Source organism: Kitasatospora sp. NPDC059795 (genome assembly GCF_042732175.1).
Taxonomy (GTDB): domain Bacteria; phylum Actinomycetota; class Actinomycetes; order Streptomycetales; family Streptomycetaceae; genus Kitasatospora.
On sequence record NZ_JBHWID010000010.1, the window covers coordinates 56,030 to 111,425 of the forward strand.

Annotated in this window: 60 protein-coding genes (2 of these 60 cut by a window edge); 52 read left to right on the plus strand and 8 right to left on the minus strand. The window is 71.1% G+C overall.

Annotated features, from left to right (window positions below):
- From rplN to ACFV4P_RS21310, 28 genes are all read left to right on the plus strand, one after another.
- A protein-coding gene (rplN, locus tag ACFV4P_RS21175; RefSeq protein WP_030300391.1) for a 50S ribosomal protein L14 crosses the window boundary here: on the plus strand, nt 1-260 show its 3' portion. The gene continues 112 nt to the left of window position 1, outside the view; 260 of the gene's 372 nt are visible here — the last part of the coding sequence; the start codon falls outside the window, past its left edge; its stop codon occupies nt 258-260.
- Between the two features lie 15 nt (nt 261-275).
- On the plus strand, nt 276-587 hold the full coding sequence (rplX, locus tag ACFV4P_RS21180) for a 50S ribosomal protein L24 (protein ID WP_035872243.1): 312 nt from the start codon (nt 276-278) through the stop codon (nt 585-587).
- Nucleotides 587-1,156 carry a 50S ribosomal protein L5 gene (gene rplE, locus ACFV4P_RS21185; protein ID WP_073807936.1) on the plus strand — a complete coding sequence of 190 codons (570 nt, stop codon included), beginning with the start codon at nt 587-589 and terminating at the stop codon, nt 1,154-1,156. Before rplX ends, rplE begins: the two co-directional genes overlap by 1 nt.
- 3 nt (nt 1,157-1,159) lie before the next feature.
- Nucleotides 1,160-1,345 (plus strand): type Z 30S ribosomal protein S14, encoded by a 186-nt coding sequence (locus ACFV4P_RS21190; protein WP_008747480.1) that lies wholly within the window; start codon nt 1,160-1,162, stop codon nt 1,343-1,345.
- A gap of 267 nt (nt 1,346-1,612) precedes the next feature.
- A complete protein-coding gene (gene rpsH, locus ACFV4P_RS21195; RefSeq protein ID WP_043914570.1) occupies nt 1,613-2,020 on the plus strand; it encodes a 30S ribosomal protein S8 in 408 nt (135 codons plus the stop codon).
- Nucleotides 2,021-2,042: 22 nt separating this feature from the next.
- Nucleotides 2,043-2,582 (plus strand): 50S ribosomal protein L6, encoded by a 540-nt coding sequence (gene rplF / locus ACFV4P_RS21200; RefSeq protein WP_073807937.1) that lies wholly within the window; start codon nt 2,043-2,045, stop codon nt 2,580-2,582.
- A gap of 3 nt (nt 2,583-2,585) precedes the next feature.
- Nucleotides 2,586-2,969 (plus strand): 50S ribosomal protein L18, encoded by a 384-nt coding sequence (rplR, locus tag ACFV4P_RS21205; protein ID WP_073807939.1) that lies wholly within the window; start codon nt 2,586-2,588, stop codon nt 2,967-2,969.
- A gap of 48 nt (nt 2,970-3,017) precedes the next feature.
- Nucleotides 3,018-3,638 carry a 30S ribosomal protein S5 gene (rpsE, locus tag ACFV4P_RS21210; protein WP_043914567.1) on the plus strand — a complete coding sequence of 207 codons (621 nt, stop codon included), beginning with the start codon at nt 3,018-3,020 and terminating at the stop codon, nt 3,636-3,638.
- Entirely contained in the window at nt 3,638-3,820 is a 183-nt protein-coding gene (gene rpmD, locus ACFV4P_RS21215) for a 50S ribosomal protein L30 (protein WP_014136270.1), read from the plus strand. The genes rpsE and rpmD overlap by 1 nt, the downstream gene beginning before the upstream one ends.
- A gap of 1 nt (nt 3,821) precedes the next feature.
- The gene (gene rplO, locus ACFV4P_RS21220) at nt 3,822-4,277 is read left to right on the plus strand and encodes a 50S ribosomal protein L15 (protein ID WP_073807940.1); all 456 of its coding nucleotides are present in this window, start codon (nt 3,822-3,824) and stop codon (nt 4,275-4,277) included.
- A 263-nt stretch (nt 4,278-4,540) separates the two neighbouring features.
- Nucleotides 4,541-5,848 carry a preprotein translocase subunit SecY gene (gene secY, locus ACFV4P_RS21225; RefSeq protein ID WP_380473267.1) on the plus strand — a complete coding sequence of 436 codons (1,308 nt, stop codon included), beginning with the start codon at nt 4,541-4,543 and terminating at the stop codon, nt 5,846-5,848.
- Nucleotides 5,848-6,507: an adenylate kinase gene (locus tag ACFV4P_RS21230; RefSeq protein ID WP_073807943.1), complete on the plus strand. Its 660-nt coding sequence runs from the start codon at nt 5,848-5,850 to the stop codon at nt 6,505-6,507. Before secY ends, ACFV4P_RS21230 begins: the two co-directional genes overlap by 1 nt.
- 109 nt (nt 6,508-6,616) lie before the next feature.
- Nucleotides 6,617-7,450, plus strand: a complete 834-nt coding sequence (gene map, locus ACFV4P_RS21235) for a type I methionyl aminopeptidase (protein ID WP_073808358.1) — start codon at nt 6,617-6,619, stop codon at nt 7,448-7,450.
- 148 nt (nt 7,451-7,598) lie between these two features.
- Nucleotides 7,599-8,033: a large conductance mechanosensitive channel protein MscL gene (gene mscL / locus ACFV4P_RS21240; protein ID WP_380473269.1), complete on the plus strand. Its 435-nt coding sequence runs from the start codon at nt 7,599-7,601 to the stop codon at nt 8,031-8,033.
- Between the two features lie 168 nt (nt 8,034-8,201).
- Entirely contained in the window at nt 8,202-8,423 is a 222-nt protein-coding gene (gene infA, locus ACFV4P_RS21245; RefSeq protein WP_003956442.1) for a translation initiation factor IF-1, read from the plus strand.
- Between the two features lie 35 nt (nt 8,424-8,458).
- Nucleotides 8,459-8,572, plus strand: coding sequence for a 50S ribosomal protein L36 (gene rpmJ, locus ACFV4P_RS21250; protein ID WP_003956441.1), 114 nt, complete (start codon nt 8,459-8,461; stop codon nt 8,570-8,572).
- Nucleotides 8,573-8,748: 176 nt separating this feature from the next.
- Nucleotides 8,749-9,129 (plus strand): 30S ribosomal protein S13, encoded by a 381-nt coding sequence (gene rpsM, locus ACFV4P_RS21255; protein WP_380473271.1) that lies wholly within the window; start codon nt 8,749-8,751, stop codon nt 9,127-9,129.
- Nucleotides 9,130-9,202: 73 nt separating this feature from the next.
- Complete coding sequence (gene rpsK, locus ACFV4P_RS21260; protein WP_030232513.1) at nt 9,203-9,610, plus strand: 30S ribosomal protein S11; 408 nt, start codon at nt 9,203-9,205, stop codon at nt 9,608-9,610.
- A gap of 133 nt (nt 9,611-9,743) precedes the next feature.
- A complete protein-coding gene (locus ACFV4P_RS21265) occupies nt 9,744-10,766 on the plus strand; it encodes a DNA-directed RNA polymerase subunit alpha (RefSeq protein ID WP_030457404.1) in 1,023 nt (340 codons plus the stop codon).
- 124 nt (nt 10,767-10,890) lie between these two features.
- The gene (rplQ, locus tag ACFV4P_RS21270) at nt 10,891-11,361 is read left to right on the plus strand and encodes a 50S ribosomal protein L17 (RefSeq protein ID WP_073807948.1); all 471 of its coding nucleotides are present in this window, start codon (nt 10,891-10,893) and stop codon (nt 11,359-11,361) included.
- Between the two features lie 91 nt (nt 11,362-11,452).
- Nucleotides 11,453-12,388, plus strand: coding sequence for a tRNA pseudouridine(38-40) synthase TruA (truA, locus tag ACFV4P_RS21275; RefSeq protein WP_380473273.1), 936 nt, complete (start codon nt 11,453-11,455; stop codon nt 12,386-12,388).
- A 101-nt stretch (nt 12,389-12,489) separates the two neighbouring features.
- The gene (locus tag ACFV4P_RS21280; protein ID WP_073807950.1) at nt 12,490-14,148 is read left to right on the plus strand and encodes an ABC-F family ATP-binding cassette domain-containing protein; all 1,659 of its coding nucleotides are present in this window, start codon (nt 12,490-12,492) and stop codon (nt 14,146-14,148) included.
- Nucleotides 14,149-14,371: 223 nt separating this feature from the next.
- Nucleotides 14,372-14,815, plus strand: a complete 444-nt coding sequence (gene rplM / locus ACFV4P_RS21285; RefSeq protein ID WP_073807951.1) for a 50S ribosomal protein L13 — start codon at nt 14,372-14,374, stop codon at nt 14,813-14,815.
- A gap of 47 nt (nt 14,816-14,862) precedes the next feature.
- Nucleotides 14,863-15,369 carry a 30S ribosomal protein S9 gene (gene rpsI, locus ACFV4P_RS21290; RefSeq protein WP_073807953.1) on the plus strand — a complete coding sequence of 169 codons (507 nt, stop codon included), beginning with the start codon at nt 14,863-14,865 and terminating at the stop codon, nt 15,367-15,369.
- A 137-nt stretch (nt 15,370-15,506) separates the two neighbouring features.
- Entirely contained in the window at nt 15,507-16,871 is a 1,365-nt protein-coding gene (glmM, locus tag ACFV4P_RS21295; RefSeq protein WP_073807955.1) for a phosphoglucosamine mutase, read from the plus strand.
- A gap of 126 nt (nt 16,872-16,997) precedes the next feature.
- Nucleotides 16,998-18,101, plus strand: a complete 1,104-nt coding sequence (locus tag ACFV4P_RS21300; protein WP_380473276.1) for a hypothetical protein — start codon at nt 16,998-17,000, stop codon at nt 18,099-18,101.
- A gap of 19 nt (nt 18,102-18,120) precedes the next feature.
- Nucleotides 18,121-19,266, plus strand: a complete 1,146-nt coding sequence (locus ACFV4P_RS21305) for a glycoside hydrolase family 26 protein (RefSeq protein ID WP_380473278.1) — start codon at nt 18,121-18,123, stop codon at nt 19,264-19,266.
- 136 nt (nt 19,267-19,402) lie between these two features.
- Nucleotides 19,403-21,538, plus strand: a complete 2,136-nt coding sequence (locus tag ACFV4P_RS21310) for an acyltransferase family protein (RefSeq protein WP_380473280.1) — start codon at nt 19,403-19,405, stop codon at nt 21,536-21,538.
- Nucleotides 21,539-21,601: 63 nt separating this feature from the next.
- Here ACFV4P_RS21310 and ACFV4P_RS21315 read toward each other — a convergent pair whose 3' ends face one another.
- The 3 genes from ACFV4P_RS21315 to coaA all read right to left on the minus strand — a co-directional run bounded on the left by ACFV4P_RS21315 (nt 21,602) and on the right by coaA (nt 25,281).
- Nucleotides 21,602-22,795, minus strand: coding sequence for a glycoside hydrolase family 26 protein (locus tag ACFV4P_RS21315; protein ID WP_380473282.1), 1,194 nt, complete (start codon nt 22,793-22,795; stop codon nt 21,602-21,604).
- Nucleotides 22,788-24,107: a glycosyltransferase family 2 protein gene (locus tag ACFV4P_RS21320; RefSeq protein WP_073807961.1), complete on the minus strand. Its 1,320-nt coding sequence runs from the start codon at nt 24,105-24,107 to the stop codon at nt 22,788-22,790. Before ACFV4P_RS21320 ends, ACFV4P_RS21315 begins: the two co-directional genes overlap by 8 nt.
- A gap of 181 nt (nt 24,108-24,288) precedes the next feature.
- The gene (coaA, locus tag ACFV4P_RS21325; RefSeq protein ID WP_073807962.1) at nt 24,289-25,281 is read right to left on the minus strand and encodes a type I pantothenate kinase; all 993 of its coding nucleotides are present in this window, start codon (nt 25,279-25,281) and stop codon (nt 24,289-24,291) included.
- Between the two features lie 99 nt (nt 25,282-25,380).
- On the opposite strand from coaA, the gene glmS reads away from it, so the two are divergent.
- The 7 genes from glmS (at nt 25,381) to ACFV4P_RS21360 (ending at nt 32,729) form a co-directional block, all read left to right on the plus strand.
- Entirely contained in the window at nt 25,381-27,237 is a 1,857-nt protein-coding gene (glmS, locus tag ACFV4P_RS21330; protein WP_380473284.1) for a glutamine--fructose-6-phosphate transaminase (isomerizing), read from the plus strand.
- Nucleotides 27,238-27,298: 61 nt separating this feature from the next.
- Nucleotides 27,299-27,667 carry a holo-ACP synthase gene (locus ACFV4P_RS21335; RefSeq protein WP_380473286.1) on the plus strand — a complete coding sequence of 123 codons (369 nt, stop codon included), beginning with the start codon at nt 27,299-27,301 and terminating at the stop codon, nt 27,665-27,667.
- Between the two features lie 122 nt (nt 27,668-27,789).
- Nucleotides 27,790-29,229 (plus strand): NAD(P)H-hydrate dehydratase, encoded by a 1,440-nt coding sequence (locus ACFV4P_RS21340; RefSeq protein WP_380473288.1) that lies wholly within the window; start codon nt 27,790-27,792, stop codon nt 29,227-29,229.
- 145 nt (nt 29,230-29,374) lie between these two features.
- Nucleotides 29,375-30,556: an alanine racemase gene (alr, locus tag ACFV4P_RS21345; protein ID WP_380473290.1), complete on the plus strand. Its 1,182-nt coding sequence runs from the start codon at nt 29,375-29,377 to the stop codon at nt 30,554-30,556.
- Nucleotides 30,557-30,709: 153 nt separating this feature from the next.
- Nucleotides 30,710-31,852: an alpha/beta fold hydrolase gene (locus tag ACFV4P_RS21350; protein WP_380473292.1), complete on the plus strand. Its 1,143-nt coding sequence runs from the start codon at nt 30,710-30,712 to the stop codon at nt 31,850-31,852.
- A gap of 61 nt (nt 31,853-31,913) precedes the next feature.
- Entirely contained in the window at nt 31,914-32,423 is a 510-nt protein-coding gene (gene tsaE / locus ACFV4P_RS21355; protein WP_380473294.1) for a tRNA (adenosine(37)-N6)-threonylcarbamoyltransferase complex ATPase subunit type 1 TsaE, read from the plus strand.
- A gap of 102 nt (nt 32,424-32,525) precedes the next feature.
- Nucleotides 32,526-32,729, plus strand: a complete 204-nt coding sequence (locus ACFV4P_RS21360) for a hypothetical protein (RefSeq protein ID WP_380473296.1) — start codon at nt 32,526-32,528, stop codon at nt 32,727-32,729.
- A gap of 15 nt (nt 32,730-32,744) precedes the next feature.
- Here the strand turns inward: ACFV4P_RS21360 and ACFV4P_RS21365 are convergent, their stop codons facing one another.
- Nucleotides 32,745-33,317 (minus strand): L,D-transpeptidase, encoded by a 573-nt coding sequence (locus ACFV4P_RS21365; protein ID WP_143200023.1) that lies wholly within the window; start codon nt 33,315-33,317, stop codon nt 32,745-32,747.
- Nucleotides 33,318-33,450: 133 nt separating this feature from the next.
- On the opposite strand from ACFV4P_RS21365, the gene tsaB reads away from it, so the two are divergent.
- The 5 genes from tsaB (at nt 33,451) to ACFV4P_RS21390 (ending at nt 36,918) form a co-directional block, all read left to right on the plus strand.
- Entirely contained in the window at nt 33,451-34,098 is a 648-nt protein-coding gene (gene tsaB / locus ACFV4P_RS21370; RefSeq protein WP_380473298.1) for a tRNA (adenosine(37)-N6)-threonylcarbamoyltransferase complex dimerization subunit type 1 TsaB, read from the plus strand.
- Nucleotides 34,099-34,143: 45 nt separating this feature from the next.
- Entirely contained in the window at nt 34,144-34,623 is a 480-nt protein-coding gene (gene rimI / locus ACFV4P_RS21375; RefSeq protein ID WP_380473591.1) for a ribosomal protein S18-alanine N-acetyltransferase, read from the plus strand.
- Complete coding sequence (gene tsaD, locus ACFV4P_RS21380) at nt 34,616-35,701, plus strand: tRNA (adenosine(37)-N6)-threonylcarbamoyltransferase complex transferase subunit TsaD (RefSeq protein WP_380473300.1); 1,086 nt, start codon at nt 34,616-34,618, stop codon at nt 35,699-35,701. Before rimI ends, tsaD begins: the two co-directional genes overlap by 8 nt.
- Nucleotides 35,698-35,958, plus strand: coding sequence for a hypothetical protein (locus tag ACFV4P_RS21385; RefSeq protein WP_380473302.1), 261 nt, complete (start codon nt 35,698-35,700; stop codon nt 35,956-35,958). The genes tsaD and ACFV4P_RS21385 overlap by 4 nt, the downstream gene beginning before the upstream one ends.
- A gap of 75 nt (nt 35,959-36,033) precedes the next feature.
- Nucleotides 36,034-36,918, plus strand: a complete 885-nt coding sequence (locus ACFV4P_RS21390) for a polysaccharide deacetylase family protein (protein WP_380473304.1) — start codon at nt 36,034-36,036, stop codon at nt 36,916-36,918.
- Here ACFV4P_RS21390 and ACFV4P_RS21395 read toward each other — a convergent pair.
- A complete protein-coding gene (locus ACFV4P_RS21395; protein ID WP_380473306.1) occupies nt 36,894-38,072 on the minus strand; it encodes a methyltransferase domain-containing protein in 1,179 nt (392 codons plus the stop codon). The genes ACFV4P_RS21390 and ACFV4P_RS21395 overlap by 25 nt on opposite strands.
- A gap of 21 nt (nt 38,073-38,093) precedes the next feature.
- The gene (locus tag ACFV4P_RS21400) at nt 38,094-38,432 is read right to left on the minus strand and encodes a DUF6234 family protein (protein WP_380473308.1); all 339 of its coding nucleotides are present in this window, start codon (nt 38,430-38,432) and stop codon (nt 38,094-38,096) included.
- 414 nt (nt 38,433-38,846) lie between these two features.
- On the opposite strand from ACFV4P_RS21400, the gene groES reads away from it, so the two are divergent.
- From groES to ACFV4P_RS21415, 3 genes are all read left to right on the plus strand, one after another.
- Nucleotides 38,847-39,152: a co-chaperone GroES gene (groES, locus tag ACFV4P_RS21405; RefSeq protein ID WP_014136232.1), complete on the plus strand. Its 306-nt coding sequence runs from the start codon at nt 38,847-38,849 to the stop codon at nt 39,150-39,152.
- Between the two features lie 100 nt (nt 39,153-39,252).
- Nucleotides 39,253-40,887, plus strand: a complete 1,635-nt coding sequence (gene groL, locus ACFV4P_RS21410; protein WP_073807985.1) for a chaperonin GroEL — start codon at nt 39,253-39,255, stop codon at nt 40,885-40,887.
- Nucleotides 40,888-41,031: 144 nt separating this feature from the next.
- Nucleotides 41,032-42,033, plus strand: coding sequence for a LysR family transcriptional regulator (locus tag ACFV4P_RS21415; protein ID WP_380473310.1), 1,002 nt, complete (start codon nt 41,032-41,034; stop codon nt 42,031-42,033).
- Between the two features lie 111 nt (nt 42,034-42,144).
- Here ACFV4P_RS21415 and ACFV4P_RS21420 read toward each other — a convergent pair whose 3' ends face one another.
- Nucleotides 42,145-42,471 (minus strand): WhiB family transcriptional regulator, encoded by a 327-nt coding sequence (locus ACFV4P_RS21420; RefSeq protein ID WP_073807988.1) that lies wholly within the window; start codon nt 42,469-42,471, stop codon nt 42,145-42,147.
- Nucleotides 42,472-43,012: 541 nt separating this feature from the next.
- Here ACFV4P_RS21420 and ACFV4P_RS21425 point away from each other — a divergent pair.
- The 4 genes from ACFV4P_RS21425 to ACFV4P_RS21440 all read left to right on the plus strand — a co-directional run bounded on the left by ACFV4P_RS21425 (nt 43,013) and on the right by ACFV4P_RS21440 (nt 47,560).
- Complete coding sequence (locus tag ACFV4P_RS21425; RefSeq protein ID WP_014136228.1) at nt 43,013-43,624, plus strand: response regulator transcription factor; 612 nt, start codon at nt 43,013-43,015, stop codon at nt 43,622-43,624.
- 198 nt (nt 43,625-43,822) lie between these two features.
- Nucleotides 43,823-44,542, plus strand: coding sequence for an RNA polymerase sigma factor ShbA (gene shbA / locus ACFV4P_RS21430; protein WP_073807989.1), 720 nt, complete (start codon nt 43,823-43,825; stop codon nt 44,540-44,542).
- Between the two features lie 235 nt (nt 44,543-44,777).
- Nucleotides 44,778-46,280 (plus strand): IMP dehydrogenase, encoded by a 1,503-nt coding sequence (guaB, locus tag ACFV4P_RS21435; RefSeq protein WP_073807991.1) that lies wholly within the window; start codon nt 44,778-44,780, stop codon nt 46,278-46,280.
- A 161-nt stretch (nt 46,281-46,441) separates the two neighbouring features.
- Nucleotides 46,442-47,560, plus strand: a complete 1,119-nt coding sequence (locus tag ACFV4P_RS21440) for a GuaB3 family IMP dehydrogenase-related protein (RefSeq protein WP_380473313.1) — start codon at nt 46,442-46,444, stop codon at nt 47,558-47,560.
- A 69-nt stretch (nt 47,561-47,629) separates the two neighbouring features.
- Here the strand turns inward: ACFV4P_RS21440 and ACFV4P_RS21445 are convergent, their stop codons facing one another.
- Nucleotides 47,630-48,142 carry a hypothetical protein gene (locus ACFV4P_RS21445; RefSeq protein WP_380473315.1) on the minus strand — a complete coding sequence of 171 codons (513 nt, stop codon included), beginning with the start codon at nt 48,140-48,142 and terminating at the stop codon, nt 47,630-47,632.
- 306 nt (nt 48,143-48,448) lie between these two features.
- Here ACFV4P_RS21445 and ACFV4P_RS21450 point away from each other — a divergent pair, with 306 nt between their 5' ends.
- From ACFV4P_RS21450 to ACFV4P_RS21470, 5 genes are all read left to right on the plus strand, one after another.
- Complete coding sequence (locus ACFV4P_RS21450) at nt 48,449-50,110, plus strand: serine/threonine-protein kinase (protein WP_380473317.1); 1,662 nt, start codon at nt 48,449-48,451, stop codon at nt 50,108-50,110.
- A 124-nt stretch (nt 50,111-50,234) separates the two neighbouring features.
- Nucleotides 50,235-51,329, plus strand: coding sequence for a protein kinase (locus ACFV4P_RS21455; RefSeq protein WP_380473319.1), 1,095 nt, complete (start codon nt 50,235-50,237; stop codon nt 51,327-51,329).
- Nucleotides 51,330-51,487: 158 nt separating this feature from the next.
- Nucleotides 51,488-53,077, plus strand: a complete 1,590-nt coding sequence (locus ACFV4P_RS21460) for a protein kinase (RefSeq protein WP_380473321.1) — start codon at nt 51,488-51,490, stop codon at nt 53,075-53,077.
- Nucleotides 53,078-53,160: 83 nt separating this feature from the next.
- Nucleotides 53,161-54,768 (plus strand): succinic semialdehyde dehydrogenase, encoded by a 1,608-nt coding sequence (locus ACFV4P_RS21465; protein ID WP_380473323.1) that lies wholly within the window; start codon nt 53,161-53,163, stop codon nt 54,766-54,768.
- Nucleotides 54,769-54,793: 25 nt separating this feature from the next.
- Nucleotides 54,794-55,396, plus strand: partial view of a GMC oxidoreductase gene (locus ACFV4P_RS21470; protein ID WP_380473325.1) — the start only. 1,149 nt of this gene lie beyond the right edge of the window; only the first 603 of its 1,752 coding nucleotides appear in the window; it begins with the start codon at nt 54,794-54,796; its stop codon lies beyond the right edge, outside the window.

Below are 55,396 nucleotides of genomic sequence, written 5' to 3' on the forward strand. Positions count from 1 at the left end.
TCATCGTCGCCACCGTCAAGGACGCGATCCCCGGCGGTTCGGTGAAGAAGGGCGACGTCGTGAAGTGCGTCGTCGTTCGCACCGTCAAGGAGCGCCGCCGTCCGGACGGCTCGTACATCCGTTTCGACGAGAACGCCGCTGTCGTTCTCAAGAACACCGATGGCGACCCCCGCGGTACCCGCATCTTCGGCCCGGTGGGCCGCGAGCTGCGCGACAAGAAGTTCATGAAGATCATCTCGCTGGCGCCGGAGGTGCTCTAACCCATGGCGAACAGCATGAAGATCAAGAAGGGTGACCTGGTCCAGGTCATCACCGGCAAGGACAAGGGCAAGCAGGGCAAGGTCATTCAGGCCATGCCGGCTGACAACAAGGTCCTGGTCGAGGGTGTCAACCGGGTCAAGAAGCACACCAAGCCGGGTCCCGGTACCCAGGGTGGCATCGTGACCGTCGAGGCCCCGGTGCACGTCTCCAACGTCCAGCTGGTCGTGGAGAAGGACGGCAAGAAGGTCGTTACCCGCGTCGGCTACCGCTTCGACGACCAGGGCAACAAGATCCGCGTTGCCAAGCGGACGGGTGAGGACATCTGATGTCTGAGACGACTGTTGAGAAGGTGGCCCCCCGCCTCAAGGAGAAGTACCTCTCCGAGGTCAAGGGCCAGCTGCACGAGGAGTTCTCGTACGAGAACGTCATGCTGATCCCCGGCCTGGTCAAGGTCGTGGTCAACATGGGTGTCGGCGAGGCTGCCCGTGACAGCAAGCTGATCGAGGGTGCCATCAAGGACCTGACCGCGATCACCGGTCAGAAGCCGGCCGTGACCAAGGCCCGCAAGTCCATCGCGCAGTTCAAGCTGCGCGAGGGTCAGCCGATCGGCGCCCACGTCACCCTCCGTGGTGACCGCATGTGGGAGTTCGTGGACCGTCTGGTGTCGCTGGCTCTGCCGCGTATCCGTGACTTCCGCGGCCTCTCTCCGAAGCAGTTCGACGGCCGTGGCAACTACACCTTCGGTCTGACCGAGCAGGTCATGTTCCACGAGATCGACCAGGACAAGGTCGACCGTCAGCGCGGTATGGACATCACCGTCGTGACCACCGCTCAGACCGACGATGAGGGCCGGGCGCTCCTGCGCGCTCTGGGCTTCCCGTTCAAGGAGGCGTGAGCCATGGCGAAGAAGGCCCTGATCGCTAAGTCCGAGCGCAAGCCGAAGTTCGGCGTCCGGGCGTACACCCGGTGCCAGCGCTGCGGCCGTCCGCACTCGGTGTACCGCAAGTTCGGCCTGTGCCGTGTGTGCCTCCGTGAGATGGCCCACCGCGGCGAGCTGCCGGGCGTGACCAAGAGCTCCTGGTAGTCCCTTACCAGCTGCTCTGAACAGCGAAGCAGTGTGCCCGACCCCCGGCTTTTGGAGTCCCGAGAGGGATCCCGTAAGGTAGTGGGGTCGGGCCCCTGCCGCGGCGTCTTTTCCGGACGTTCCGTGGCTCTCTGAATGAGGGCTCGCGCAACCCAGTCTTACTACGACGTAGGTCCCCTGCGCTTGTGCCCCTTTCGCACTCTTTCGCGAGTGCGCGGAGGGGGACCTGGTGCGGAGAAACCACGGCGAGAGAGGCCTGAGGCCACCATGACCATGACCGACCCGATCGCAGACATGCTCACTCGTCTGCGTAACGCCAACTCGGCGTACCACGACTCCGTCGTGATGCCGTCGAGCAAGATCAAGGCGCACGTCGCCGAGATCCTGCAGCAGGAGGGTTACATCTCCTCCTACAAGGTTGAGGACCCCACCGAGAACGAGGTCGGCAAGAAGCTGACCATCGAGCTCAAGTTCGGTCCCAACCGTGAGCGCTCCATCGCCGGCATCAAGCGCATCAGCAAGCCGGGTCTGCGTGTTTACGCAAAGTCCACCAACCTGCCGAAGGTTCTCGGCGGCCTGGGCGTGGCGATCATCTCCACGTCCTCCGGCCTCCTGACCGACAAGCAGGCCGCCAAGAAGGGCGTAGGCGGAGAAGTTCTCGCCTACGTCTGGTAATTCGGGAAACGGAGGTACAGCAATGTCGCGCATTGGACGGCTGCCCATCCAGGTTCCCGCTGGTGTGGACGTCACCATCGACGGCCAGACGGTCTCGGTGAAGGGCCCCAAGGGTTCGCTCACCCACGTCGTCGCCGCGCCGATCGAGATCGGCAAGGGCGAGGACGGCACTCTGGTCGTCTCCCGCCCGAACGACGAGCGTCAGTCGAAGGCCCTGCACGGCCTGTCGCGCACGCTGGTGGCGAACATGATCACCGGCGTGACCGCGGGCTACCGCAAGTCGCTGGAGATCAGCGGTGTCGGTTACCGAGTCACGGCGAAGGGCTCCAACATGGAGTTCGCGCTGGGCTACAGCCACCCGATTCTGGTCGAGGCGCCGGAGGGCATCTCCTTCGTCGTCGAGTCGCCCACCAAGTTCCACGTGGACGGCACCGACAAGCAGAAGGTCGGCGAGGTCGCCGCGAAGATCCGCAAGCTGCGCAAGCCCGACCCGTACAAGGCCAAGGGCGTCAAGTACGCGGGCGAGGTCATCCGCCGCAAGGTCGGAAAGAGTGGTAAGTAAGCGATGAGCGTCTCTGTCAAGATCGGCAAGGGCAACGCCTACAAGAACGCCGCCCGCAAGCGCCGCGCCATTCGCGTTCGTAAGCGCGTCGTCGGCACCGAGGTGCGTCCGCGCCTCGTCGTGACGCGTTCGAACCGCCACATGGTCGCCCAGGTCATCGACGACGCCAAGGGTCACACCCTGGCGTCGGCGTCCACCCTCGACGTGTCCATCAAGGGCGCCGAGGGCGACAAGACCGAGCTGGCCAAGAAGGTCGGAAGCCTGGTCGCCGAGCGCGCCAAGGCTGCCGGCGTCGAGTCGGTCGTCTTCGACCGCGCGGGCAACCGGTACGCCGGCCGCATCGCCGCCCTGGCGGACGCGGCTCGCGAGGCCGGGCTCGACTTCTAAGCCGCTCGTCGACTCTGTCGGCGGACGTAAACGAGAGAGGTAATTCCAATGGCTGGACCCCAGCGCCGCGAAGGCGGCGCCGGTCGCGGCACGGGTGGCGAGCGGCGCGACCGTAAGCGTGACGAGCGGGGCGGCGCCCCGGTCGCCGAGAAGACTGCTTACGTCGAGCGCGTCGTCGCGATCAACCGTGTCGCCAAGGTTGTCAAGGGTGGTCGTCGTTTCAGCTTCACCGCGCTGGTCGTGGTGGGCGACGGTGACGGCACCGTGGGTGTCGGCTACGGCAAGGCGAAGGAGGTTCCGGCCGCCATCGCCAAGGGCGTTGAGGAGGCCAAGAAGAACTTCTTCAAGGTCCCCCGTATCCAGGGCACCATCCCGCACCCCATCCAGGGTGAGAAGGCCGCCGGCGTCGTGCTGCTGAAGCCGGCGTCCCCCGGTACCGGCGTTATCGCCGGTGGCCCGGTGCGTGCCGTCCTGGAGTGCGCCGGCGTTCACGACATCCTGTCGAAGTCGCTCGGCTCGGACAACGCGATCAACATCGTGCACGCCACCGTGGCTGCTCTGAAGGGCCTCGTGCGCCCCGAGGAGATCGCCGCCCGTCGTGGCCTGCCCCTGGAGGACGTGGCCCCGGCCGCGCTGCTCCGGGCCCGTGCGGCTGGGGTGAGCGCCTGATGGCTCGCCTGAAGGTCACCCAGACCAAGTCGTACATCGGTAGCAAGCAGAACCACCGTGACACCCTGCGTTCGCTCGGCCTGAAGCGGCTGAACGACACCGTGGTGAAGGAGGACCGCCCGGAGATCCGCGGCATGGTCCACACCGTTCGCCACCTCGTCACGGTCGAGGAGGTGGACTGAAATGGCGGACAACTCCCCCATCAAGATCCACAACCTGCGTCCGGCGCCCGGCGCCAAGACCGACAAGATCCGCGTCGGTCGTGGTGAGGGCTCCAAGGGTAAGACCGCAGGTCGTGGTACCAAGGGCACCAAGGCCCGCTACCAGGTTCCGCAGCGCTTCGAGGGTGGCCAGATGCCCCTCCACATGCGCCTGCCGAAGCTGAAGGGCTTCAAGAACCCGGCCCACAAGCAGTTCCAGGTCGTGAACCTGGACCGTCTGGCCGAGCTCTACCCGAACGGTGGCGAGGTCACCGTCGCCGACCTGATCGCGAAGGGCGCCGTTCGCAAGAACGAGCTCGTCAAGGTTCTCGGTCAGGGCGACATCGCGGTTGCGCTGCAGGTGACGGTCGACGCCGTCTCCGGCTCCGCCGCCGAGAAGATCACCGCCGCGGGCGGCTCGGTCACCGAGCTGCTGTGACGTCGCTGATCTGACGCACGGACAGAAACCGGGCCCCGCGCCTCTCTTGAGAAAGAGAGGCGCGGGGCCCGGCTGCGTTTCCGACTTGAACAGGCGTGCAGGATTTGTGTGTCAAACCCGGGCAAGCCGTACCCCATGCGTGGGGGAGCGGCTGTGTGCGCTTCTGTCGAGCGCCCGGGCACTGTTAGAGTCCGTGAAGTTCCCTTTCCCCACATCAGGACCGACCCTTCCGCCGACGACGCGCGGGAGGCGCAGGAGGCACCGTGCTCAGTGCGTTCGCGCGGGCGTTCCAGACGCCCGACCTGCGCAAGAAGCTGCTGTTCACGCTGGGCATCATGGTGCTGTTCCGGCTGGGCGCCCACATTCCGATGCCCGGGATCAACTTCGAGGCGGTTCACGCGTGCGTGAGCGGTCAGAAGGAGGGCCTGTTCGGGCTGGTCAACCTGTTCAGCGGCAACGCGCTGCTACAGCTGACCATCTTCGCGCTCGGCATCATGCCGTACATCACGGCCAGCATCATCCTGCAGTTGCTCACCGTGGTCATTCCGCGGCTGGAGGCCCTGAAGAAGGAGGGGCAGTCCGGCCAGGCGAAGATCACCCAGTACACCCGTTACCTGACCATCGCGCTCGCGGTGCTGCAGGGCACCGGCATCCTCGCGACCGCGTCCAGCGGCGCGCTGTTCTCCAGCTGCCCGCAGGGTCAGAACATCGTGCCGGACACGTCGATCTTCCGGATCGCCACCATGGTCATCATCATGACCGCCGGCACCACCGTGATCATGTGGCTGGGTGAGCTGATCACCGACCGCGGCATCGGCAACGGCATGTCGATCCTGATCTTCACCTCCATCGCGGCCGGCTTCCCCGGCTCGATGTGGGCCATCAAGGGCTCCGGCAAGCTGCTGGACGGCTGGGGCGAGTTCTCCGCCGTCATCCTGGTCGGCATCATCGTGGTCTGCCTGGTCATCTTCGTCGAGCAGGCCCAGCGCCGGATCCCGGTGCAGTACGCGAAGCGGATGATCGGCCGCCGCGCGTTCGGCGGCACCTCGACCTACATCCCGCTGAAGGTCAACCAGGCCGGTGTGATCCCGGTCATCTTCGCCTCCTCGCTGCTGTACATCCCGGCGTTGGTGGTGCAGTTGACCAACTCGCAGGCGGGGTGGGCGATTTGGATCAAGAACCACTTCATCAAGGGTGACCACCCGATCTACATGGCCACCTACTTCGTGCTGATCGTGTTCTTCGCGTTCTTCTACGTCGCCATCTCCTTCAACCCCGAAGAAGTTGCCGACAATATGAAGAAGTATGGTGGGTTCATCCCGGGCATCCGGGCCGGCCGACCGACGGCCGAGTACCTGAACTACGTGCTCACCCGCATCACGTGGCCGGGTTCGCTGTACCTGGGCCTGATCGCGTTGATCCCGATGGTCGCCCTCGTCGCATTCGGGCAGCAGACCAACTTCCCGTTCGGCGGCACCTCCGTGCTCATCGTCGTCGGCGTCGGACTCGAAACTGTGAAGCAGATCGAGAGCCAGCTCCAGCAGCGCAATTACGAAGGGTTCCTCCGCTGATGCGTATCGTCCTCGTCGGACCCCCGGGGGCCGGGAAGGGTACTCAGGCGCACGTTCTGGCCAAGACCCTGTCCATTCCCCACATCTCCACCGGCGACCTGTTCCGTGCCAACATCAGCCAGGGCACCCCGCTGGGTGTCGAGGCGAAGGCTTACATGGACGCCGGGCGCCTTGTGCCCGACGAGGTCACCATCGGGATGGCCAAGGACCGCATGCTCCAGGAGGACGCCGCCAACGGCTTCCTGCTGGACGGCTTCCCGCGCAACCTGGGCCAGGCCGAGGCGCTGGACGCCTTCCTGACCGAGCAGGGCATCGCGCTGGACGGCGTGCTGGACCTGGAGGTCTCCGAGGACGAGGTCGTCAAGCGGATCGCCGGTCGCCGGCTGTGCCGCAAGAACGGCGCCCACGTCTTCCACGTGGTGTACAACCGGCCGACCACCGAGGGCGTCTGCGACGAGTGCGGCGGCGAGCTGTACCAGCGCTCGGACGACACCGAGGAAGCCGTCCGGGTCCGGTTGGAGGAGTACCACTCCAAGACCGAGCCGATCATCGGCTACTACCAGGAGCAGGGCCTGCTGGTCACCATCTCCGCCCTCGGCAAGGTGGACGAAGTGACCGAGCGCGCGGTCGCCGCCCTGGAGCAGAACAAGAACGCCTGACCCATGCGGCAGTGAGACGGCCGGGTCGCCCCGAAGCGGGCGGCCCGGCCGTCTCGGCGTCGTACGGTGGAAGGCAGTCCGAGAACAGAACGTGGAAGGCGTGGACCAGATGGAGATCAAGACCCCCGAGCAGATCGCCAAGATGCGGGCGGCCGGGCTGGTCGTCGCCGAGGCCCTGAAGGCGTGCCGCGAGGCGGTCGCCCCGGGGGTGACCACCGGTGAGCTGAACGAGATCGCCGACCAGGTCATCACCAAGCACGGCGCCACGTCCAACTTCCGCGCCGACCACGGCGGCCTCTGGTTCCCGGGCGTGATCTGCGCCTCGGTGAACGAGGAGGTCGTCCACGGCATCCCCGGCGACAAGGTGCTGAAGGCCGGCGACCTGATCTCGATCGACTGCGGCGCGATCCTGGACGGCTGGCACGGCGACGCGGCCATCACCGTCGCGGTCGGCGGGACCGCCGACGAGAACGTGATGCTGTCGAAGGTCACCGAGGGCTCGATGTGGGCCGGCATCGCCCAGATGAAGAAGGGCAACCGCCTGGTCGACGTCTCCCGGGCGATCGAGGGCTTCATCCGCCGCCAGCCGCTGCCCCCGAAGGGCAAGTGGGGCATCACCGAGGGCTACGGCGGCCACGGCATCGGCACCGCCATGCACATGGAGCCGCACGTGCTGAACTACGTGGCCGGCCGCGGCAAGGGCCCGAAGCTGGTGCCCGGCACCGTGCTGGCGATCGAGCCGATGGTCTCGCTCGGCACCCCGCACACCGCGATCCTGGACGACGACTGGACGGTCGTCACCACCGACGGCACCTGGGCCTCGCACTGGGAGCACTCGGTGGCCGTCACCGAGCAGGGCCCGCTGGTGCTGACCGCCTTCGACGGCGGCAAGGCGGAGCTGGCGAAGCTGGGCGTCACCGCGGCGCCGGACCCGCTGGCCTGACCCCGCAGGGGCGGCACGCGGGACGGCCGATGATCTGAGGGACATCTCTCAAAGCGGCAGCTGGGGGCCTGGGGGTTTTGACCTCCAGGCCTTCTGTCCTATTTTCGTCAGCTGACACCCGCAGCTTCGACCCCTCCAGGAGAGACAAGTGCTCAAGGGCTTCCGCGACTTCATGATGCGCGGCAACGTCATCGACATGGCCGTCGGTGTGGTCATCGGTGCCGCCTTCACCGGCGTCGTGACCGGCTTCGTGACCGCGTTCCTCACGCCGGTGCTCGGCGTGGTGGTCGGCGCGGCCGGCGACTTCAGCTCGTACAAGTTCACCGTCGCCGACGTCACCTTCCCGTACGGCCAGTTCCTGAACGTGCTGATCGCGTTCGTGCTGACCGCCGCGGTGCTGTACTTCTGCGTGGTGCTCCCGGTCTCCAAGGCGACCGCCCGGTACCTGCCGAAGAAGCCCGCCACGCCCAAGCGGCCGTGCCCCGAGTGCCTCACCGAGATCCCCCAGGCGGCCCGCCGCTGCTCCGCCTGCACCGCGGTGGTGGAGCCTGCGCTCCCCATCCAGGTGACGGCCAAGGGCTGAGAATTTCGCTCCGGCGCGGTGCTTGGTTTACGATGGTGCGTCGGCTCTCTCGTAGCGTGTTTCGGCACGCCCTCAGCCCAGGGGAGTACTCCCGGGCCGAGGTGAAGCCTGGTTCGCACGAGCGTTCCGCATACGGTAGCCGGACCCGAAGGGTGGATCTCGCAGTTCATGGCTAAGAAGCAAGGCGCCATTGAGATCGAGGGCACCGTGATCGAGTCTCTTCCGAACGCGATGTTCAAGGTCGAGCTGCAGAACGGTCACAAGGTCCTCGCTCACATCAGCGGCAAGATGCGCATGCACTACATCCGCATCCTTCCGGATGACCGGGTCGTGGTGGAGCTCAGCCCCTACGACCTGACCCGCGGCCGGATCGTCTACCGCTACAAGTAACAAACGTCAGATCTAGACCCCGGAGAACCTGAATCATGAAGGTCAAGCCGAGCGTCAAGAAGATCTGCGACAAGTGCAAGGTGATCCGCCGTCACGGCCGGGTCATGGTGATCTGCGACAACCTGCGCCACAAGCAGCGCCAGGGCTGAGTCACCCCCCAGCATTTCTCGTAGTACCTTCGCGCGACGCGCATCAACGTCATACGCGGGCCGCCCGATCCGTCCACCTGGACGGACTGCCACCCCCGGTCAGAGGCCGGGGCTCCCTGTCGAGAGACAGCGAGTAGGCGGCACGTCAGACCTCTGAAGAACCACAGGAGCCATGAATGGCACGCCTCGCCGGCGTTGATCTCCCCCGCGAAAAGCGGATCGAGATCGCCCTCACGTACGTCTACGGCATCGGCCGTACCCGCGCCCAGCTGACCCTGGCCGAGACCGGTGTGAGCCCGGACGTTCGCGTCCGCGACATCACCGAGGACGACCTGGTCAAGCTGCAGAAGTTCATCGACGCGAACTTCGAGGTCGAGGGTGACCTCCGCCGCGCCGTCGCCGCCGACATCCGCCGCAAGGTCGAGATCGGCTGCTACGAGGGCCTGCGTCACCGCCGTGGCCTGCCGGTCCGCGGTCAGCGCACCCACACCAACGCGCGTACCCGCAAGGGCCCGCGTCGCGCGATCGCCGGTAAGAAGAAGCCGGGCAAGAAGTAGTCCGTCCCGTCAACCGGACATCCCTCCGGCCCGCGGGATAGCGGACCGACCACCTCAGTAGGAGAACAGACTTATGCCCCCCAAGGGTCGTCAGGCTGCCGGCGCGAAGAAGATCCGCCGCAAGGAGAAGAAGAACGTCGCTCACGGGCACGCCCACATCAAGAGCACGTTCAACAACACCATCGTTTCGATCACCGACCCCGCGGGCAACGTGATCTCCTGGGCCTCCGCCGGCCACGTCGGTTTCAAGGGCTCGCGCAAGTCCACCCCGTTCGCCGCGCAGATGGCCGCCGAGGCCGCTGCCCGTCGCGCGCAGGAGCACGGCATGCGCAAGGTCGACGTCTTCGTCAAGGGTCCGGGCTCCGGCCGCGAGACCGCGATCCGTTCGCTCCAGGCCACCGGCCTGGAGGTCGGCTCGATCCAGGACGTCACCCCCACCCCGCACAACGGCTGCCGTCCGCCGAAGCGCCGCCGCGTTTGATTCGGCGCCTTCGGGCTCGCGGTAACCACCCGCTTTAAACCTCGTACGGGCTCTCGTTTTGCGCGGGAGCCCGTACGCTTGGTCCTGTCGGCATCAAATAGTGGGTGCCGAAGACAACTGGAGGATTTCCCCCATGCTTATCGCTCAGCGTCCGTCGCTGACCGAAGAGGTCGTCGACGAGTTCCGCTCGCGGTTCGTGATCGAGCCGCTGGAGCCGGGCTTCGGCTACACCCTCGGCAACTCGCTCCGCCGTACGCTCCTCTCCTCGATCCCGGGTGCCGCTGTCACCAGCATCCGCATCGACGGTGTCCTGCACGAGTTCACCACCGTGCCGGGCGTCAAGGAGGACGTCACCGACCTCATCCTGAACATCAAGCAGCTGGTCGTCTCCTCGGAGCACGACGAGCCGGTCGTGATGTACCTGCGCAAGCAGGGCCCGGGTGTGGTCACCGCCGCCGACATCGCGCCGCCGGCCGGTGTCGAGGTGCACAACCCCGAGCTGGTCCTCGCCACCCTGAACGGCAAGGGCAAGCTGGAGATGGAGCTGACCGTCGAGCGCGGTCGCGGCTACGTCTCCGCCGTGCAGAACAAGGCTTCCGGCCAGGAGATCGGCCGCATCCCGGTCGACTCGATCTACAGCCCCGTGCTGAAGGTCACCTACAAGGTCGAGGCCACCCGTGTCGAGCAGCGCACCGACTTCGACAAGCTGATCGTCGACGTCGAGACCAAGCCCGCCATGCGTCCCCGTGACGCGATGGCCTCGGCCGGCAAGACCCTGGTCGAGCTGTTCGGCCTGGCGCGCGAGCTCAACGTCGACGCCGAGGGCATCGACATGGGCCCGTCCCCGACGGACGCCGCCCTGGCCGCCGATCTGGCGCTGCCGATCGAGGAGCTGGAGCTCACCGTCCGCTCCTACAACTGCCTCAAGCGCGAGGGCATCCACACCGTGGGTGAGCTCGTTGCCCGCTCCGAGGCCGACCTGCTCGACATCCGCAACTTCGGTGCGAAGTCGATCGACGAGGTCAAGGCGAAGCTGGCCGGCATGGGCCTGGCCCTCAAGGACAGCCCGCCCGGATTCGACCCGACCGCTGCCGCCGACGCCTTCGGCGCCGACGACCTGGACGACCAGGGCTACGCGGAGACCGAGCAGTACTGAGTTTTGGCACCGGGGGCGGTCCCGAGCGGACCGCCCCCGGCACCATGAAAGTCGTACGGACACAGTGTCCGTACGCCCGCTGCGGTACCTGGTACGGCCGTAGTCGGAGATTCGAGGAGTAACCATGCCCCGTCCCACCAAGGGTGCCCGCCTCGGCGGCGGTCCGTCCCACGAGCCGCTGCTGCTGGCCGGCCTGGCCCGCGAGCTGTTCCAGTACGGCCGCATCACCACCACCGAGGCCAAGGCTCGTCGCCTGCGCCCGCTGGCGGAGAAGCTGATCACCAAGGCGAAGAAGGGCGACATCCACAACCGTCGCCTGGTGCGCAAGACCATCACCGACGTGTCGGTGCTGCACACCCTCTTCACCGAGATCGCCCCGCGGTTCGAGAACCGCCCCGGCGGTTACACCCGTATCACCAAGATCGGCGGCCGCCGTGGCGACAACGCGCCGATGGCCGTGATCGAGCTGGTCGAGGGCGAGATCGCCACCAAGGCGACCGTCGCCGAGGCCGAGGCCGCTGCCAAGCGCGCCGTCAAGGAGGCCGAGCAGGCCGCCGAGACCAAGGCCGACGAGGCCGAGACCACCGAGGCCTGAGCCTCGTAGGTCCGTGACCGGGCCCGCCCTCCCGTCCCTCGGGAGAGCGGGCCCGTTCGCATCTCAGCTGGGAGACAGGGGAGTTGGAGTGGTGAACGACTGCGCGGAGCGGCCGCCGGTGAAGGACGGCCCGGCCGACGGGCACACCCGGATCAGGCTGGATCTGGCGTACCACGGCGCGGAGTTCTCCGGCTGGGCCCGGCAGCGCGGGCGGCGCACCGTGCAGGGCGAGCTGGAGGACGCGCTGCGGATCGTGACCCGGAGCGAGGAGAACTTCCCGCTGACGGTGGCCGGCCGCACCGACGCCGGCGTGCACGCGCGCGGGCAGGTCGCGCACGTCGACCTGCCGGACGAACTGTGGGCGCAGCACGGCGAGAAGCTGCTGCGCCGGCTGGCCGGGCGACTGCCCGCGGACGTCCGGGTGTACCGGGTGGCCGAGGCGCCGCACGGGTTCGACGCGCGGTTCGCGGCGATCTGGCGGCGCTACGCGTACCGGGTCGCCGACCACCAGGGCGGCGTCGACCCGATGCTGCGCGGGCACGTGCTGTGGCACGACCGGCCGCTCGACCTGGAGAGGATGAACGCCGCCGCGAAGCTGCTGGTGGGGGAGCACGACTTCGCCGCGTACTGCAAGAAGCGCGAGGGCGCGACCACCATCCGCACCCTGCTGGAGGTGCACTGGGACCGGGTGCCGATCGACCCGTACGCGGCCCAGGAGGGCTCGCTGGCGGTGGCGACGGTGCGGGCGGACGCGTTCTGCCACAACATGGTGCGGTCGCTGGTCGGCGCGATGCTGCTGGTCGGCGACGGGCACCGGCCGGTGGAGTTCCCGGGCGAGGTGCTGGCGGGCGGCGTGCGGAACTCGGCGGTCAACGTGATCCGGCCGCACGGGCTGACGCTGGAGGAGGTCGGTTACCCGGAGGACGCGCTGCTCGCGGAGCGGAACCGGGTCTCGCGGCGGCTGCGGACGTTGGGGGACGGCGCCGCCGAGGGGGCCGCCGGCTCGGTGCCGGGCGGATCCGACTGAGCTGGTTTCCCGCCGGTTCGCCGGGGGTGCTCGGGCGGGTGGGCAGGGGCGGCGGGTAATCCGTTTTGTCGGTCGGCGAGCCCTTGGCACAATCCAGAAGCATGGGACATGTCGAGATCTCGCACCTGGAGTACTACCTGCCGGACGGGCGGGTGCTGTTCGACGACGCGTCCTTCCGCGTCGGTGAGGGCGCGGCCGTCGCGCTGGTCGGCGCGAACGGCGCGGGGAAGACCACGCTGCTGCGCATGATCGCGGGGGACGTGCAGCCGCACGGCGGTTCGGTGACGGTGAGCGGCGGGCTGGGCGTGATGCGCCAGTTCGTCGGCACCACGGGCCGGGAGGACGCGAAGGGCACCCCGGGCGCGTTGGCCGCCGACGCCTCGGTGCGGGACCTGCTGGTCTCCGTCGCGCCGAAGCGGATCGCCGACGCCGCGCGCACGGTGGACGCCGCCGAGCTGGCGATGATCGCGCAGGACGACGAGAAGTCGCAGATGGCGTACGCGCAGGCGCTCTCCGACTGGGCGGACGCCGGCGGCTACGAGTACGAGGCCGACTGGGACGTCTGCACGACGGCGGCGCTCGGCATGCCGTTCGAGCGGGCGCAGTGGCGGGGCCTGAACACGCTGTCCGGCGGCGAGCAGAAGCGGCTGGTGCTGGAGGCGCTGCTGCGCGGTCCGGACGAGGTGCTGCTGCTGGACGAGCCGGACAACTACCTGGACGTGCCGGGCAAGCGCTGGCTGGAGGAGGCCATCCGGGCCACCGGCAAGACGGTGCTGTACATCTCGCACGACCGTGAGCTGCTCTCCCGTACCGCCGAGAAGATCATCGCAGTGGAGTCCGGCGCGGCCGGCTCCAGCGTCTGGGTGCACGGTGGCGGCTTCGACACCTTCCACGAGGCGCGCAAGGCCCGCTTCGAGCGCTTCGAGGAGCTGCGCCGTCGCTGGGACGAGGAGCACGCCAAGCTGAAGAAGCTGGTGCTCACGCTGCGGCAGGCGGCGGCGGTCAGCCACGAGATGGCGTCCCGGTACGCGGCCGCGCAGACCAGGCTGAAGAAGTTCGAGGACGCCGGCCCGCCGGAGGCCCCGCCGCGCGAGCAGTCGATCAGCATGCGGCTGAAGGGCGGGCGTACCGGCGTGCGGGCGTTCACCATGCAGGGCCTGGAGCTGAAGGGCCTGATGAAGCCGTTCGACCTGGAGGTCTTCTACGGCGAGCGGGTCGGGGTGCTGGGCTCGAACGGCTCCGGCAAGTCGCACTTCCTGCGGCTGCTGGCCGGCGACGAGTCGGTGCAGCACGGCGGCACCTGGAAGCTCGGCGCCCGGGTGGTGCCGGGGCACTTCCGGCAGACCCACGCCCATCCGGAGCTGCTGGGCCGGACGGTGCGGTCGATCGTCGAGGAGGAGCACGCGCTGTCCCGGGGCGCCGCGATGTCGGCGCTGCGCCGGTACGAGCTGGACCGGCAGGAGGAGCAGAAGTTCGAGTCGCTGTCCGGTGGGCAGCAGGCCCGGCTGATGATCCTCAAGCTGGAGCTGTCCGGTGTGACGGCGCTGCTGCTGGACGAGCCGACCGACAACCTGGACCTGGAGAGCGCGGAGGCGCTGCAGCAGGGCCTGGAGGCGTTCGACGGCACGGTGCTGTGCGTGACGCACGACCGCTGGTTCGCGCGGACCTTCGACCGCTTCCTGGTGTTCGGCTCGGACGGCCGGGTGTACGAGTCGCCGGAGCCGGTCTGGGACGAGGCCCGGGTGGCCCGCGACCGCTGACCTCGCCGGGCCGGTTTGGAGTCAGCGCCCCCGGCCCGGTATTGTTGGCTGCTGTTGTGCGTATTGGCTCGCTCTATCTCACGTGAGAGGTCGGTACGCCGGAGACACCACAGGCCGAACTCCAGCGGCCAACGCCCGAATTGCGTCCGGGACGGTCGGCTGGAGGCCCCAGGTCTGTGTGCTCCTGTCAGGACCCACTCACTGAAAAGCGAAGGCTACGACCGTGCGTACGTACAGCCCCAAGCCCGGCGACGTCCAGCGTCAGTGGCACGTCATCGACGCGACCGACGTCGTGCTCGGCCGCCTGGCCTCCCAGGCCGCCAACCTCCTGCGGGGCAAGCACAAGGCGATCTACGCGCCGCACGTTGACACTGGTGACTTCGTCATCATCATCAACGCCGACAAGGTGCACCTCTCGGGCAACAAGAAGACCCAGAAGCTCGCCTACCGTCACAGCGGCTTCCCGGGCGGTCTCCGCTCGGTCCGTTACGACGACCTGCTGGCGAACAACCCGGAGAAGGCCGTCGAGAAGGCCATCAAGGGCATGGTTCCGAAGAACACCCTCGGCCGCCAGATGCTCTCGAAGCTGAAGGTCTACTCGGGCGACCAGCACCCGCACGCTGCGCAGCAGCCGGTGCCGTTCGAGATCTCCCAGGTCGCGCAGTAATTCCGGCCACCCACACCCCAACTGACGTAGAAGAGCTGAGGAACACCGTGGCCGAGACTGCCATCGAGAGCACCCTCGAGGTCGAATTCGACGACGAGAACGTCGACGAGTACACCTCCGAGTCCGAGTACACCACCGAGTCGCTGGCCGGCCGCTTCGGCGAAGCCGTCCCCGGCGCCGGCCTCGGCCGCCGCAAGGAGGCGATCGCCCGCGTGCGCATCGTCCCCGGCACCGGCGTGTGGAAGATCAACGGTCGCACCCTGGAGAACTACTTCCCCAACAAGGTGCACCAGCAGACCGTGAACGAGCCCTTCAAGCTCCTGGAGCTGGACGGCCGTTACGACGTCATCGCCCGCATCTCGGGTGGCGGCGTCTCCGGTCAGGCCTACGCGCTGCGCCTCGGCGTTGCCCGTGCGCTGAACGAGGCGGACGTGGACAACAACCGCGGCCCGCTGAAGAAGGCCGGCTTCCTGACCCGTGACGCCCGCGCCGTCGAGCGCAAGAAGGCCGGTCTGAAGAAGGCCCGCAAGGCGCCGCAGTACAGCAAGCGCTAATCGCACCCTGCATGCGATCCTCGCCCCGGAGCACACTTCGTGCTCCGGGGCGTTGTGCCTCCCGGACTCGTGCGGGGTCCGCGGGGGCTGGTACCAACCGAGCCGACAGGCGCTGACAGGACGGGACGAACGCGAACATGGCACGACTCTTCGGTACGGACGGGGTGCGCGGGGTGGCCAACGTGGGCCTCACTGCGGAACTGGCGCTCGGCCTGTCAGTGGCCGCCGCCCATGTGCTCGGGGACGCGAACGCGTTCGAGGGGCACCGGCCGGTCGCCGTGGTCGGCCGTGACCCCCGTGCGTCCGGAGAGTTCCTGGAGGCCGCGGTGATCGCCGGCCTGGCCAGCGCCGGCGTGGACGTGCTGCGGGTCGGCGTGCTGCCCACCCCGGCGGTGGCGTACCTGACCGGCGCGCTCGGCGCGGACTTCGGCGTGATGCTGTCCGCCAGCCACAACGCGATGCCGGACAACGGCATCAAGTTCCTCGCCCGCGGCGGCCACAAGCTGGACGACGCGATCGAGGACGCGATCGAGGCGCACTACCGCCGCTACGGCGTCGGCGACGAGACCTGGGCGCGGCCGACCGGCGCCGCGGTGGGCCGGGTCCGCAGCTACAACGAGGGCTTCGACCGGTACGTGGCGCACCTGGTCGCGGTGCTGCCGAACCGGCTGGACGGCGTGAAGGTCGTCATCGACGGCGCGCACGGCGCGGCCGCCCGGGTCGCCCCGGAGGCGTTCGCCCGGGCCGGCGCCGAGGTGGTGTACACCCTGGGCACCGAGCCGACCGGCCTGAACATCAACGACGGTGTCGGCTCCACCCACCTGGACAAGCTGCGCGTCGCGATGCAGGAGCACAAGGCCGACCTGGGCATCGCCCTGGACGGCGACGCGGACCGCTGCCTGGCCGCCGACGCCGAGGGCAACGAGGTCGACGGCGACCAGATCCTGGCGATCCTCGCGGTGGCCATGAAGGAAGCGGGCACGCTGCGCCGCAACACCGCGGTGGCGACCGTGATGTCGAACCTCGGCTTCAAGCTGGCGATGGAGCGCGAGGGCATCGAGCTGGTGCAGACCGCGGTCGGCGACCGGTACGTGCTGGAGGAGATGAAGCAGCACGGCTTCGCGCTCGGCGGCGAGCAGTCCGGCCACGTGATCCTGCTCGACCACGCCACGACCGGCGACGGCACCCTGACCGGCCTGATGCTCGGCGCCCGGCTGGCCGCCACCAAGCAGCCGCTGGCCGACCTCGCCACCGTGATGACCCGGCTGCCGCAGGTGCTGATCAACGTCAAGGGCGTCGACAAGGACCGGGTCGAGTCCTGCGCCGAACTGCAGGCCGCGGTCGCCGGGGCGGAGGCCGAACTCGGCACCACCGGGCGGGTGCTGCTGCGCAAGTCGGGCACCGAGCCGCTGGTCAGGGTGATGGTCGAGGCGGTCGGCCACGAGCAGGCCCAGGAGGTCTGCGAGCGCCTTGCCGAATCGGTTCGCCTGCACCTGGGCTGACGGTTCGTCGACTCCGGCTTTGATGTCGGATCAACAACGCTTTACCCGTGCCCCGGACAGGCTGTCGAGGCACGGAGCACTACCGATAGCATGCGGGACTGTGATCGAAGCGTGGAGGGGGCGTTGATGTCCGAGGATCAGCCGCAGCCGCAGCCGCCGGCATCGGGGCCGGGGGTCCCGCCGCAGCAGGGCATGCCGGGAGCGCAGGGCGCGCCGCAGCCCGCGTACGGCTACCCGCAGCAGGCGCCGCCGCCCGGTTACCCGCAGCCGCAGCAGGCGCCGCCGCCGGGTTACCCGCAGCAGCCGGGGCCGGGCTACCCGCCCCCGCAGGGCGGCGGGTACGCCTACCCGCCGCCGTCGCCGCAGGCGTACGGCCAGGGCCACCAGATGCCCGGCCAGCAGCCGTTCGAGGGCCGCTACGGCGCCTCGACGTTCCAGGGTGACGCGGAGGCGCCGGACTGGTCGGCGATGGCCAGCCAGCACGAGGACGAGCGGCGCAAGCGCAAGCGCAACATGGTGGTGCTCAGCGCGGTGGGCGGCCTGCTGGTGGTCGGCGGCATCGTCGCCGGCGCGGTGCTGCTCACCTCGCAGGACAAGCCGGCCGACCCGATCGTGGCCGGCCCGTCCGCGAGCACCTCGGGGTCGGCGTCGCCGTCGGCGTCGAGCTCCTCCTCGGCCAACGGCGGGAAGCCGACGACCGCCGAGGGCGCGCTCAGCAAGGGCTCCACCGACAAGGCGCCGATCTCGCTGGACGCGCTGTTCCCGAACAACACCCTGACCGTCGACGGCCAGGTGCTGACCAAGGTCGCGACCGAGCACGGCGACCAGTGCGCGTCCGGCACCGTCAACGGCCTGGGCAAGGTGCTGGAAGCGCAGAACTGCAAGGACATCTACCTGGCGACCTACCAGTCCGACAAGGCGGCGGTGACGGTCGGCGTCGTGGTGTTCGACTCGAAGAACGCGGCCGACACGGCGCAGGCCAAGGTGGTCGGCAACATCAAGCCGCTGCGGTCCGACAAGGGTCCGCGGTTCTGCCCGGACCTGAGCCAGTGCGCGTTCTCGAACAAGGCCTTCGGCCGGTACATGGTCTTCACCACGGCGGGCAACGCCGACATGTCCCCGGTGACCGACGGCACTCCCGCGACCAAGTCGGCCGCGGCGGGTGTGTCGAAGCAGGCACTGGACGACCTGAAGGCCCGTGGCCAGGCCGCCCTGACGAATGCCGGGTAGCCGCCCGGGGAGTGACCGCATGCTGCCGCACCGGCCGTGGCCGGTGCGGCTGCATGCGTTTCTGATAGCCCGGCTGTGGCGGAACTTCCCGCCGCTGGGCCGGGTGGCCCTGGCGGTCGTCCTGGTGCTGGGCTGCACCGCGCTGCTGCTGAACAACGGCTCGCCGGGCGGGGCGTCCGCGTCCACCACCGCGTCCGCCGACCCGACCGGCCCGGGCGGCGCGGGTACGCCGTCCCAGGACTCCTCCGACGCGCCGTCGGAGCAGCCCGGCACCCGGGCTCGGCGGGATCAACTGCTCAGCCCGCAGGGGAAGTTGTTCGGGATAGCCACGCCGAGCGCGCCGGACGCCGAGGAGGCCGCGGACCTGGCGCAGACGGTGGGGGTGCGGCCGACCGTCCAGGAGTACTTCCTGAAGTGGAACCAGGACTTCGACGAGGCCGCGTTCGACGAGGCGTACCGGCTCGGCGGGGTGCCGCTGCTCACCTGGGAGCCGTGGGCCGGCGGTGACAAGGCGGTCGACCAGCCGCAGTTCGCGTTGCGGAAGATCGCCTCGGGGGAGCTCGACGACTACATCAAGCGCTTCGCCAAGGCCGTGAAGAAGACCGGCCGCCCGGTGGTGCTGCGCTTCGCGCACGAGATGAACGAGCCCTGGTACACGTGGTCGGAGGACCGCAACGGCAATCGGCGGGGCGACTACATCGCGGCCTGGCGGCACGTCCACGACGTGTTCGAGTGGCAGGAGGTCACCAATGTGATCTGGTTCTGGTGCCCGGACCTGCAGAGCCCCGACAAGTCCCCGCTGTCGCGCTACTTCCCGGGTGACGACTACGTCGACTGGATCGGGACGGAGGCGTACAGCACGGGCGGCGAGACCACCGCCGAACAGCTGCTGGGCCCCACCTACCGGGAGTTGACGGCGCTGTCGGACAAGCCGCTGTTCATCGGCGAGGCCGGGGTGCGGCCGTCGGGCGTCAAGGCGACGTTGATCAAGGACTTCTTCTCCTGGGTGTCGGCGCACCCGCGGGTCATCGGGTTCGTCTGGTTCCAGTTCTCCGACACCGACGGCTCCCGCTACGACTGGCGGTTCACCACCTCGGCGGACGCGCAGCAGGCCTTCCGCCAGGGCGTGTCCTCGCTGCAACTGGTTCCGGGGCCGATGCGCTGACGGGTCGTGGGGCGGCCGGGATACGCGTCGTGCACGGCGCACCCATATGATCTGGACCCAATCGGTCGTCAGTGGAGTGCTTTCGGCGGCTCGGCGAAGTGCTTCGTTCGAGAACCGGGGGAAAGAAAGAGGGTTCATGAGCAGTCACCACCAGCCCGGCCGTGGGGACCTCGCGACGGCGACACGGGAGGCACCTGCCCCGGGCGGGGGGCGAAGAGCGTCCAGGCGCAAGGAACGCGGGAGCAGCGCGTTCCGCCCGGACATCGAGGGTCTGCGGGCCGTCGCGGTGCTCCTGGTGCTGGCTTTCCACGCGGCGCCGAAGCTGCTGCCGGGCGGTTTTGTCGGAGTCGACGTCTTCTTCGTCATCTCCGGATTCCTCATCACCTCGCTGCTGGTGCACGAGATAGACAAGAACGGGCGCCTCTCGCTGGCCGGGTTCTACGCCCGCCGGGCGAAGCGGCTGCTGCCCGCCGCCTGCCTCGCCCTGCTGGCGGCGGCGGGGCTCACCTACGTCTTCCTGCCGATCACGCAGCGCTCCGTCTTCGGCGGCGACATCCTGGCCGCGGCGCTGTACTTCGTGAACTGGCGGCTGGCGGACCGTTCGGTCGACTACCTGGCCGCGGACGTCATGCCCTCGCCCGTCCAGCACTTCTGGTCGCTGGCGGTGGAGGAGCAGTTCTACCTGGTCTGGCCGGTGCTGATCGTGCTGGCGCTGTGGATCGCCCCGAAGATCCGGGTCGCGCTGCCCCGGCTGCTGGCCGTCGTGATCTCGCTGGTGGCGGCGGTCTCGCTGTTCTACTCGGTGGTCCACACCGCGAACTCGCCGGAGGCGGCGTTCTTCGTCACCCCGACCCGCTTCTGGGAGCTGGCCGTCGGCGCGATCGTCGCGCTGGCCCTGCCGCACCTGGACGTGTTCCTGGGCGGCACCCGCGCGGTGATCAGCACGCTCGGCGTGCTGATGATCCTGGGCGGCGGGTACTTCATCGACGGCACCTTCGCCTGGCCCGGCTACTGGGCGCTGCTGCCGACGCTGGGCGCGGCCGCCGTGCTGGCCGGCGGGGTCGGCGGTCCGGCGGGCGCCGGGCGGCTGCTGGCCCTCAAGCCGCTGGTGTGGGTCGGCGGGATCAGCTACTCGCTGTACCTGTGGCACTGGCCGCTGCTGGTCGCCGCGCAGGCCGAGTGGGGCACCGGGACGAAGGTCGGCGTCGCCGCGGTGGCGGTGTCCGTCGTCCCGGCGTGGCTGTCGCACAAGCTGGTCGAGAACCCGATCCGGTTCTCCACGGCGTTCGCGCGGCCGTTCAAGGCGGCCTGGGCGGTCGGTCTGCCGTTCACCGCGGTCGCCGTCGCCTGCGGCGTGCTGCTGGCCTTCATCGGCGCGGGCTCCGACGACAAGGGCGGCCCGGTGGCCGGCGCCGCGATGCTGAACGGGATGAACTCCCAGCAGCAGGGCGACCTGTGGAAGACCAACCGGTACCCGACCGTCCGGCCCGACCCGCTGAAGGCGCTCGCGGACATCCCGGAGGCCTATCCGAAGAAGTGCCAGGCCAACCAGGACACCCCCAACGTGGCCAGCTGCGACTTCGGCGACACCTCGGCCCCGACGGTGGTCGTGATGGCCGGCGACTCGAAGATGCTGCAGTGGGAGCCGGCCCTCGACGCCATCGGCAAGGAACACGGCATCCACATCGTCACCGTGACCAAGTCCAGCTGCGCGTTCTCCGACAGCGTCACGGTGCTGAACGACCGCGCGTACAAGAGCTGCGCGGACTGGAACAAGAACGCGATGGCCAAGATCCTTGAGCTGCACCCGGCGATGGTGCTGACCTCGCAGAACTCGGCCCGCGCGCTGTCCGACCCGGCGGGCGCCGGCGAGGGCGAGATCCCGCCGATGCGGGACGGCATGGAGCGCCACTGGACCACGCTGCAGAAGGCCGGCATCCCGGTGACGGTGGTGCTGAACAACGTCAACGGCGTGCCCTCGCCGGTCTACGAGTGCGTGGCCAAGAACAGGTCGAAGCTCTCCACGTGCGCGTTCGACTCGAACTACGAGACCGCGGACCTGCAGACCGAACTGGCCAAGAAGCTCAACCTGGGCGTCATCGACCTCAACCCGATGATCTGCCCGGGCGGCAAGTGCCCGGCGGTGATCGGCTCGGCCCTGGTCTACCGCGACGGCTCGCACATCACCGCGACCTACGTGAAGACCCTGGTCCCGGCCCTCCAGGACCAGCTGAAGCGGGAGTTCGAGCGCAACAAGCTCACCTGGAAGTAGCAGGCGGCGGTACGCGAACGGGCCCGGAGGCGATGTCCTCCGGGCCCGTTCGGCGTTGCTGCGTCAGTGCGGCAGTCCGTCGGCGAGTTTGACGGTGGCGATGCCCTTGGAGAACGCCTGCAGCGACTCCGGGGTCTCCTCGAACCGCCAGTCCGTCTGGGCCCCGTGGTCGGTGTCGCGTTCGAACCAGATGAAGCCGAGCAGGTCCGACTGCTGGTTGAGCCAGTCGAAGAAGTCGGTGGTCCACTTCACCTTGAGCGTCGAGTTGGGCTCGCGGCCGGTCTCGGTGATGAGTATCGGCTTCTTGGTCATCCGACGGACGATGTCGAGGGTCGGTCCGAAGGTGTCGGCGGCGGTGGCCTCGTTCTTGGTGCCGTAGCCGGTCAGGCCGACCCAGTCCACGTAGTCGTCACCGGGGTAGAGCGGCGGCAGCTCGACCTTCGGCACCGGGCGGACGATGTTGGCGCTCCATATCCAGATCGCGTTGTCCGCCCCGGCCTCCTTGAAGAGGTCGTGGATGTGCTTCCAGGCCTGGACGTACTCGCCCTTCTGGTTGCCGTTCACGCCCTCCGACCAGGGGTACCAGACGCCGTTCATCTCGTGCGCGAAGCGGATCGCCACCGGCCACTTCTGGGCGGCCACGCCGTGGGCGAAACGCCGGATGTAGTCGTCGTGGGCGCCCGAGACGATGGTCGACAGCGCGAAGGTCGGCTGGTCGGTGTGCCCGCCGTCCTCGCCGTCCCAGGGCTCCCAGGACAGCACCGGCAGGGTGCCGTGCGCGTACGCGCGGGAGACCGCCTTGGGGTCGAACTCGGAGGTCCAGCGCACGAAGTACTCGGTCATGGTGGGCCGGACACCGGTCTTGTCGGCGATCGAGTCGAGCTCGCCGGAGGACCACGGCGCCTCGGGCGTCGCCACGCCGAAGTACTTGCCGTTCGGGGTGTCGAAGATCGACTTGTCCGGCACCGCGGGCGGCGCGGGGTTGATCAGCTGCTTGATCCCGGGCGCGCCGACCGGATGCCCCAGGCCCGCGTACCGGGGGCCCTTGCTGTCCAGGTTGAGCGCCGCCATGACACCCCAGCAGAGGGCGCCCAGCAGCAGCACGTTGACGGTCATCCAGACCCGCAGCCGGATGCCGCTGCCGCGCGACCACCAGTGCATCTTCTTGCGGCGGCGGGCGGCCTTCGGCTCGGCCTCGGGCGGCCCGGCCTGCTTGGGGACCGACGTGGATCTCGTCTCGGACGCCGTCTCAGACACTCATCATCACCGACCCGATCAACATGGCGCTGCCCAGCAGATAGGGAATGACCACCTTGGCACTGCGGACCTTCTCGCCCGCGAAACTGTCCTTGCGGGTGCCCCAGGAGGCGTTGTGGCCCATCCGGAAGAACCCCAGCAGCCGGACCGGCAGCAGGATGAACGTGTTGATGACCATGAACACCGGAAGGAACACCAAGTCCTGCGCCCGGTAGGCGAAGTGACGCCCGAACCGGACTGCCAGCGACAGTACCGACATCACCGCGGCGAGCACCAGGATCGTGCTGATGGCCTTCCAGTGGACGGCCGGCAGCGGCAGCTCCATGTACAGGCTGGGGCCGGTGTGCCGCCACAGCGCCCTGCCCCAGGAGGCGAAGGAGCCCAGCAGGACGAACGGCACCAGGATGTCCACCAGGTAGAACAGCGCGAGCATCTTCGCCCGGCGCAGCATCCACGGCAGCATCCGCAGCGTGTTGTACTGCGAGCCGCGGGCCCAGCGGTACTGCTGCTTGGTCAGCTTGCCCAGCTTCAGCGGGGCGTCGGTGTAGACCAGCGACGTGGACTGGTAGACCGTCCGGTAGCCCTGCTTGAGGGTGTAGTTGGTCAGCGTGCGGTCGTCGCTGACCTCCAGGAAGACCCCGAGGAACTTCTCCGAGAGGAAGTCCTCCATGCACTCCAGCAGGATCTTCCGGCGGAACGCGATGGTCCGGCCGGGCAGGCAGCCGACCGTGCCGAGGACGCTCATCGCGGGCAGCGAGTACTGGCAGCGGACGCTCTCCAGCCAGTCCGCCCAGCGGGTGAGCACCGACCGGCCGGGCTCCAGGATGCGCTGGCGGGTCGTCACGCCGCCGACCGTCTCGTCGCGGAACGGCTTGACCAGCTCGGACAGCGTGGAGGGCGTCCACACGGTGTCGGAGTCGACCAGCACCGTGATGTCGCCGGTGCAGGCCTCCAGACCGACCTTCAGGGCGTTGCGCTTGCCCGGGGTCTCGGTCCACAGCCAGTAGACGCCGAGCTGGTCGCAGACCTGCTCCAGCGTCTCGTTGCGCTTGCCGTTGATGACCACCACCATCTCGGTGGGCTGCTGGTCGATGATCCGGTCGAGCACCGAGTGGAAGAGGTCCGCGGGCTCGTCCACCACCGGGATGATCACGGAGGTGGTGCCGGAGTACGGGCGCTTCCACGGCCGGTAGCGGCGGGCCAGGGCGAGTCGGACGAACCACAGGATCCACACGCCGCTCATGAAGACGGCGAACGGGTAGACGGCGCCGACAGTCCACCATTGGCGGAGCTGGAGCAGGAAAGCGAGCATGGCCCCCGAAACCGTCTCGTGTCGCGTGCGTGCGGACGTAGTCAAGTGAGCACACTTGAACCAGGCCGTCCTGATGATAGACGGCCCGGCAAGGTGTTATTCACGGCGAAAAAGGGCACACCGGTCGCGTCTGAGACCGGCGTCACTCCAATCGCAACCGGTTCGTGACGCCGAACGGGTGTCAGAGCTTACGCAGCAGAGCCCGTCGTACCTTGTGGTCCGCGCCCTTCTGGAGGATGAGCGTGGCCCGGCCGCGGGTGGGCAGCACATTCTCCAGCAGGTTGGGCCGATTGATGGTCCGCCAGACCTGACGGCCGTAGTCCATCGCCTCCTCCTCGGGCACCTCGGTGAAGCGCCGGAAGTAGGAGTTCGGGTCCTGGAAGGCGGTCTCGCGCAGCTTGCGGAACCGGTCCAGGTACCAGGCCTCGATGTCGTCGGTGCGGGCGTCGACGTAGATCGAGAAGTCGAAGTAGTCGGCGACCGCCATCCTGGTCCGCCCGTCCGTGCCGGGCAGGGCCGGCTGGAGCACGTTCAGACCCTCCACGATCAGGATGTCGGGACGCTCCACCACCAACTGCTCGTCCGGCACGATGTCGTACACCAGGTGCGAGTAGACCGGCGCGGTGACCCGCTCCTTGCCGGCCTTCACGTCCGCGACGAAACGCATCAGCGCCCGCCGGTCGTACGACTCCGGGAAGCCCTTGCGGGCCATCAGGCCGCGCCGGCGCAGCTCCGCGTTGGGCAGCAGGAACCCGTCGGTGGTGACCAGTTCCACCCGCGGGTGCTCCGGCCAGCGGGCGAGCAGCGCCTTCAGCAGCCGGGCCGTGGTGGACTTGCCGACCGCCACCGACCCGGCCACGCCGATGATGAACGGGGTCCGCACCCGCTCGGTGTCGGGCGTGTCGAGGAAGGTGCCCAGCGCGCCGCGCAGCTCGTGCGTGGCGTGGATGTACAGGTTCAGCAGGCGCGACAGCGGCAGGTAGACGTCGCGGACCTCGTCCAGATCCAGCGCGGTACCGAGGCCGCGCAGGCGCTCGACCTCGTCGGCGGTGAGCGGCAACGGGGTGCGTTCGCGCAGCGCGCTCCACTCGGCGCGGTCCAGATCCACGTACGGGGAGGGGGTGGGCGCGGCGGGTACGCCCCTCGTACAGAGTTCGGTCAGCACAGCATCCATTGTGGGCCGTGTCCGGGCCGTCGGGTGCTGTGGTGTCGGTCACCCGGTGTGGTCATCCGACCCGACAGGCCTCGAACAGCGACACCTATGCTGGCGCATATGTGCGGAATTGTTGGATATACGGGCCCGCAAGCGGCCCTCGACGTAGTGATCGCCGGTCTGCGGCGGCTGGAATACCGGGGCTACGACTCGGCCGGCGTCGCGGTGCAGACCGAAGGAGCCGACGGGCAGCGGCTCCTGGCAACCGACAAGCGGGCCGGAAAGCTCGTCAACCTGGAGAAGTCGCTGGCCGAAACCCCTCTGCCGGCCGGCACCACGGGCATCGGCCACACCCGCTGGGCCACCCACGGCGCGCCCAACGACGCCAACGCCCACCCCCACCTGGACGACCACCGCAAGGTCGCGGTCGTCCACAACGGCATCATCGAGAACTTCGCCGTGCTGCGGGCCGAACTCGCCGACCGCGGCCACACGCTGCGCTCCGAGACCGACACCGAGGTCGTCGCCCACCTGCTCTCCGAGGCCTACGACGGCGACCTCGCCGAGGCCATGCGCACCGTCTGCCGCCAGCTGGACGGCGCGTTCACCCTGGTCGCCGTGCACGCCGACGCGCCCGACGTGGTGGTCGGCGCCCGCCGCAACTCGCCGCTGGTGGTCGGCGTCGGCGACGGCGAGAACTTCCTCGCCTCCGACGTCGCCGCGTTCATCGCGCACACCCGCGAGGCGATCGAGCTCGGCCAGGACCAGGTCGTCGAACTCCGCCGCGAGGGCGTCACCGTGACCAACTTCGACGGCACGCCCGCCGAGGTCCGCGAGTACCACGTCGACTGGGACGCCTCCGCCGCCGAGAAGGGCGGCTACGACTACTTCATGCTCAAGGAGATCGCCGAGCAGCCCAAGGCCGTCGCCGACACCCTGCTCGGCCGGATCGGCGCCGACGGCCGGCTCACCCTCGACGAACTGCGCATCCCCGACCAGGTGTTGCGCGAGGTCGACAAGGTCGTCATCGTCGCCTGCGGCACCGCCTTCCACGCCGGCATGATCGCCAAGTACGCGATCGAGCACTGGACCCGCATCCCCTGCGAGGTCGAGGTCGCCAGCGAGTTCCGCTACCGCGACCCGATCATGGACGACCGCACCCTGGTCATCGCCATCTCGCAGTCCGGCGAGACCATGGACACCCTGATGGCGCTGCGGCACGCCCGCGAGCAGGGCGCCAAGGTCCTGGCGATCTGCAACACCAACGGCTCGACCATCCCGCGCGAGTCCGACGCCGTGCTCTACACCCACGCCGGCCCCGAGGTCGCCGTCGCCTCCACCAAGGCCTTCCTCACCCAGCTGGTCGCCTGCTACCTGGTCGCGCTCTACCTCGGCCAGGTGCGCGGCACCAAGTGGGGCGACGAGATCTCCTCCGTCATCCGCGAACTCGGCGACGCCCCCCGGCAGGTCGAGCAGGTGCTCGGCACCATGGAGCCCGTCCGCGCGCTCGCCCGTTCGCTGGCCGACGCCCCCGCGGTGCTCTTCCTCGGCCGCCACGTCGGCCACCCGGTGGCCCTCGAAGGCGCGCTCAAGCTCAAGGAGCTCGCCTACATGCACGCCGAGGGCTTCGCCGCCGGCGAGCTCAAGCACGGCCCGATCGCGCTCATCGAGGAGGGCCTGCCGGTCGTCGTGGTGGCGCCCTCGCCGCGCGGCCGCTCCGTCCTGCACGACAAGATCGTCTCCAACATCCAGGAGATCCGGGCCCGCGGCGCCAGGACCATCGTGATCGCCGAGGAGGGCGACGAAGCCGTCGTCCCCTACGCCGACCACCTGATCCGCATCCCCGCCACCCCGACCCTGCTCCAGCCCCTGGTCTCCACCGTCCCGCTCCAGGTCTTCGCCTGCGAACTGGCCACCGCCAAGGGCCACGAGGTCGACCAGCCGCGCAACCTCGCCAAGTCCGTCACCGTCGAGTAGCCCGCGTATCGTCCATGCCTGCGTGCGCAGGACTGCGCAGGCATGGACGAGGGAGTCGGACGTGATCATCGGGGTCGGCATCGACGTGGCGGACATCGGACGGTTCGGGGAGTCCCTGGAACGCACCCCCGGCCTTGCCGAACGCCTCTTCACCGCAAGCGAGTTGACCCTCGCGTCCGGACAACGCCGGGGCACCGCCTCGCTCGCCGCCCGGTTCGCCGCGAAAGAGGCTCTCGCCAAGGCCCTCGGCGCACCCCCCGGCCTCCGCTGGGAGGACGCCGAAGTCCGCGTCGAACCCTCCGGCCGCCCCGTCCTCCACGTCACCGGCACCGTCGAGGCCCGCGCCGCAGTGCTGGGAGTGACGGGCTGGCACGTCTCGCTCAGCCACGACGCGGGCGTCGCCTCGGCGGTCGTGATCGCCGAGGGCTAGTCGGGGGCTGGTCGGGGGACGGGCCGGGACGCGAGGACCTGCGCGAGGCGGAAGTCCCCCGCCCGTGAGATCGCGCTGCGGACAATGACGTGCACGTGCTCGCGCCCCGAAGGAGAAGCCACATGCGCCACGCCCATCGCGTAGAGCAAGTCCGCGCCGCCGAAGCCACGTTGATGGCCGCCCTCCCCGAAGGCACGCTGATGCAGCGCGCCGCAGCCGGTCTCGCCGCCACCTGCGCCGGGCTGCTGCCCCGGGTCTACGGCAGCCGCGTCCTGGTGCTGGCAGGCTCCGGCGACAACGGCGGTGACGCGCTGTACGCCGCCGCGCGTCTCGCCCGTCGCGGGGCCCGCGCCGAAGCCCTGCTGCTCGACCCGGCCAAGGCGCACGCCGAGGGTCTCGCCGCGCTGCTGGCCGCCGGGGGCCGGGTCACCGACGATCCGACCGCGTTCGGCCGCGCCGACCTCGTGCTGGACGGCATCGTCGGCATCGGCGGCCGCGGTCCGCTGCGCCCCGCCGCCGCTCCCTTCGCGACCATGGAACGTCGCGGGCCGGTGGTCGCCGTCGACGTGCCGTCCGGCGTCGACCCCGACACCGGCGAGGTGGCCGGCCCCGCGCTGCGTGCCGACGTCACGGTCTGCTTCGGCACCCACAAGCCCGGCCTGCTGATCGACCCCGGCGCGGAGTACGCGGGCGTGGTCCACCTGGTGGAGATCGGACTCGACCTGCCGCCCGCTCCCGTCCAGGCCCTCCAGCACGCCGACGTGACCGCGCTGCTGCCCGTCCCCGGCGCGGAGAGCGACAAGTACCGGCGCGGCGTGGTCGGCATCGCCGCCGGCTCCGCCCGCTACCCCGGCGCGGCGCTGCTCGCCGTCGCCGGGGCGCTGCGCGGCGGCGCGGGCGCGGTGCGCTACACCGGGCACGCCGCCGAGGAGGTGGTGCGCCGCCACCCGGAGACGCTGGTCACCGACGCCGGCCCGGCCCGCGCTGGACGGGTCCAGGCGTGGGTGGTCGGGCCGGGCGGCGGCGACGGCGCCGAACGCTCCCTGCGGGAGGCCCTCGACACCGACGTGCCGGTGCTCGCCGACGCCGACGCGCTCACCGAACTCGCCCGACTCGGCCCCGACCTGCTGGCCGGCCGGCCCGCACCCACCCTGCTCACCCCGCACGCCGGTGAGGCCGCCCGCCTGCTGGCCGGCGTCGACGAGCACACCGACGCCGACACCGTGGCCGCCCGCCGCCTCCGGTCCGCCCGCCTGATCGCCGCCCGCTACGGCGCGACGGTCCTGCTCAAGGGCTCCACCACCGTCGTCGCCGACCCCGACGGCACCGCCCGCGTCAACCCCACCGGCACCGGCTGGCTCGGCACGGCCGGCAGCGGCGACGTCCTCTCCGGCCTCACCGGCTCCCTCCTCGCCACCGGCCTCACCCCCCTCGACGCCGCCTCCGCCGCCGCCTACCTGCACGGCCTCGCCGGCCGCCACGCCGCCGGCCCCGGCGCCCCGATCACCGCACTGGACATCGCGGACGCGCTGCATCCCGTATGGCAGTCGCTGGCGGAGTGACGAGCCGCCGGCGGAACCGGAACGCCGTCCACCGCGTGGAGACAGCGGAAGGGGCAGGGCGTACAGGTGGACGGGTGACACGGCACCGCCGGTCGGCCGCGCCCCTGATGGGGGGACCGGCGGGGGTCTGGGAGACTGATACGCGATGACGACTGCGAACACCACCGGGACACCCGCACTGACGGAGGGGGTCCGCGCCGAGGCGACCGTCGACCTGGCCGCCCTGCGTGACAACCTGGCCGCGCTGCGCGCCCGCACCAACGGCCCCGAGTTGATGGCCGTGGTCAAGGCCGACGCCTACGGCCACGGCGCACTGCAGTGCGCCCGGGAGGCGATCGCCGCCGGGGCCGGCTGGCTCGGCACCGCCACGCCGCAGGAGGCGCTCGCGCTGCGCGCGGCCGGCATCGGCCCCGAGCAGGCCCGGATCCTCTGCTGGCTGTGGACGCCCGGCGGCCCCTGGGAACAGGCGCTGCGGGAGTCCGTCGACATCTCGATCAGCGGCCAGTGGGCGCTGGACGAACTCCTCGCCGCCGTCCGCGCCACCGGCATCCCGGCCCGGGTCCACCTCAAGGCCGACACCGGCCTCGGCCGCAACGGCTGCCAGCCGCACGACTGGCCCGACCTGGTCGACAACGCCGCGAAGGCGCAGGCCGACGGCATGCTGCGGGTGGTCGGCGTGTGGTCGCACTTCGCCGCCGCCGACGAGCCCGGCCACCCGTCCATCCAGGTGCAGCTGGACTCGTTCGCGCAGGCCCTGGCATTCGCCGAACGGTCCGGACTCGACCCCGAGGTGCGGCACCTGGCGAACTCGCCGGCCACCCTGCTGCTCCCGCAGTCCCACTACGACCTGGTCCGGCCCGGCCTCGCCATGTACGGCCTGTCGCCGGTGCCGGACTTCGGCACGCCCGCCGAGTTCGGCCTGCGGCCGGTCATGTCGCTGACCGCCCGGCTCGCCCTGGTCAAGCGCGTCCCCGGCGGCCACGGCGTCTCCTACGGGCACCACTACGTCACGCCTGGGCCCACCACCCTCGGCCTGATCCCGCTCGGCTACGCGGACGGCATTCCGCGCCACGCGAGCAACACCGGGCCGGTGCAGATCGGCTCCGGCCGCTACCGGGTGGCCGGCCGGGTCGCGATGGACCAGTTCGTGGTCGACCTCGGTGGGGACGTGCCCGAGGTCGGCGAAGAAGCCATGCTGTTCGGCTCCGGCGAGCGGGGGGAGCCGACGGCGGAGGACTGGGCGCGGGCGTGCGGGACGATCGCGTACGAGATCATCACTCGGATCGGGGGGCGGGTGCCCCGGCGGTATGTGGGAGGGGTGCAGTAGTGGCTGTCTCCGTTGCGGCGCACGCACGTTCAACCGGCTGTCCGGGCCGCGATCTTTCCGACGGGTGCCTTCCGCTTCGCGCAGTTCCCCCCCAGCCCTTGGCGGGCTGGGAGGTGCCCCCACGCGCCCCTGTTGCCGCGTCCCCCTGCGTTCATGGCTGAGTCGTCGGGGGTCTCCAGGGCCGGGCTGATCGGGATATCGCTCGGGGTGCTGGCTGCCGGGGCCGCCGCCGGCGTCGCGGTGGAGCGGCTGACGGTGGGGCGGGCGATGCGGCGGCGGGCGCGGGAGGAACTGGACGCGGCGGCGCCGTTCGGGTCGTTGCGGGGGGTGCCGCAGCGGGTGCGGGCGGACGACGGGACCGAGCTGTACGTGGAGGTGGACACCGTCGAGGGGCCCGGGCCGACGGTGGTGTTCTGTCACGGGTACTGCCTGAACCAGGACAGCTGGCACTTCCAGCGGGCGGCGCTGCGCGGCGCGCTGCGCGGGGTGTTCTGGGACCAGCGCAGCCACGGCCGCTCCGAGCGGTCCCGCTCGTACCTGAAGGGGGAACCGGCGTCGATCGACCAGCTCGGCGGGGATCTGCGGGCGGTGCTGGACGCGGTGGTGCCGGAGGGTCCGATCGTGCTGGTCGGGCATTCGATGGGCGGGATGACGGTGCTGGCGCTGGCCGCCCAGCATCCCGAGCTGTTCGGGCCGGACGGCCGGGTGGCCGGGGTGGCGCTGATCGGGACGCTCGCCGGCGGCTGGGACTCGGTGACGCTGGGGCTGCCCGCGGCCGGGGCGAAGATGGTGAAGCGGGTCGCGCCCGGCGTGGTGCGGCTGCTGGGCCGGCAGGTCGAGCTGGTGGAGGCGACCCGGCGCTGGGGGTCGGACCTGGCGGCGGTGTTCTACCGGCGGTTCTCGTTCGGCGGGAAGGACGTGGACCCGGCGGTGGTCCGGTTCGCCGAGCAGCTGTTGGACGCCACCCCGATCGACGTGGTCGCCGAGTTCTACCCGGCGTTCTCGCTGCACGACAAGCAGGCGGCGCTGGCCGCGCTGGGCGGCGTGCCCAGCCTGGTGCTGGCCGGCGCCAAGGACCTGCTGACCCCGCCCGAGTACTCGGAGGCGATCGCCGCGGCGCTGCCCGGATCCCGGCTGGTGCTGGTGGAGGACGCCGGGCACCTGGTGATGCTGGAACGCGCCGACCTGGTCGACCGGGAGCTGGTCGCGCTGCTGGAGCGGGCCGCCGAGCGGGCCGGCACCGGCCCGCTGCCCCCCGCGCTGCGGGCGTGGGGCGGGGAGCAGCAGGAGGGCTGAGCGGGCGTCCGCGCGCGGTGTGGCACCGTAGGGGTGGCCGCAACGAACGAAGAAGGACGCCATGGGTTCGCAGACCACTCTGACCGTCGCCACCGCGGAGCGGATGACCGGCCTGGGCCGGCGGCTCGCCGCCCTGCTGCGCCCCGGTGACCTGGTGCTGCTGTCGGGGGAGCTGGGCGCGGGCAAGACCACGCTGACCCGCGGCCTGGGGGAGGGCCTGGGGGTGCGCGGCGCGGTGACCTCGCCGACGTTCGTGATCGCCCGGGTGCACCCGTCGCTGACCGGCGGCCCCGCGCTGGTGCACGTGGACGCGTACCGGCTGGGCGGCGGGCTGGACGAGATGGAGGACCTCGACCTGGACGTGTCGCTGCCGGAGTCGGTGATCGTCGTGGAGTGGGGCGAGGGCAAGGTCGAGCAGCTCTCCGAGGACCGGCTGGAGGTCCGGATCGAGCGGACGCTCGGCGGTGCGGAGGCGGACGTCGTGGACGAGGCGGACGGGCGGCGGGTCACGGTGACCGGGCTGGGCGGTCGCTGGGACGACGTCGACCTCACCGTATTGGGTGACAGCTGAACCCGGTTTCCGACAGCGTGTCGGGAAACTGTTGCGGCCCGGCCGGTGGGCGTGATGGGATGGCATCAGCAGGTTAGGTGTGCCTAACTAGGGAGGCGCCCCATGGCGAGCACCACCCCCCGGACCGACGCCCGTCCCGAACCGGCCGACGCCGCCGTCGACGCGGCGCGGGCCGACGCCGAGCGGGCCGACGCCGAGCGGCCGCGCACCGACGCGCCGGAGAACCCCGTGCCGATGCGGGCGCTGCTGGCGTCCTGCCGGGCCGCGAAGGCGGTCTCCACCCCGCCGGAGCGCCACGCCGCGTAGCTGCGGCGGGCCGGGTCAGGCGACCACGACCACCCGGGTGCCGTTCGGCGCGAAGTCCCACAGCGACTGGCCGTCCGGACGGGACGCCCGGATGCCGCCGGTCTTCGTCTTCGGGTCCAGCGACGGCGCGGGCGCGTTCTCGTCCACCAGCGCGCTGAAACCGAACACCGCGCCCTGCTGCTGGGCGAAGCGCACCACGTGCTCGATCTGCCGGCCGTCCGTGCCGGTGCCCGCCGCGGTGCGGCTGTACACCGTGTAGGCGCCCGGATTCGGCAGCGCGTTGCCCGGCGTCACCTTGAACGAGCCGACCACCTGCTCCGGCTTCTTCGGGTCGACCAGCCACACCTGCCGGTCCTTGAGCGAGAACACCACCCGCAGGCCCGCCCCGGAGTCCGCCGGCAGCGGGGGAGCGGTCGGCTTCTCACTGGCCGACGGCGAGACCGCCGCGGCCGGGGCGCTCGCCGAGGCCGGGGTGGCCGCCACCGCGCGGGACGCGGCGCCGTTCGCCTGGAACGCCAGCAGCCCGATCACCGCCATGGCGCCCAGGGTCAGTCCGCCGACCACCACACCAGGGCCCAGCTTCGCCACGTCCGCTCCTCAACGCTCCGGGTGTCCTGTTCGAGGCCCATCGTGCCAGGTCCGCGCCGCCGCTTCGGCCTCTTCCGATCGTGTGTTCCCGGCCGGTGCGGGCACTCGCGCCGGACCCTCTAACCTTGAACGCGTGCTCCTCCTCGCCTTCGACACCGCCACCCCCGCCGTCACGGCCGCCGTCCACGACGGCGAACGCGTGCTCGCCGAGTCCTACGAGGTCGACGCCCGCCGGCACGGCGAACTGCTGCTGCCCACCATCGACGCCGTGCTGCGCACCGCGGGCGTGGACAAGCGACAGCTCACCGACCTCGCGGTCGGCGTCGGCCCCGGCCCGTACACCGGCCTGCGGGTCGGCCTGGTGACCGCCGCCGCGCTCGGCGACGCGCTCGGCCTGCCCGTGCACGGCGTCTGCACCCTCGACGCGATCGCCCACCAGGCCCGCACCGAGGGCCTGGACGACGCGTTCACGGTCGCCACCGACGCCCGCCGCAAGGAGGTCTACTGGGCCTCCTACGACGCCTCCGGCGCCCGGATCTCCGGCCCCTCGGTGGACCGCCCGGCCGAGATCGAGCCCGGCGAGCGGACGGTCGGCGCGGGCGCGGTGCTGTACGGCCTGCCGGCGGCGAGCGGCCCCGAGCACGTGTCGGCGGGCGCGCTCGCCGACTTCGCGGTCCGCGAGCTGGCCGCCGGCCGCGAGCTGCTGCCGAACGCCCCGCTGTACCTGCGGCGCCCGGACGCGCAGGTGCCCGCGGGCTACAAGGCGGTGCTTCCGGCGTGACGCGGACGGGACTCGCCGGCCGTGGCTGAGTACTCCCTGCGCCCCATGCGCTGGTGGGACATCGAGCCCGTGATGGCGCTGGAGCACCTGCTGTTCCCCGAGGACGCCTGGTCGCGCGGGATGTACTGGTCCGAACTGGCCGAGACGTACCCGGGCGGCAGCCGGCACTACGTGGTGGCGGTGGACCGGGACGACGCGGTGGTCGGCTACGCCGGGCTGATGTCCGTCGGGGTGGACGGCGACGTGCAGACCATCGCGGTGGAGGCCGGGCACCAGGGGGCCGGCCTCGGGGCGATGCTGCTGACCGAACTGGTCGAGGAGTCGGTCCGGCGCGGCTGCGCCGAGCTGCTGCTGGAGGTGCGGGTGGACAACCTGCGTGCGCAGCGGCTGTACGAGCGGTTCGGGTTCGAGCCGGTCGGCATCCGGCGGGGCTACTACCAGCCCGCCAACGTGGACGCACTGGTGATGCGTCTGGACCACCTGGCAAGCGATGCAAGCGATCTGAAGGATCATCACAATGGCTGACGAACCGCTCGTCCTCGGTATCGAGACCTCCTGCGACGAGACCGGCGTCGGCATCGTCCGCGGCACCACGCTGCTCGCCGACGCGGTCGCCTCCTCGGTGAACGACCACGCCCGGTTCGGCGGCGTCGTCCCGGAGATCGCCAGCCGGGCGCACCTGGAGGCGATGGTCCCCACCATCCAGCGCGCGCTGGACACCGCCGGCGTCAAGGCGAGCGACCTGGACGGCATCGCCGTCACCGCCGGGCCCGGCCTGGCCGGTGCGCTGCTGGTCGGCGTGAGCGCCGCCAAGGCGTACGCCTGGGCGCTGGACAAGCCGCTGTACGGCGTCAACCACCTGGCCTCGCACATCTGCGTCGACCAGCTGGAGCACGGCCGGCTGCCCGAGCCGACCATGGCGCTGCTGGTCTCCGGCGGGCACTCCTCGCTGCTGCTCTCCGGCGACATCACCAGCGACGTGCGGCCGCTCGGCGCGACCATCGACGACGCGGCCGGCGAGGCGTTCGACAAGGTGGCGCGGGTGCTCGGCCTGGGCTTCCCCGGCGGCCCGGTGGTGGACCGGATGGCCCGCGAGGGCGACGGCAGGGCGATCGCCTTCCCGCGCGGCCTGAGCAGCGCGAGCGACCCGGCGTACGACTTCTCGTTCTCCGGGCTGAAGACCGCCGTGGCGCGCTGGGTCGAGGCCAAGCGGCGGGCCGGCGAGACCGTGCCGGTCGCGGACGTCGCCGCGTCCTTCCAGGAGGCCGTCACCGACGTGCTCACCCGCAAGGCCGTGCGCGCCTGCAAGGACAACGACGTCGACCACCTGATGATCGGCGGCGGCGTCGCCGCGAACTCCCGGCTGCGCGAGATGGCGCAGCAGCGCTGCGACAAGGCGGGCATCGTGCTGCGGGTGCCGCGCCCGGGCCTGTGCACCGACAACGGCGCGATGGTGGCGGCGCTCGGCGCCGAGATGGTCTGGCGCAACCGCGCCGCGTCCTCCTTCGACCTGTCGGCGGACTCCTCGCTGCCCGTCACCGAGACGCACGTCCCGGGGCGGCACGGAGACTTCCACGCGCACGCCCACGAGGCGCTGAAGTGACCCTGGCGGCGATGTGGGAGGCCCGGGCGACGGACGGCCGGGGGGGTGAACTGCACGCCTGGGCGCGGGAGTTCGCGCTTCCGGCGGTGCGCGGGGCGGCCGGGCTGGAGCGGGTCGAGCTGTTCACCGCGCCCGGCGAGCGGGTGCTGATGATCGCGCTCTGGGCGGGCGAGCCGCAGCCGGTGCCGCAGCCCCCGGCGGAGCTGCTGGCGCGGCCGGTGCACCACTGGACCTTCACCCGTACGGATGCCGGGTAGGCAACCGCGGAGCCGGTAGCGTTCGTCCAGTACATCGACACGCCTGTAGAGCTTGGAGAGTGGGGGACACCGGTGATGAACAGGGCCCGGATCGGATACGGGGTGGGCGCACTTGCCGTGCTGCTGGCCGCGAGCGGGTGCGGCAGCTCCGCGCCCGCCGCGAAGTCGGCCGCCCCCGCGCAGCCCGCCGCCGCCTCCTCCTCCGGCACCGGTGCACCGTCCGGCGCGGCGTCGACTCCCGCCCAGGACGCGGCCGGTGACGCCGCATGGGCGAAGTGGGGCCTCAAGCCGCTGGCCAAGACGCCCCCGCCGCCCGCCGACAAGCCGATCAAGCTGACCAGGTCCGGCGCCGTGCCGGTGTTCAGCGAAGTCCCCACCCAGGACAAGGTCGTCTTCATCACCATCGACGACGGGGCCGAGAAGGACCCCAAGTTCGTCCAGATGCTCACCGACCTGAAGGTGCCCATCACGATGTTCCTGACCAAGGACATCGTCAAGAACGACTACGCCTACTTCAAGCCGCTGCAGGCGCTCGGCAACACCATCCAGAACCACACCGTCGACCACCCGGTGATGAGCAAGATCCCGGCCGCCAAGCAGAAGTCCGAGATCTGCGACGACCAGACCGCCCTCACCGAGCAGTACGGCACCGCCCCCTACCTGTTCCGCCCGCCCTTCGGCGACGGAGCCAACACCCCGACCCTGAACACCTCGGTGCAGGAGTGCGGGCCGCGCGCCATCGTGCTGTGGCGGGAATCCATGCAGATCCACGACATGCAGTACCAGTCCGCCGACAAGAAGCTGAAGAACGGCGACATCATCCTCGCCCACTTCCGCGGCCCGTCCGAGCTCAAGGGCGAGAGCATGACCTCGATGTTCGGCGAGATGCTCGCCCGCATCCAGGAGCAGGGCTTCGCGGTCGCCCGCCTCGACGACTACATCGCCAAGCCCACCGGCTGACCCAGCATCATCACCGGGCCGGCCGCAGTACGCGCGACGATCACCGTCACCGCGTTCGGCCCGGACGGCTTCAACTGCCGCCGCAGCTCCTCCGGCACCACCGACGCCCCGCGCTTCTTGATCACCACGGTGCCGATCCGGCGCTCCTTCACCAGCGCCTTCAACTTCTTCACGTTGTACGGCAGTACGTCGGTCAGCTCGTAGGCGTGCGCGTACGGCGTCGGGTGCAGCTCGTCCGAAGTGACGTACGCGATCATCGGGTCGAGCAGCCGGCCGTTCGTCGCCCGGACGACCTCGGCGACCATCCGGCCCCGGATCACCGCGCCGTCCGGCTCGTACAGGTACCGGCCCACCGGGCCCACCGGCTGGTCCGGCAGCGCACCGCCGGCCAGCGAGTGCGGGCCCGGCAGGAGCGTCGCCCGGTACGGCTCGGCGGCGCCGGTGCCGAACCACAGCACCGCCTCCTTCACCTCGCCCCGGTCCGACACCCACTCCGCCTCGGCGCCCTCCGGCACCAGCTCGTGCGGGATCCCCGGCGCCACCTTCAACGCCCCGAACGGGGTGCGCCGGGCCGCCTCCACCGCCCAGGACAGCGGCGGCGAATACGCCTCCGGGTCGAACACCCGGCCGCGCGAGGTGCGCCGCGCCGGGTCGGTGAACACCGCGTCGAAACCGTCCGTGTCGACCTCCGCGACGTCCGCGCAGCGCACCTCCACCAGCTCCGCCACGCCCAGCGCCGCCGCGTTCGCCCGCGCCACCTCGCAGGTCAGCTCGTCCCGGTCCACCGCCAGGACCGCGATCCCGGCCCGGGCCAGCGCGATCGCGTCCCCGCCGATCCCGCAGCACAGGTCCGCCAGCCGCTTCACCCCGAGCGCCGCGAACCGGCCCGCCCGCCACTCGGCGACGCTGCGCCGCGTCGCCTGCTCCACCCCGTTCTGGGTGAAGTACATCGACCGGGCGTCCGCCCCGAACTTCGCCTCCGCCCGCTGCCGCAACCGCGCCTGCTCGAACGCCGCCCGCACCAGCTCGGACGGGTACTCCCGCCGCAGCCGGGTCGCCAGCGCCAGCTCCTGCTCCGCGGTGAACTCCCGCAACTCGGCCAGCAGCGCCTGCCCCTGCTCGGTCAGCAGCGCCCGGAACGATTCGATCTCCACCCCCTCATTCTCGCTGCCCGCTCACCCGCCGGTCGCCGAGCAGTCCGACCCGCTGAAGCAGGGCCGGTAGTCGCTCGGCAGCGGCTCCGGCCGGTGGTCCCCGTCGTGCCGGTGGTCGTAGGCGTACCCGGCGACGGCCGGCGCCAGCACCGCGAGCGCCAGCAGCCCGTGCACCACGGCGGTCACCCAGTACCGCCGCCACCCGGCCGGCGCCGCGAACACCGCCGGCAGCGCGGCGAAGCAGAACAGCACCGTGAGCCCGTCGACCGTCTCCCTGCCGCCCGAAGCCCAGGCGGAGAGTCCCACGTACAGGAACAGCCAGGTGCCGACGGCCGCGGTCGCGCACAGCAGCGCGAGCATGGCCAGAACGTCGATGCGTCACCCACCGAGCGCCGAGGGCAGGACCGCCGCCGGCAGCACGCGTACGGCGCGGCGCACAGCAGCGGAGCCTCCGGCGCCGTCAACCGGAGCGCATGAAACACATCCCGCCGGACCGAGGGCCTCGTCTTCGTCATGTGCCGATCCTGGCGCGGGAGTTGGCGCCGATGCCTGAGTAGCGGCCCTCAATGCCGGGGGTGTCGTACCCAAATCCGACACGACGTCGTTGGCACTCTGGTTGACTGAGTGCTAACGGCGTCCTATGGTCGTTCCTGGCACTCCCCCCAGGGGGAGTGCTAACGCGAAGATGCGTGTCTGACCCCCGCGACGGCAGTTGCGCACCATCGCCCACCTACCTGTTAGACAACCCCGTAATCTCCGAAGGGGAGCTCGGACGTGACCACCAGCAGCAAGGTTGCCATCAAGCCGCTCGAGGACCGCATTGTGGTCCAGCCGCTCGACGCCGAGACCACCACCGCCTCTGGCCTGGTGATCCCGGACACTGCCAAGGAGAAGCCCCAGGAGGGCGTCGTTCTGGCGGTCGGCCCGGGTCGCTTCGAGGACGGCCAGCGTCTGCCGCTCGACGTCGCCGTGGGTGACATCGTCCTGTACTCGAAGTACGGCGGCACCGAGGTGAAGTACCAGGGCGAGGAGTACCTCGTCCTCTCGGCTCGCGACGTTCTCGCCATCATCGAGAAGTAAGACGTCCCAGCCCCGCCCCGGATCCGTGTCAGCACTGACAGGGGCCCGGGGCGCGGTTGTTGCTCCACGTACGCAGACCACACCCTGAGGAAACGGGATCATGGCGAAGACCCTGCAGTTCAACGAGGATGCCCGCCGTTCGCTCGAGCGCGGCGTCAACAAGCTGGCCGACACCGTCAAGGTGACCATCGGCCCCAAGGGCCGCAACGTCGTCATCGACAAGAAGTTCGGCGCCCCCACCATCACCAACGACGGTGTGACCATCGCCCGCGAGGTCGAGCTCGACGACCCGTACGAGAACCTCGGCGCGCAGCTGGTCAAGGAGGTCGCCACCAAGACCAACGACGTCGCGGGTGACGGCACCACCACCGCCACCGTGCTGGCCCAGGCCCTGGTCAACGAGGGCCTGCGCAACGTCGCCGCCGGCGCCGGCCCGGCCGCCCTGAAGAAGGGCATCGACAAGGCCGTCGCCGCCGTTTCCGAGCACCTGCTGTCGGTCGCCCGCGAGATCGAGGGCAAGGACGACATCGCCGCCGTCGCGTCGCTGTCCGCCCAGGACACCCAGGTCGGCGAGCTGATCGCCGAGGCGATCGACAAGGTCGGCAAGGACGGTGTCATCACCGTCGAGGAGTCGAACACCTTCGGCGTCGAGCTCGAGTTCACCGAGGGCATGCAGTTCGACAAGGGCTACCTGTCGCCGTACTTCGTCACCGACGCGGAGCGCCAGGAAGCCGTCCTGGAGGACCCGTACGTCCTGATCAACCAGGGCAAGATCTCCAGCATCCAGGAGCTCCTGCCGCTGCTGGAGAAGGTCCTGCAGGCCGGCGGCTCCCGCCCGCTGCTGATCATCGCCGAGGACGTCGACGGCGAGGCGCTGTCCACCCTGGTGGTCAACAAGATCCGCGGCACCTTCAACGCGGTCGCCGTCAAGGCCCCCGGCTTCGGTGACCGCCGCAAGGCCATCCTCGGCGACATCGCCACCCTGACCGGCGGCCAGGTCATCTCCGAGGAGGTCGGCCTCAAGCTCGACCAGGTCGGCCTGGACGTGCTGGGCTCCGCCCGCCGCATCACCGTCACCAAGGACGAGACCATCGTCGTCGACGGCGCCGGTGACTCCTCCGAGGTCGCCGGCCGGGTCGCCCAGATCAAGGCCGAGATCGCCAACACCGACTCCGACTGGGACCGCGAGAAGCTCCAGGAGCGCCTCGCCAAGCTGGCCGGCGGCGTCTGCGTGATCAAGGTCGGCGCGGCCACCGAGGTCGAGCTCAAGGAGCGCAAGCACCGCCTGGAGGACGCCATCTCCGCGACCCGCGCCGCGGTCGAGGAGGGCATCGTCGCCGGTGGTGGCGCCTCGCTGGTCCACGCCGCGAAGGTCCTGGAGGACGGCCTCGGCCTGTCCGGCGACGAGGCCACCGGTGTCGCCGTGGTCCGCCGCGCGCTGGTCGAGCCGCTGCGCTGGATCGCCCAGAACGCCGGCCTCGAGGGCTACGTCATCACCTCCAAGGTCTCCGAGCTGGAGGCCGGCCAGGGCTACAACGCCGCCACCGGCGAGTACGGCGACCTGGTCAAGGCCGGCGTCATCGACCCGGTCAAGGTCACCCGCTCCGCCCTGGAGAACGCCGCCTCCATCGCCTCGCTGCTCCTCACCACCGAGACCCTGGTGGTCGAGAAGAAGGAAGAGGAAGAGGGCGCGGGCCACGGCCACTCGCACGGCGGGCACGGCCACAGCCACTGAGGCGCCGGCCGCTAGGCATTAGCCACTGAAGGGGCGCGAGGAACTGCGCGACCGGCCATGCACTCCCGTAGTGCGAGGCCGGAGCGTGCGGGGCCTCGCGCCCTTTCGCCTGCTCTCGTTGCTCTCTCCCCTAAGGTTGATGGCGTGATTGAAGCCCGCCATCTCCGTGTTCTGCATGCTGTCGCCCGGACCGGGTCCTTCTCTGCTGCGGCGCGGGAGCTGGGGTGTACGCAGCCTGCGGTGAGCCAGCAGATGAAGGCGCTGGAGAAGGCGGTGGACACCCCGCTGGTGGTCCGGTCGGGGCGGGAGATGCAGCTGAGCGAGGCCGGGCGGGTGCTGTTGAAGCACGCGAACGGGATCCTCGCGGGGCTGTCGGCCGCGGAGGAGGAGGTCGCGGCGATCGCGGGGCTGCGGGCGGGGCGGGTGCGGCTGGTGTCGTTCCCGACGGCGAGCTCGACGCTGGTGCCGCGGTCGGTGGCGCAGGTGCGGGCGGCGCATCCGGGGGTGCGGGTGTCGTTGGTGGAGGCGGAGCCCCCGCAGGCGCTGGCGATGCTGCGCGGTGGGGAGTGCGAGGTGGCGCTGGCGTTCCGGTACCCGGACTCGCAGGGCGGGCTGAGCCTGCCGTCGCCGCACGCGACGCTGCGCGAGGCGCGGGCGGAGGCGACGTTGGAGGCGGCGGCGACGGCCGCGGCGAACGACTGGTCCGAGCTGGTGGTGCGGCCGCTGCTGGACGATCCGCTGGTGGGGCTGGTGCCGGCCGGGCATCCGCTGGCGGGCCGGGGCGAGGGCGAGCCGGTGGATCTGGTGGAGCTGGCGCAGGAGCAGTGGATCGCCGGCTGCCCGCAGTGCCGGGGGCACCTGGTGGAGCTGTGCACGGACGCGGGCTTCGCGCCGGCGATCGAGTTCGCCACCGACGACTATCCGGCGGTGGTGGGCCTGGTGGGCGCGGGCCTGGGGGTGGCGGTGCTGCCGGGGCTGGCACTGGAGTCGGTGCGGCACCCGGGGGTGACGGCGGTGCCGGTGCGGGTGGCGTCGGGGGAGCCCGCGCGGCGCGAGGTGGTGGCGCTGACCCTGCCGGACCTGGCGGGGGTTCCGGCGGTGGAGCTGATGCTGGAGCAGCTCGCGGCGGCGGCCGCCGCCCGCTGAGGCGTCCGCGCCGACCCGGGGACGGACGGCGCAGCGCAGGCGGAGAAACGTTTTTCCAGCCAGGTGAACACCTACGCCGCGTCCGAGAACACCTGCGGCGTCATCGGGGGCTCAGGGGCGGACGGTCTGCGGCATGGCCAGCGGGACCTGGACCAGCCGGTTGCGGGAGCGGCCGAGGAGTTCTTCGCGCTCGTCCTCCGTCATGCCGCCCCAGACCCCGTAGGGCTCGCGGACGGCCAGGGCGTGGGCCGCGCACTGGGCGCGTACCGGGCAGCGCATGCAGACCTCCTTGGCGCTCGCCTCGCGGGAGGTCCGGGCCGCGCCGCGTTCGCCTTCGGGGTGGAAGAACAGCGAGCTGTCGACACCGCGGCAGGCGGCGGAGAGCTGCCAGTCCCAGAGGTCTGCGTTGGGGCCGGGGAGGCGGGAGAAATCTGCCATGGCTCATTCCCTTCGAGGGTGCGGGACCCGGCGGCCCGGACGGCATTGCTCCGGCGAGGCTGCGCGGGACCGATACGGACACCTGGAAATATGACTTACACCCAACTACACGGACAAGTCACCCACACACCGACACAACAGTCAATGACCTGACGGAAGCTATAAAAACGGACAAACGGTGCAATAGGTTTTGAGTCGTGCCGCTGTCCGATCGGGTGTCCGGTGGGGCGCGGGCCGCGGCCGGAAGGCGTGCGCGGCGCGGGCACCGCGCGCGAGCTGCACAAAAGTGCGGCGTGTGCACCGCGAGGTAGCTCTTGTGTGATGGGTTGGCCACGTACAGTGGTGGAGATGGACCTGAAGCCGTAACTCATTCGAGTGACGGTCGTTGGATGTACGGAGGCGGTCGGCGGGCGCAGGGCATCGGGATCGGTCGCGGAGCGAGGCGATCGGAACGGGGTCCGTCCCGAGCGGCCGTGTCGGAGAGGTTCGTACCAGCCAGGAGGCTCAACGTGACGCGGATCAGCTGCGGAGGACGACGGTCATGACATCCGTACTCGTCTGCGACGATTCCCCGCTCGCCCGGGAGGCGCTGCGGCGTGCGGTGGCGACCGTGCCCGGCGTGGACCGGGTGACCACTGCGACGAACGGTGAGGAGGTCCTCCGCCGCTGGGTGGCCGACCGTTCCGATCTCGTTCTGATGGACGTCCGGATGCCCGGACTGGGCGGGGTGGAGACGGTCCGCCGACTGCTCTCGGCCGACCCGGGCGCCCGGATCATCATGCTCACCGTGGCCGAGGACCTGGACGGCGTGGCCCTCGCGGTCGCCGCCGGGGCCCGCGGCTACCTGCACAAGGACGCCTCGCGCGCCGAGCTGCGGGCCACCGTCACCCAGGCGCTGGCCGACCCGACCTGGCGCCTGGCGCCGCGCCGGCTGCGCAGCCCGGACATGGGCGCCGCACCGACGTTGACGGCCCGTGAGATCCAGGTGCTGGAGGGGATGAGCCACGGCCGCAGCAACGCGGAGATCGGCCGCGAGCTGTTCCTGTCCGAGGACACCGTGAAGACGCACGCCAGGCGGCTGTTCAAGAAGCTCGGCGCCTCGGACCGCGCGCACGCGGTGGCGCTGGGCTTCCGTTGGGGCCTGGTCCGCTGAGCGGGTGCGGCGACAACTGCGCTCGCTCGGACGTGTGACGTTGTGGTCCCGAGGCTGCACCATGGAGTAGTGGAGCACCTCGGGGACCAGCGGACAGGCAGGGGAGGCGGCACGGTGCACCCGGCGACGCATAACGTTCCGATGCACAAGTCCGGACGCGGTGCCGCGTTTTCCGGTCCGACCAGGCACCATGGACCGATGCGTGACGACGAGGAGGCGGCCGGGACCGATCCGGCGCAGCCCGCCCACGGGGGCGCGGCTGCCGATTCGTCGTCGGCGCCGGAGGGTGGATCGGCGGAATCCGACGGTGCGTCGGATGCGGGCGGCCGTCCGCAGGGCCCGGGCGTGACGTCGCCCGAGGAGGCGGCGCTGGTCGCGGCCGCGGTGCGCGGGGACGGCCCGGCGATCGAGGCGCTGCTCGGCTACGTGCTGCCGCTGGCGCTGCGGTACTGCCGGGGCCGGTTGCTCCGGCTGCCCGGCGGGGCCCGGCACCATGTGGACGACGTGGCGCAGGAGGTGTGCGTCGCCGTGCTGTGCGCGCTGCCCCGGTACCGGGACACCGGCCGTCCGTTCGAGGCCTTCGTGTACGGGATCGCCGCGCACAAGATCGCCGATCTGCAGCGGGCCGCGATGCGCGGGCCCGGCTCGACGGTGATCCCGCCGGACGACCTGCCGGAGACGCCGGACGACTCGCTCGGCCCCGAGGAGCGGGCGCTGCTGTCCAGCGACGCCGCGTGGATCAAGGAGCTGCTGTCCAACCTGCCGGCCCGGCAGCGCGAGCTGGTGCTGCTGCGGGTGGCGGACGGGCTGTCGGCGGAGGAGACCGGCGAGGTGCTCGGCATGTCGCCGGGCGCGGTGCGGGTGGCCCAGCACCGGGCGCTGTCGCGGCTGCGGGCGCTGGCGGAGGAGTCCGGCTAGCCGGACCTCCGGCGGGTGGAAGAAGCCGGGGGGCGCGCGCGTTGTCAAGAGGGCGCGACGACATACCCCGCGTCACCAGTACCATGGGGTATCGGCGCCTGGTCGGGTCGCCAAAGCTTCTCCGGTGTGCGCGGTCCTCGGTTGGAGGATCGTCCGGACGCCGGGCGTCCTTGGCGGCCGATAGAGACCCCGGGCGCCCGTGCGCAGAACGACGGCCCGCCACGGAAGGTTCCCCATGTCTTACAACGCCGCCGGCGTACCCGAGAAGTTCGCGATGCTCGGACTCACGTACGACGACGTCCTGCTGCTGCCCGGGGCTTCCGAGGTGCTGCCCAACCAGGTCGACACCTCCTCGCGGATCTCCCGGAACGTGCGGGTCAACATCCCGCTGCTGTCCGCGGCGATGGACAAGGTCACCGAGTCGCGCATGGCGATCGCGATGGCCCGGCAGGGCGGCGTCGGCGTCCTGCACCGCAACCTGTCGATCGAGGACCAGGTCAACCAGGTCGACCTGGTGAAGCGCTCCGAGTCCGGCATGGTGACCGACCCGATCACCGTCGGCCCGGAGGCCACCCTGGCCGAGGCCGACGCGCTGTGCGCCCGGTTCCGGATCTCCGGCGTGCCGGTGGCGAGCCCGGACGGCAAGCTGCTGGGCATCGTCACCAACCGTGACATGGCCTTCGAGACCGACCGCAGCCGCAAGGTCGCCGAGATCATGACGCCGATGCCGCTGATCACCGGCAAGGTCGGCATCTCCGGCGAGGACGCGATCGCGCTGCTGCGCCGCCACAAGATCGAGAAGCTGCCGCTGGTCGACGACGAGGGCCGGATCAAGGGCCTGATCACCGTCAAGGACTTCGTCAAGGCGGAGAAGTACCCGAACGCCGCGAAGGACGCCGAGGGCCGGCTGCTGGTCGGCGCCGCGGTCGGCGCCTCCGCGGAGGCGTTCGACCGGGCCCAGGCGCTGGTCGGCGCGGGCGTGGACTTCCTCGTGGTGGACACCTCGCACGGCCACTCGCACAACGCGCTGTCCTGGATCTCGAAGATCAAGTCCGCGGTGTCGGTCGACGTGGTCGGCGGCAACGTCGCCACCCGGGACGGCGCGCAGGCGCTGATCGACGCGGGCGTCGACGGCGTGAAGGTCGGCGTCGGCCCCGGCTCGATCTGCACCACCCGCGTGGTCGCCGGCGTCGGAGTCCCGCAGGTCACCGCGATCTACGAGGCCGCGCAGGCCTGCCAGAACGCGGGCGTCCCGATCATCGGCGACGGCGGCCTGCAGTACTCCGGCGACATCGGCAAGGCGCTGTGCGCCGGCGCCGACACCGTGATGCTGGGCTCGCTGCTGGCCGGCTGCGAGGAGTCGCCGGGCGAGCTGCTGTTCATCAACGGCAAGCAGTTCAAGTCCTACCGCGGCATGGGCTCGCTGGGTGCGATGCAGACCCGCGGCCAGGCGAAGTCCTTCTCCAAGGACCGCTACTTCCAGGCCGAGGTCTCCTCGGACGAGAAGCTGATCGCCGAGGGCATCGAGGGCCAGGTGCCGTACCGCGGCCCGCTGTCCGCGGTGCTGTTCCAGCTGGTCGGCGGCCTGCGCCAGACCATGGGTTACGTCGGTGCGGCGGCGGTCGAGGAGATGCAGACCAAGGGCCGGTTCGTCCGGATCACCTCGGCGGGCCTCAAGGAGAGCCACCCGCACGACATCCAGATGACGGTCGAGGCGCCGAACTACAACGCGCGCTGACGCTTTTCCACGGGAGCCGCCCGGACCGCAGGTGACTGCGGGACCCGGGCGGTTCCTGCTGTTCGGTGCGCCCCTGTCGGGGCGCAAAGGGGTCGTACGAGATACTTGGGTGCGGCCGGGGTGACCCGGTCGGCAGATGGAAAGCAGCAGAAGGGCTCGAAGTGACTGAGATCGAGATCGGGCGAGGCAAGCGCGGCCGTCGGGCGTATTCCTTCGACGACATCGCCGTCGTCCCCAGCCGCCGTACGCGTGACCCGAAGGAGGTCTCGATCGCTTGGCAGATCGACGCCTACCGGTTCGAACTGCCGTTCCTGGCGGCTCCGATGGACAGCGTGGTCTCGCCGCAGCAGGCGATCGCGATCGGGCAGCTGGGCGGCCTCGGCGTGCTGAACCTGGAAGGCCTGTGGACGCGGTACGAGGACCCGCAGCCGCTGCTGGAGGAGATCGCGTCGATCACCGACGAGGCGGACGCGACGCGTCGCCTGCAGGAGGTGTACTCCGCGCCGATCAAGGCCGAGCTGATCAAGGAGCGGATCAAGGAGGTCCGTGACTCGGGTGTGGTCACCGCCGCGGCGCTCTCGCCGCAGCGCACCGCCGAGTTCTCCAAGGCCGTCGTGGACGCCGGCGTCGACGTGTTCGTGATCCGCGGCACCACGGTCTCCGCCGAGCACGTGTCGGGCGCGGCCGAGCCGCTGAACCTGAAGCAGTTCATCTACGAGCTGGACGTCCCGGTGATCGTCGGCGGCTGCGCCACCTACACCGCCGCGCTGCACCTGATGCGCACCGGCGCGGCCGGCGTGCTGGTCGGCTTCGGCGGCGGCGCCGCGCACACCACCCGCAACGTGCTGGGCATCCAGGTGCCGATGGCGACCGCGGTGGCGGACGTCGCGGCGGCCCGCCGGGACTACATGGACGAGTCCGGCGGCCGCTACGTGCACGTGATCGCGGACGGCGGCGTCGGCTACAGCGGCGACATCCCGAAGGCCGTCGCCTGCGGCGCGGACGCGGTGATGATCGGCGCCGCGCTGGCCCGTGCCACTGACGCGCCCGGCCAGGGCTACCACTGGGGCATGGAGGCCGTCCACGAGGAGCTGCCGCGCGGCAAGCGGGTGCACCTGGGCACCGTCGGCTCGACCGAGCAGATCCTGACCGGTCCGTCGCACACCCCCGACGGCACCATGAACATGTTCGGTGCGCTGCGGCGGGCGATGGCCACCACCGGCTACACCGAGCTGAAGGAGTTCCAGCGGGTCGAGGTCACGGTCAACTCCGGCCACTGATCCCGGTTCCGCCGGTCCGACGGAGAGGGCCCCTGCCGTATGCGGCAGGGGCCCTTTTCCGACGGGTCGTCAGGACTCGCCGAACTTCCGGGTGATGTTGAAGCCCGCGACCGCGCCGACCACGATGAACAGGGCCCAGTAGAAACTGAAGGCTTCCTTCCAGCCGTCGAGCAGGATGGAGAAGTGCTCGGTGAACATGGTCGGCACCGAGATGCTGGCGACCTCCTGGACGTACAGCGCGATGCCGAACAGCTGGCCGAAGAACAGGCCGAGCACGGAGAGCAGCGCACCGACCGGCGGCAGGACCGGGTGCTTGCCGCCGATCCGGCCGACGGTGACGCCGACGGCGGCGGCGATGCCGATCGCCATCCAGGTGATCTCGTAGTCGGTGGCCTTGGCGATGAAGCCGTACAGCAGGCCGGAGACCAGTGCGACGCCGAGACCGGCCAGCACCGCGCCCGGCAGGTTCTTGGGGCCGGCGCCGGCGCCGGCCAGCGGGACGCCGGGGGCCAGCGGCGAGGCCGGGGCGCTCGGGGGACCGGGCGGCGGGGTGAACGGGTCGGCTGGTTCGGGCGTGGTCATGTGGGCTTCCCCCGTGGTGATGATGTGAAGAGCGCCCAGAGGCTAGCAGCGCACAGGGACAGTGCGACAGAAGGTTTCGCACGCGGCGCTCCGGCCGGGAGCGGTCGTTTTCGGACGCGGGGGTGGTGCGGACGGGACGCGAGGGGCGCACGGGGCGCGGGCCGGGTGGGGGCGGGTGGCCGGGCGGGGGCGCGGCAGGGGATGATGGTGCCCCGGCGTGCGACCGCCGCCCGCGGTGGTCCGACACGCTGTCAGGTCCCGGCCGGGTGCCCGGCGAGGCCGCAACACCATGGGGAGAGCGCACCGATGACGCAGCCGCAGGAACCGACCGGCCGACTGCTGGCGGACCGCTACCGGCTGGGCGAGGTGCTCGGCCGTGGCGGGATGGGCACCGTGTGGCGGGCCGAGGACGAGATGCTCGGCCGGGTCGTCGCGGTGAAGGAGCTCCGGATGACCGGGGCCGTCGACGAGGCCGAGAAGCACCGGCTGATCGTCCGCACCCTGCGCGAGGCCAAGGCCACCGCCCGGATCCGGCACACCGCCGCCGTCACCGTCTTCGACGTGGTCGAGGAGGACGAGCGCCCGTGGATCGTCATGGAACTCGTCGACGGCCGCTCGCTGGCCGACGTGGTCCGTGAGGACGGCCCGCTGACGCCCGAGCGGGCCGCCGCGATCGGGCTGGACCTGCTCGGGGTGCTCGGCGCCGCGCACAGCCAGGGCGTGCTGCACCGCGACGTGAAGCCGTCCAACGTGCTGATCGGCGAGGACGGGCGGACCGTGCTCACCGACTTCGGCATCGCCAGCGTCGAGGGCGACACCTCGATCACCTCCACCGGCATGCTGGTCGGCGCGCCCTCGTACATCGCGCCCGAGCGGGCCCGCGGGCAGCGGCCCGGCCCGCCGTCGGACCTGTGGTCGCTCGGCGGCACCCTGTACGCGACGGTCGAGGGCGTCCCGCCGTACGACCGGGGCTCCGCGCTGGCCACGCTGACCGCCGTGATGACGGAGGAACTGCCGCCGGCCGCCCACGCCGGGCCGCTGCTGCCGGTCATCCAGGGGTTGCTGGAGAAGGACCCCGCCAAGCGGATGGACGCCGAAGCGGCCCGCGAGATGCTGCAGCTGATCGTCGACGGGAAGGCGCTGCCCGTACCGGAGCCGGCCGTCGCCGCGAAGCCGGTCGAGCCGGTCGCCGCCGAGACCGCGACCCGGGCGCTGCCCGCCGACCCCGGCGCCCGCGCGGACACTGCCGTGATCCAGCGGGCCGGGCTGGCCCGGAAGCGCAGGCTGCTGATGCTGGCCGCAGTGGTCGCGGTGCTGGCGCTGGTCGCCGCGCTGGTGGTGCTGTGGCCCGCCGAGAAGGGCAACGGCGTGGCGAACGCCGGCGACCGGATCGCGACGGCCGGGGAGCCGACGACCAGCGCCTCGCCGTCCGGGAGCGGCAGCCCGAGCGCGAGCCAGAGCGCCAGTGCGTCGACGGCGCCGTCCGAGTCGCCCGGGCCCTCGCTGACGCCCGGTCAGGCGCCCGACGGGTACCGGGTCTACAAGGACCCGTCCGGGTTCAGCATCACGCTGCCGGAGTGGATGTCCGACCAGGGCCCGGACTACCGCTCCACCAGCCGGCGCTTCGAGGGCAACGGCCTGCGGCTGGTGGTCGACTGGCAGTCGCCCGCCGGGGACAGCGCGCTCAAGGACTGGCAGGCGGCCGACCGCTCCGCGAAGATGTCCAACTACCGCCGGATCCGCGTCGAGACGGTGGCCTACCGGGACTGGAGCAACGCCGCCGACTGGGAGTGGACGTACTCCGGCAAGACCGGCACCGTCCTGCACTCGCTGAACCGCGGCTTCGTCACCGGCAACGGCAAGTACGGCTACGCGATCTACTGGACGATGCCGGAGTCGGTGTGGTCCGCGCCGGACGGCTCGCTGGCCCGCCGGATCTCCTTCGAGAGCTTCCAGCCCGCCCCCTAGGGCCCGCCCCGGCCCGCCCGGCGCGTTCGGCCGGGCGGGGCAACGGAGTTGAAAGACCGCACCGGGAGGTCGCGGGGGCGGCCCTGGGCCGTAGGCTGGCGGCACTACGGCGTGAGGAACAGGCATGCGAACGGCCCCGGGACAGGTGGTGGCCGGGCGGTACCGGGTGACGGACCGTCCGGACGACGACGTCGGCGTGCCTGCGGTGGACGGGCACAGCGGTGCCCGGGTGCGGCTGTTCGCCCTGGAACTGCCCGAACCGGTGACGCCCGGCTTCGACTCGGACGGGGCCGCGCCCGGGTACGGCCAGCGGCTGACCGCCCGGGTCGCGCAGGTCGCGGCCGCCGCGCCCGCCCACCCGCGGCTGCTGCGCGGACTCGCCGCCGGCCCCGAGGGCGACCTGCTGTGGGTCGCCGAGGAGTCGGTGAGCGGCGTCCCGCTGGAAGGGCTGATGGCCGGCGGGCCGCTGTCGCCGTACCGGGTCGCGGAGATCGGCGCCGACCTGGCCGGGGCGCTGCGGGCCGTGCACGACACCGGGCTCACCCACGGCAACGTCACCGCCCGCACCGTGCTGGTCTGCGAGGACGGCGCGGCCATGCTCGGCGGCCTGCTGCTCGGCGCCGCCGAGGAGGAACTCTGCGCCGCGCTCGGCGGCGAAGTGCCGCGCCGGGTGTACGAGACGCGCGCCCTCATGCTCGGACCGCTCGCCGAGCGCTGGGCGATCGACCCGGGTGCCCCCGCCGACACCTGGTCCCTCGGCGTGCTGCTCTACCGCCTGCTCTCCGGCTACGGCCCGTACCCCGAGCACGACCTGCCGACGCTGCTGGCCGCCGTCCGCGACGGCCGACACCACCCCGCCGACCGGTGCGGCCCGCTGCGGCCCCTGGTCGAGCGGCTGCTGAGCCCGGACGCCGCGGCCCGGCCCGACGCGACCGCCGTCCAGCGGGAGTTGCACGAACTGCTGGTGTTCGCGCCCGAGCCGTACCCGGACGGGAGGCCCGAACGGCCGCTGCCCGAGCCCCGGACCGAGGCCGCACCGCCGGCGGTGCGGCCGCGCGGCGCCCGCCCGCGGAAGCGGCCGCCGACGGCCCGTCAGGGCGCCGCGCCCGCCGGGCGGCAGCCCCGGATCCCGGCGCGGATGTTCGGCCCGCTGGTGCTGGTGGCGGTCCTGGTGCTGATGGTCGTCGCGGTTGCCGGGATCGTTCTCGTCGCAGGCTGAAAGCGGCCGGTCACGGTGCGATTCGCTGTCCGGGGTGTGATTCCCGCGCGGCTCCGCGCAGCCTAGGCTTGCCTTCGAACCGCCGGTGCGAGCAGGCACGCGGTGTGCCACGACCTCGTCCGACCGGCGGTGGGGGGTCACTGAAGGGGGGGACGGTCATGGGCGCACAGGACCAGTCGACAGGCCGTCTGCTGGCCGGGCGGTACGCGCTCGGCGAGCGCCTGGGCCGCGGCGGGATGGGGACCGTCTGGCGGGCCAGGGACGAAATGCTGGACCGGGAGGTCGCCGTCAAGGAATTGACGGTCAGCCACCTCTCGGAGGAGGACCTGGAGATACTCCAGTCCCGGATGAAGCGCGAGGCCCGGGCCGCCGCCCGGATCAAGCACCCGGGTGTCATCACCATCCACGACGTGCTCGAACAGGACGGCCGGCCGTGGATCGTGATGGAACTCGTCGACGGCCGCGCGCTGTCCGACGTGATCAGCCAGGACGGCGCCCTGACGCCCCGTGAGGCCGCCGACGTCGGCCTCCAGGTGCTCGCCGCCCTGCACCGCGGCCACCAGCTCGGCGTGCTGCACCGGGACGTCAAGCCCGCCAACGTGCTGCTCGAACACGGCACCGGGCGGGTCGTGCTGCTCGACTTCGGCATCGCCAAGTTCGAGGGCGCGATGGACATCACCCGCCCCGGCGACCTCGTCGGCTCGCCCGACTACCTGGCCCCCGAACGGGCCCAGGGCCAACGGCCCGGGCCCGCCTCCGACCTGTGGGCGCTCGGCGCGACGCTGTTCCACGCCGTCGAGGGCCAGTCGCCGTTCCGCCGCGACAGCCCGCTGGGCACCCTCGCCGCCGTCGTCGACGAGCCGCTGCCGGAGTCCCACCGGGCGGCCGGGCTCGGGCCGATACTGGCCGCCCTGATGGCCAAGGACCCGGCGGAGCGGCCCGGCGCCGACGAGGCCGCGCGGATGCTCCGCGAGGTCGCCGACGGACACACCGTCAGCATCCGCGTCCCGCAACAGGCCGGGGAGGCGCGGCTGCCCACCCAGGTGGTGCCGGTGGTCGACCGGGTCGAGACTCCGGAGGGCGACGAGGCGGAGGCGGTGACGCCGACTCAGGCGCCCGAGCAGCGCGGGGCGTCGGAGGACACGGCGCCGGCGGCGCCCGTCCGGCGCGGGCGCAAGCGGCGGGTGCTGACGGTGCTGACCGCCGTGCTGGTGCTGATCGCGGCGGGCGGGGCCGGGTACTACGTGAGCCACCGGCACCAGAGCAACGCGATCGCCGTCGACCCCGATCCCGGGCAGGGGCCCGCGCCCGACGGCTACACCTGGCAGGACGACCCGGCCGGGTTCCGCTTCCTGCTGCCGAGCGACGGCACCTGGGTGCGCAGCGAGACCAACGCGCAGATCTACTACTCGCCCGACGACCGCGACCACTACCTGCAGTTCGCGGTGACGGTCGGGCAGCCGCTCGCGCCGCAGGAGCACCTGCTGCAGATGGAGGCCTCGCTCAGCAGGAGCCTCAAGGACTTCAGGACCAGCACGCTGGCCGCCGCGAAGATCAACGACCAGGAGGGCGCGGTCTGGGAGTTCAGCTTCAGCGGGGCGGGCGGGCGGCGGCACGCGAAGGAGGTCGAGTTCCGGCGCAGTGACGGGACCTCGTACGCGGTGTACGTGTCGGGGCCGGAGAAGGACTGGACGCAGAGCCTGCGGCGCTTCACCACGGTGCTCAACAACTTCGTGCCGACGAGGTGATCCGACGCCGGGGCCCGGCCGCGTCCGCGAAAGGGTGTTACCGGCGGGTACACAAGCGGGCGTGGAGCGCCTAGGCTGCCCGCATGACGGAGAGCACGAGCCAGGTTCGGCGCAATCCTGCGGCCAAGGGTGCGGCGCGTACGGTTGCCGCGGCGGTGCCGGCGGCGGTGGTGACGCGGTTGGCGAAGGGGGTCACGGCGTCCGGGGAGGAGGTCGTGGAGACCTTCGCGCCGCTGACCGGCGAGGTGCTGGCGACGCTGCCGGTGTCCGGGACGGCCGACGTGGAGCGGGCGTTCGCGGCGGCGCGGAAGGCGCAGCCGACGTGGGCCGCGGTGTCGGTGCGGCACCGGGCGGGGGTGCTGCTGCGGTTCCACGATCTGCTGCTGCGACGGCAGGACGAGGTGCTGGACATCATCCAGGCGGAGACCGGGAAGGCCCGGCTGCACGCGTTCGAGGAGGTCATGGCGGTCGCCTCGGCCGCCCGGCACTACGGCCGCACGGCGTCCTCGTACCTGAAGGACCGCCGGCGTGGCGGTGCGGTGCCCGGGCTGACCAGTGCGGTGGAGGCGCGGCGGCCGAAGGGCGTGGTCGGGCAGATCTCGCCGTGGAACTACCCGCTGGAGCTGTCGGTCGGCGACGCGCTGCCGGCGCTGGTCGCGGGCAACGCGGTGGTGAACAAGCCGGACACCCAGACGGCGCTGACGGCGCTGTGGGCGCGGGAGTTGTTCGTCGAGGCGGGGCTGCCGCCGCAGGTGTGGCAGATCGTGCTGGGCGAGGGCCCGGTGGTGGGCCCGGAGGTGGTGGAGCGCGCCGACTACGTGGCGTTCACCGGCTCGACCCGCACCGGCCGGGACGTGGCCCGGCGGGCCGCCGAGCGGCTGGTCGGCGCCTCGCTGGAACTGGGCGGCAAGAACGCGATGCTGGTGCTCTCCGACGCCGACCTGGACAAGGCGGCGGCGGGCGCGGTGCGGGCCTGCTTCTCCTCCGCCGGGCAGCTGTGCATCTCGATCGAGCGGCTGTACGTGCACCGGTCGGTGGCGGACGCGTTCCTGGCGAAGTTCGCCGAGAGGACGTCCGCGCTGCGCCTCGGCGGCGGTCTCGCCTACGGCGCGGACATGGGCTCGCTGGTGTCGGGCCGTCAGCTGGAGACGGTGACCCGGCACGTCGAGGAGGCGGTGAAGGCCGGGGCGACGGTGGTGGCCGGCGGGCAGGCCCGGCCGGACCTCGGGCCGCTGTTCTTCGAGCCGACCATCCTGGACGGCGTCACCCCCGACATGGCGGTGTGCGCGGAGGAGACCTTCGGACCGGTGGTGTCGATCTACCGGTTCGACACCGAGGACGAGGCGGTCGCCGCCGCCAACGCCACCCCGTACGGCCTGAACTCCAGCGTGTGGACGAGGGACACCGGGCGGGGCCGCAAGGTCGCGGCGCGGCTGCGCACCGGCACCGTCAACGTGAACGAGGCGTACGCCGCCGCGTACGGGTCGGTGGCGTCGCCGATGGGCGGCATGGGCGACTCCGGGCTGGGCCGGCGGCACGGCGCGGAGGGCATCCTGCGCTACACCGAGGCGCAGACCATCGCCGTGCAGCGGCTGCTGCCGATCGGGCCGTCGATGGGTCTGGACGACCGGAAGTTCGCCGAGTTCTTCACCACCGGTCTCAAGGTCATGAAGGCGTTCCGCCTGAAGTAGCAGGGCAGTTGCTCAAGGAGGGGCAGTGTCGTTCGACTACGACGTCGTGGTGATCGGTTCGGGCTTCGGCGGTTCCGTCGCCGCGCTCCGGCTGACCGAGAAGGGCTACCGGGTCGCCGTCCTGGAGGCCGGGCGCAGGTTCGGCCGGGACGAGCTGCCCACCACGTCCTGGGACACCCGCGACTACCTGTGGGCCCCGGCCGTCGGCCTGTACGGCATCCAGCGCATCCACCTGCTGCGCAACGTGCTGATCCTGGCCGGGGCGGGCGTCGGCGGCGGCTCGCTGAACTACGCCAACACGCTGTACGTGCCGCCGAAGCCGTTCTTCGAGGACCGGCAGTGGAAGCACATCACCGACTGGCAGTCCGAACTCGCCCCGTTCTACGACCAGGCGCAGCGGATGCTCGGCGTCCGGCTCAACCCGACCATGACGCCCTCGGACGTGCACCTGAAGGCCGCCGCCGAGGCGATGGGCTGCGGCGACACCTTCCACCTGGCCCCCGTCGGGGTGTTCTTCGGCGACGGCCGGGACGGCACGGGCGACGCCAAGGCCGCGCCCGGCGCCGAGGTCGACGACCCGTACTTCGGCGGGGCCGGCCCGAAGCGCACGGCGTGCACCGAGTGCGGC

Coding starts and splice junctions, on each gene's coding strand:
- ACFV4P_RS21265 (WP_030457404.1), top strand. CDS start 9,744: ATGCTTATCGCTCAGCGTCCGTCGCTGACCGAAGAGGTCGTCGACGAG.
- ACFV4P_RS21300 (WP_380473276.1), top strand. CDS start 16,998: ATGTCCGAGGATCAGCCGCAGCCGCAGCCGCCGGCATCGGGGCCGGGG.
- ACFV4P_RS21445 (WP_380473315.1), bottom strand. CDS start 48,142: ATGACCACGCCCGAACCAGCCGACCCGTTCACCCCGCCGCCCGGTCCC.
- rimI (WP_380473591.1), top strand. CDS start 34,144: ATGCGCTGGTGGGACATCGAGCCCGTGATGGCGCTGGAGCACCTGCTG.
- ACFV4P_RS21460 (WP_380473321.1), top strand. CDS start 51,488: ATGGGCGCACAGGACCAGTCGACAGGCCGTCTGCTGGCCGGGCGGTAC.
- ACFV4P_RS21310 (WP_380473280.1), top strand. CDS start 19,403: ATGAGCAGTCACCACCAGCCCGGCCGTGGGGACCTCGCGACGGCGACA.
- ACFV4P_RS21280 (WP_073807950.1), top strand. CDS start 12,490: ATGGGACATGTCGAGATCTCGCACCTGGAGTACTACCTGCCGGACGGG.
- tsaD (WP_380473300.1), top strand. CDS start 34,616: ATGGCTGACGAACCGCTCGTCCTCGGTATCGAGACCTCCTGCGACGAG.
- ACFV4P_RS21465 (WP_380473323.1), top strand. CDS start 53,161: ATGACGGAGAGCACGAGCCAGGTTCGGCGCAATCCTGCGGCCAAGGGT.
- ACFV4P_RS21230 (WP_073807943.1), top strand. CDS start 5,848: ATGCGTATCGTCCTCGTCGGACCCCCGGGGGCCGGGAAGGGTACTCAG.
- ACFV4P_RS21400 (WP_380473308.1), bottom strand. CDS start 38,432: ATGCTCGCGCTGCTGTGCGCGACCGCGGCCGTCGGCACCTGGCTGTTC.
- rpsM (WP_380473271.1), top strand. CDS start 8,749: ATGGCACGCCTCGCCGGCGTTGATCTCCCCCGCGAAAAGCGGATCGAG.
- glmM (WP_073807955.1), top strand. CDS start 15,507: ATGGCACGACTCTTCGGTACGGACGGGGTGCGCGGGGTGGCCAACGTG.
- alr (WP_380473290.1), top strand. CDS start 29,375: ATGACGACTGCGAACACCACCGGGACACCCGCACTGACGGAGGGGGTC.
- ACFV4P_RS21455 (WP_380473319.1), top strand. CDS start 50,235: ATGCGAACGGCCCCGGGACAGGTGGTGGCCGGGCGGTACCGGGTGACG.
- ACFV4P_RS21190 (WP_008747480.1), top strand. CDS start 1,160: ATGGCGAAGAAGGCCCTGATCGCTAAGTCCGAGCGCAAGCCGAAGTTC.
- groL (WP_073807985.1), top strand. CDS start 39,253: ATGGCGAAGACCCTGCAGTTCAACGAGGATGCCCGCCGTTCGCTCGAG.
- ACFV4P_RS21350 (WP_380473292.1), top strand. CDS start 30,710: ATGGCTGAGTCGTCGGGGGTCTCCAGGGCCGGGCTGATCGGGATATCG.
- rpmD (WP_014136270.1), top strand. CDS start 3,638: ATGGCTCGCCTGAAGGTCACCCAGACCAAGTCGTACATCGGTAGCAAG.
- rplO (WP_073807940.1), top strand. CDS start 3,822: ATGGCGGACAACTCCCCCATCAAGATCCACAACCTGCGTCCGGCGCCC.
- ACFV4P_RS21340 (WP_380473288.1), top strand. CDS start 27,790: ATGCGCCACGCCCATCGCGTAGAGCAAGTCCGCGCCGCCGAAGCCACG.
- ACFV4P_RS21305 (WP_380473278.1), top strand. CDS start 18,121: ATGCTGCCGCACCGGCCGTGGCCGGTGCGGCTGCATGCGTTTCTGATA.
- ACFV4P_RS21360 (WP_380473296.1), top strand. CDS start 32,526: ATGGCGAGCACCACCCCCCGGACCGACGCCCGTCCCGAACCGGCCGAC.
- rpmJ (WP_003956441.1), top strand. CDS start 8,459: ATGAAGGTCAAGCCGAGCGTCAAGAAGATCTGCGACAAGTGCAAGGTG.
- ACFV4P_RS21450 (WP_380473317.1), top strand. CDS start 48,449: ATGACGCAGCCGCAGGAACCGACCGGCCGACTGCTGGCGGACCGCTAC.
- glmS (WP_380473284.1), top strand. CDS start 25,381: ATGTGCGGAATTGTTGGATATACGGGCCCGCAAGCGGCCCTCGACGTA.
- ACFV4P_RS21320 (WP_073807961.1), bottom strand. CDS start 24,107: ATGCTCGCTTTCCTGCTCCAGCTCCGCCAATGGTGGACTGTCGGCGCC.
- rpsK (WP_030232513.1), top strand. CDS start 9,203: ATGCCCCCCAAGGGTCGTCAGGCTGCCGGCGCGAAGAAGATCCGCCGC.
- tsaE (WP_380473294.1), top strand. CDS start 31,914: ATGGGTTCGCAGACCACTCTGACCGTCGCCACCGCGGAGCGGATGACC.
- map (WP_073808358.1), top strand. CDS start 6,617: ATGGAGATCAAGACCCCCGAGCAGATCGCCAAGATGCGGGCGGCCGGG.
- ACFV4P_RS21420 (WP_073807988.1), bottom strand. CDS start 42,471: ATGGCAGATTTCTCCCGCCTCCCCGGCCCCAACGCAGACCTCTGGGAC.
- rpsH (WP_043914570.1), top strand. CDS start 1,613: ATGACCATGACCGACCCGATCGCAGACATGCTCACTCGTCTGCGTAAC.
- rplX (WP_035872243.1), top strand. CDS start 276: ATGAAGATCAAGAAGGGTGACCTGGTCCAGGTCATCACCGGCAAGGAC.
- rplQ (WP_073807948.1), top strand. CDS start 10,891: ATGCCCCGTCCCACCAAGGGTGCCCGCCTCGGCGGCGGTCCGTCCCAC.
- shbA (WP_073807989.1), top strand. CDS start 43,823: ATGCGTGACGACGAGGAGGCGGCCGGGACCGATCCGGCGCAGCCCGCC.
- ACFV4P_RS21390 (WP_380473304.1), top strand. CDS start 36,034: ATGAACAGGGCCCGGATCGGATACGGGGTGGGCGCACTTGCCGTGCTG.
- infA (WP_003956442.1), top strand. CDS start 8,202: ATGGCTAAGAAGCAAGGCGCCATTGAGATCGAGGGCACCGTGATCGAG.
- rpsE (WP_043914567.1), top strand. CDS start 3,018: ATGGCTGGACCCCAGCGCCGCGAAGGCGGCGCCGGTCGCGGCACGGGT.
- rplR (WP_073807939.1), top strand. CDS start 2,586: ATGAGCGTCTCTGTCAAGATCGGCAAGGGCAACGCCTACAAGAACGCC.
- ACFV4P_RS21425 (WP_014136228.1), top strand. CDS start 43,013: ATGACATCCGTACTCGTCTGCGACGATTCCCCGCTCGCCCGGGAGGCG.
- rplE (WP_073807936.1), top strand. CDS start 587: ATGTCTGAGACGACTGTTGAGAAGGTGGCCCCCCGCCTCAAGGAGAAG.
- coaA (WP_073807962.1), bottom strand. CDS start 25,281: ATGGATGCTGTGCTGACCGAACTCTGTACGAGGGGCGTACCCGCCGCG.
- guaB (WP_073807991.1), top strand. CDS start 44,778: ATGTCTTACAACGCCGCCGGCGTACCCGAGAAGTTCGCGATGCTCGGA.
- rplF (WP_073807937.1), top strand. CDS start 2,043: ATGTCGCGCATTGGACGGCTGCCCATCCAGGTTCCCGCTGGTGTGGAC.